The 57671-nt window shown below is 61.2% G+C and carries 48 protein-coding genes and 4 tRNA genes (1 of these 52 running past the window's edge); 20 read left to right on the top strand and 32 right to left on the bottom strand.

Annotated features, from left to right (window positions below):
- The 12 genes from AAIL66_RS05585 to AAIL66_RS05530 all read right to left on the bottom strand — a co-directional run.
- Nucleotides 1-807, bottom strand: the 5' portion of a protein-coding gene (locus AAIL66_RS05585) for an AMP-binding protein (protein ID WP_343496207.1). The gene continues 783 nt to the left of window position 1, outside the view; the window shows 807 of its 1590 coding nt (coding positions 1-807); its start codon is at nt 805-807; its stop codon lies off the left edge, out of view.
- A gap of 63 nt (nt 808-870) precedes the next feature.
- Entirely contained in the window at nt 871-1674 is an 804-nt protein-coding gene (locus AAIL66_RS05580) for an SDR family oxidoreductase (protein ID WP_343496206.1), read from the bottom strand.
- A complete protein-coding gene (locus AAIL66_RS05575; protein ID WP_343496205.1) occupies nt 1671-3212 on the bottom strand; it encodes an AMP-binding protein in 1542 nt (513 codons plus the stop codon). The genes AAIL66_RS05580 and AAIL66_RS05575 overlap by 4 nt, the downstream gene beginning before the upstream one ends.
- 18 nt (nt 3213-3230) lie before the next feature.
- Nucleotides 3231-4097: a 3-keto-5-aminohexanoate cleavage protein gene (locus tag AAIL66_RS05570; RefSeq protein ID WP_003069778.1), complete on the bottom strand. Its 867-nt coding sequence runs from the start codon at nt 4095-4097 to the stop codon at nt 3231-3233.
- A 102-nt stretch (nt 4098-4199) separates the two neighbouring features.
- Nucleotides 4200-5342, bottom strand: coding sequence for an acyl-CoA dehydrogenase family protein (locus AAIL66_RS05565; protein ID WP_034383739.1), 1143 nt, complete (start codon nt 5340-5342; stop codon nt 4200-4202).
- Nucleotides 5339-7312: a biotin carboxylase N-terminal domain-containing protein gene (locus AAIL66_RS05560; protein WP_343496204.1), complete on the bottom strand. Its 1974-nt coding sequence runs from the start codon at nt 7310-7312 to the stop codon at nt 5339-5341. The genes AAIL66_RS05565 and AAIL66_RS05560 overlap by 4 nt, the downstream gene beginning before the upstream one ends.
- On the bottom strand, nt 7309-8142 hold the full coding sequence (locus tag AAIL66_RS05555) for an enoyl-CoA hydratase/isomerase family protein (RefSeq protein ID WP_343496203.1): 834 nt from the start codon (nt 8140-8142) through the stop codon (nt 7309-7311). Before AAIL66_RS05555 ends, AAIL66_RS05560 begins: the two co-directional genes overlap by 4 nt.
- A gap of 10 nt (nt 8143-8152) precedes the next feature.
- Nucleotides 8153-9331, bottom strand: coding sequence for an acyl-CoA dehydrogenase family protein (locus AAIL66_RS05550; RefSeq protein WP_034394149.1), 1179 nt, complete (start codon nt 9329-9331; stop codon nt 8153-8155).
- 52 nt (nt 9332-9383) lie between these two features.
- Nucleotides 9384-11027 carry a carboxyl transferase domain-containing protein gene (locus tag AAIL66_RS05545; protein ID WP_343496202.1) on the bottom strand — a complete coding sequence of 548 codons (1644 nt, stop codon included), beginning with the start codon at nt 11025-11027 and terminating at the stop codon, nt 9384-9386.
- Nucleotides 11024-11914, bottom strand: a complete 891-nt coding sequence (locus tag AAIL66_RS05540) for an SDR family oxidoreductase (protein WP_034351693.1) — start codon at nt 11912-11914, stop codon at nt 11024-11026. Before AAIL66_RS05540 ends, AAIL66_RS05545 begins: the two co-directional genes overlap by 4 nt.
- A complete protein-coding gene (locus tag AAIL66_RS05535) occupies nt 11914-12561 on the bottom strand; it encodes a TetR/AcrR family transcriptional regulator (protein ID WP_241781268.1) in 648 nt (215 codons plus the stop codon). The genes AAIL66_RS05540 and AAIL66_RS05535 overlap by 1 nt, the downstream gene beginning before the upstream one ends.
- 88 nt (nt 12562-12649) lie before the next feature.
- Nucleotides 12650-13669 (bottom strand): AraC family transcriptional regulator, encoded by a 1020-nt coding sequence (locus tag AAIL66_RS05530; protein WP_034407720.1) that lies wholly within the window; start codon nt 13667-13669, stop codon nt 12650-12652.
- Between the two features lie 125 nt (nt 13670-13794).
- On the opposite strand from AAIL66_RS05530, the gene AAIL66_RS05525 reads away from it, so the two are divergent.
- From AAIL66_RS05525 to AAIL66_RS05490, 8 genes are all read left to right on the top strand, one after another.
- The gene (locus AAIL66_RS05525) at nt 13795-14979 is read left to right on the top strand and encodes a lipid-transfer protein (protein WP_034407718.1); all 1185 of its coding nucleotides are present in this window, start codon (nt 13795-13797) and stop codon (nt 14977-14979) included.
- 11 nt (nt 14980-14990) lie between these two features.
- Nucleotides 14991-15431, top strand: coding sequence for a MaoC family dehydratase N-terminal domain-containing protein (locus AAIL66_RS05520; RefSeq protein WP_045839105.1), 441 nt, complete (start codon nt 14991-14993; stop codon nt 15429-15431).
- A 12-nt stretch (nt 15432-15443) separates the two neighbouring features.
- Nucleotides 15444-15857, top strand: a complete 414-nt coding sequence (locus AAIL66_RS05515) for a MaoC family dehydratase (RefSeq protein WP_034351685.1) — start codon at nt 15444-15446, stop codon at nt 15855-15857.
- 30 nt (nt 15858-15887) lie between these two features.
- A complete protein-coding gene (locus AAIL66_RS05510; protein ID WP_343496201.1) occupies nt 15888-16718 on the top strand; it encodes an SDR family oxidoreductase in 831 nt (276 codons plus the stop codon).
- A gap of 2 nt (nt 16719-16720) precedes the next feature.
- Nucleotides 16721-17878 carry an acyl-CoA dehydrogenase family protein gene (locus AAIL66_RS05505; RefSeq protein WP_080747246.1) on the top strand — a complete coding sequence of 386 codons (1158 nt, stop codon included), beginning with the start codon at nt 16721-16723 and terminating at the stop codon, nt 17876-17878.
- Between the two features lie 42 nt (nt 17879-17920).
- Nucleotides 17921-19477, top strand: coding sequence for a long-chain fatty acid--CoA ligase (locus AAIL66_RS05500; protein ID WP_045839106.1), 1557 nt, complete (start codon nt 17921-17923; stop codon nt 19475-19477).
- A complete protein-coding gene (locus tag AAIL66_RS05495) occupies nt 19477-20259 on the top strand; it encodes an enoyl-CoA hydratase-related protein (protein ID WP_045839107.1) in 783 nt (260 codons plus the stop codon). The genes AAIL66_RS05500 and AAIL66_RS05495 overlap by 1 nt, the downstream gene beginning before the upstream one ends.
- A gap of 134 nt (nt 20260-20393) precedes the next feature.
- Complete coding sequence (locus tag AAIL66_RS05490) at nt 20394-21038, top strand: 3'-5' exonuclease (protein WP_034351677.1); 645 nt, start codon at nt 20394-20396, stop codon at nt 21036-21038.
- 72 nt (nt 21039-21110) lie between these two features.
- On the opposite strand, the gene AAIL66_RS05485 is transcribed toward AAIL66_RS05490, so the two are convergent.
- Nucleotides 21111-22307 carry a GGDEF domain-containing protein gene (locus AAIL66_RS05485; protein ID WP_034351676.1) on the bottom strand — a complete coding sequence of 399 codons (1197 nt, stop codon included), beginning with the start codon at nt 22305-22307 and terminating at the stop codon, nt 21111-21113.
- Between the two features lie 208 nt (nt 22308-22515).
- Here AAIL66_RS05485 and AAIL66_RS05480 point away from each other — a divergent pair, with 208 nt between their 5' ends.
- Entirely contained in the window at nt 22516-23793 is a 1278-nt protein-coding gene (locus AAIL66_RS05480) for an aminotransferase class V-fold PLP-dependent enzyme (protein ID WP_343496200.1), read from the top strand.
- A gap of 27 nt (nt 23794-23820) precedes the next feature.
- Here AAIL66_RS05480 and egtB read toward each other — a convergent pair whose 3' ends face one another.
- The 4 genes from egtB to AAIL66_RS05460 all read right to left on the bottom strand — a co-directional run bounded on the left by egtB (nt 23821) and on the right by AAIL66_RS05460 (nt 28436).
- On the bottom strand, nt 23821-25149 hold the full coding sequence (egtB, locus tag AAIL66_RS05475; RefSeq protein ID WP_343496199.1) for an ergothioneine biosynthesis protein EgtB: 1329 nt from the start codon (nt 25147-25149) through the stop codon (nt 23821-23823).
- Nucleotides 25136-26068, bottom strand: a complete 933-nt coding sequence (gene egtD, locus AAIL66_RS05470; protein ID WP_343496198.1) for an L-histidine N(alpha)-methyltransferase — start codon at nt 26066-26068, stop codon at nt 25136-25138. Before egtD ends, egtB begins: the two co-directional genes overlap by 14 nt.
- 530 nt (nt 26069-26598) lie before the next feature.
- Nucleotides 26599-27213, bottom strand: coding sequence for an OmpW family outer membrane protein (locus tag AAIL66_RS05465; protein WP_003080665.1), 615 nt, complete (start codon nt 27211-27213; stop codon nt 26599-26601).
- A gap of 203 nt (nt 27214-27416) precedes the next feature.
- Nucleotides 27417-28436, bottom strand: a complete 1020-nt coding sequence (locus tag AAIL66_RS05460; protein WP_343496197.1) for a DUF808 domain-containing protein — start codon at nt 28434-28436, stop codon at nt 27417-27419.
- A 143-nt stretch (nt 28437-28579) separates the two neighbouring features.
- Between AAIL66_RS05460 and AAIL66_RS05455 the strand changes: the two genes are divergently transcribed.
- Complete coding sequence (locus AAIL66_RS05455) at nt 28580-28789, top strand: hypothetical protein (RefSeq protein ID WP_034351667.1); 210 nt, start codon at nt 28580-28582, stop codon at nt 28787-28789.
- A 33-nt stretch (nt 28790-28822) separates the two neighbouring features.
- Here AAIL66_RS05455 and AAIL66_RS05450 read toward each other — a convergent pair whose 3' ends face one another.
- The 6 genes from AAIL66_RS05450 to AAIL66_RS05425 form a co-directional block, all read right to left on the bottom strand.
- On the bottom strand, nt 28823-30028 hold the full coding sequence (locus AAIL66_RS05450) for a VWA domain-containing protein (RefSeq protein ID WP_034351664.1): 1206 nt from the start codon (nt 30026-30028) through the stop codon (nt 28823-28825).
- Between the two features lie 2 nt (nt 30029-30030).
- A complete protein-coding gene (locus tag AAIL66_RS05445; RefSeq protein ID WP_343496196.1) occupies nt 30031-32604 on the bottom strand; it encodes a DUF5682 family protein in 2574 nt (857 codons plus the stop codon).
- Between the two features lie 169 nt (nt 32605-32773).
- The gene (locus tag AAIL66_RS05440; RefSeq protein ID WP_034383694.1) at nt 32774-33856 is read right to left on the bottom strand and encodes an AAA family ATPase; all 1083 of its coding nucleotides are present in this window, start codon (nt 33854-33856) and stop codon (nt 32774-32776) included.
- A gap of 37 nt (nt 33857-33893) precedes the next feature.
- On the bottom strand, nt 33894-35651 hold the full coding sequence (locus AAIL66_RS05435; protein WP_343496195.1) for a DUF5691 domain-containing protein: 1758 nt from the start codon (nt 35649-35651) through the stop codon (nt 33894-33896).
- Nucleotides 35648-37027: an SWIM zinc finger family protein gene (locus AAIL66_RS05430; protein ID WP_343496289.1), complete on the bottom strand. Its 1380-nt coding sequence runs from the start codon at nt 37025-37027 to the stop codon at nt 35648-35650. Before AAIL66_RS05430 ends, AAIL66_RS05435 begins: the two co-directional genes overlap by 4 nt.
- 563 nt (nt 37028-37590) lie before the next feature.
- Nucleotides 37591-37965 (bottom strand): transcriptional regulator, encoded by a 375-nt coding sequence (locus AAIL66_RS05425; protein WP_034351660.1) that lies wholly within the window; start codon nt 37963-37965, stop codon nt 37591-37593.
- A gap of 502 nt (nt 37966-38467) precedes the next feature.
- Between AAIL66_RS05425 and AAIL66_RS05420 the strand changes: the two genes are divergently transcribed.
- Nucleotides 38468-38734 (top strand): hypothetical protein, encoded by a 267-nt coding sequence (locus AAIL66_RS05420; RefSeq protein ID WP_034351656.1) that lies wholly within the window; start codon nt 38468-38470, stop codon nt 38732-38734.
- Nucleotides 38735-38866: 132 nt separating this feature from the next.
- On the opposite strand, the gene purL is transcribed toward AAIL66_RS05420, so the two are convergent.
- Nucleotides 38867-42877 (bottom strand): phosphoribosylformylglycinamidine synthase, encoded by a 4011-nt coding sequence (gene purL, locus AAIL66_RS05415; RefSeq protein WP_343496194.1) that lies wholly within the window; start codon nt 42875-42877, stop codon nt 38867-38869.
- A 179-nt stretch (nt 42878-43056) separates the two neighbouring features.
- Here purL and map point away from each other — a divergent pair, with 179 nt between their 5' ends.
- The 3 genes from map (at nt 43057) to AAIL66_RS05400 (ending at nt 47037) form a co-directional block, all read left to right on the top strand.
- Nucleotides 43057-43869 (top strand): type I methionyl aminopeptidase, encoded by an 813-nt coding sequence (gene map, locus AAIL66_RS05410; protein WP_039048430.1) that lies wholly within the window; start codon nt 43057-43059, stop codon nt 43867-43869.
- A gap of 190 nt (nt 43870-44059) precedes the next feature.
- The gene (locus tag AAIL66_RS05405) at nt 44060-46702 is read left to right on the top strand and encodes a [protein-PII] uridylyltransferase (RefSeq protein WP_343496193.1); all 2643 of its coding nucleotides are present in this window, start codon (nt 44060-44062) and stop codon (nt 46700-46702) included.
- A gap of 74 nt (nt 46703-46776) precedes the next feature.
- Nucleotides 46777-47037, top strand: a complete 261-nt coding sequence (locus tag AAIL66_RS05400; protein WP_003056528.1) for a hypothetical protein — start codon at nt 46777-46779, stop codon at nt 47035-47037.
- Between the two features lie 65 nt (nt 47038-47102).
- Here the strand turns inward: AAIL66_RS05400 and asd are convergent, their stop codons facing one another.
- Nucleotides 47103-47966: an archaetidylserine decarboxylase gene (gene asd, locus AAIL66_RS05395; protein WP_343496192.1), complete on the bottom strand. Its 864-nt coding sequence runs from the start codon at nt 47964-47966 to the stop codon at nt 47103-47105.
- A gap of 411 nt (nt 47967-48377) precedes the next feature.
- Here asd and infA point away from each other — a divergent pair, with 411 nt between their 5' ends.
- Together infA and AAIL66_RS05385 are read left to right on the top strand one after the other, a co-directional pair.
- Nucleotides 48378-48635 carry a translation initiation factor IF-1 gene (gene infA, locus AAIL66_RS05390; RefSeq protein WP_003056533.1) on the top strand — a complete coding sequence of 86 codons (258 nt, stop codon included), beginning with the start codon at nt 48378-48380 and terminating at the stop codon, nt 48633-48635.
- 71 nt (nt 48636-48706) lie between these two features.
- Nucleotides 48707-48783: transfer RNA gene (locus AAIL66_RS05385), tRNA-Pro, on the top strand.
- A 525-nt stretch (nt 48784-49308) separates the two neighbouring features.
- On the opposite strand, the gene AAIL66_RS05380 is transcribed toward AAIL66_RS05385, so the two are convergent.
- From AAIL66_RS05380 to AAIL66_RS05370, 3 genes are all read right to left on the bottom strand, one after another.
- Nucleotides 49309-49385: transfer RNA gene (locus tag AAIL66_RS05380), tRNA-Met, on the bottom strand.
- Nucleotides 49386-49569: 184 nt separating this feature from the next.
- Nucleotides 49570-49752 carry a CsbD family protein gene (locus AAIL66_RS05375; RefSeq protein WP_343496191.1) on the bottom strand — a complete coding sequence of 61 codons (183 nt, stop codon included), beginning with the start codon at nt 49750-49752 and terminating at the stop codon, nt 49570-49572.
- A gap of 260 nt (nt 49753-50012) precedes the next feature.
- Nucleotides 50013-50231: a hypothetical protein gene (locus tag AAIL66_RS05370; protein ID WP_034407691.1), complete on the bottom strand. Its 219-nt coding sequence runs from the start codon at nt 50229-50231 to the stop codon at nt 50013-50015.
- An 871-nt stretch (nt 50232-51102) separates the two neighbouring features.
- On the opposite strand from AAIL66_RS05370, the gene AAIL66_RS05365 reads away from it, so the two are divergent.
- Nucleotides 51103-51252, top strand: a complete 150-nt coding sequence (locus AAIL66_RS05365) for a hypothetical protein (RefSeq protein ID WP_343496190.1) — start codon at nt 51103-51105, stop codon at nt 51250-51252.
- On the opposite strand, the gene AAIL66_RS05360 is transcribed toward AAIL66_RS05365, so the two are convergent.
- Entirely contained in the window at nt 51249-51440 is a 192-nt protein-coding gene (locus AAIL66_RS05360; RefSeq protein WP_131324615.1) for a hypothetical protein, read from the bottom strand. The two genes, AAIL66_RS05365 and AAIL66_RS05360, sit on opposite strands and share 4 nt — an antisense overlap.
- Before the next feature lie 606 nt (nt 51441-52046).
- On the opposite strand from AAIL66_RS05360, the gene AAIL66_RS05355 reads away from it, so the two are divergent.
- The 3 genes from AAIL66_RS05355 (at nt 52047) to AAIL66_RS05345 (ending at nt 54422) form a co-directional block, all read left to right on the top strand.
- Nucleotides 52047-52682 carry a TetR/AcrR family transcriptional regulator gene (locus AAIL66_RS05355; protein ID WP_343496189.1) on the top strand — a complete coding sequence of 212 codons (636 nt, stop codon included), beginning with the start codon at nt 52047-52049 and terminating at the stop codon, nt 52680-52682.
- A 71-nt stretch (nt 52683-52753) separates the two neighbouring features.
- Nucleotides 52754-53944 carry an FAD/NAD(P)-binding oxidoreductase gene (locus AAIL66_RS05350; protein ID WP_343496288.1) on the top strand — a complete coding sequence of 397 codons (1191 nt, stop codon included), beginning with the start codon at nt 52754-52756 and terminating at the stop codon, nt 53942-53944.
- A gap of 34 nt (nt 53945-53978) precedes the next feature.
- Entirely contained in the window at nt 53979-54422 is a 444-nt protein-coding gene (locus tag AAIL66_RS05345) for a DUF1641 domain-containing protein (RefSeq protein ID WP_034360105.1), read from the top strand.
- Nucleotides 54423-55026: 604 nt separating this feature from the next.
- Here AAIL66_RS05345 and AAIL66_RS05340 read toward each other — a convergent pair.
- The 3 genes from AAIL66_RS05340 to AAIL66_RS05330 all read right to left on the bottom strand — a co-directional run bounded on the left by AAIL66_RS05340 (nt 55027) and on the right by AAIL66_RS05330 (nt 57282).
- Nucleotides 55027-55102: transfer RNA gene (locus AAIL66_RS05340), tRNA-His, on the bottom strand.
- A 140-nt stretch (nt 55103-55242) separates the two neighbouring features.
- Nucleotides 55243-55318 (bottom strand) — tRNA-His (locus AAIL66_RS05335).
- A 65-nt stretch (nt 55319-55383) separates the two neighbouring features.
- Nucleotides 55384-57282: a SurA N-terminal domain-containing protein gene (locus AAIL66_RS05330; RefSeq protein ID WP_343496188.1), complete on the bottom strand. Its 1899-nt coding sequence runs from the start codon at nt 57280-57282 to the stop codon at nt 55384-55386.
- Between the last annotated feature and the right edge of the window lie 389 nt (nt 57283-57671).

Below are 57671 nucleotides of genomic sequence, written 5' to 3'. Positions count from 1 at the left end.
AAAGATCGTCACACCCTCTTTCATCACCAGTTGCCCCACCTCCGCCGGCACAAACTGCCGCGTGAGCACGGTGCAAGCACCTGCCGCCAGCGCAGTCTGCACCAGCGCATGCTGGGCGCAATGAAACAGAGGCAACCAGCCGCTGAGCACATCGGCCTCGCCATATTTCATCTCGTCGATATTGCCCTTGACCGCCGCGTATACCGACAGATGGGAATGCACCACGCCCTTGGGATTGCCCGTGGTGCCGCTGGTGTACATGAGCAAGGCCGCCTGGTTGTCGTCAATATCAACCTCGGGCAAAGCATCGGACTGGCCTGCCTCGGACTGTGCCAACGATATGCCCAGCAGTCCTGGCTGTACTTGCTGCGTTTGCGGGCGCGTGATGATGAGCGGCACCTGCAATTGCTGCAGAATTTCGGCCAGCCCGGGCAGGGCCAGCAACTCCTGATCGACCACCACTGCCGACACCTCTGCATGCCGCAGGATGTAGTCAATGCTCGATACCTCCAGCTTGATATTGACGGGCACCCACACCTGCCCCGCCTTGTGAATGGCATTGCAGGCCACCACCATGTCTATGGAATTGGCGCACAGCATGCCGATCTGCTTGCCCGTCCCCTGCGTCGAGAGCAAATAATGCGCGAAGCGCGAACTTCGCGCATCCAGCTCGGCATAGCTGATGCGCTCAGCACCATCGACCAGCGCCGTGCGGCTGCCAGACTTGCGCGCACTGCGGTGGAGCAGGTCGCCCAGCGCAATGCGCCGGATGCGCCGTGCCTCCTTCGTCAGACTCATCTCGATCATGGTTTGTCTCCTTGATAGTGTGCAACCCGGAACCCATAACCCACGCTTTTTCTTGTTGTGTCTCTAATTCTGCTGCGGCATGGCCATCGCGGCGGCAGCAACCATGGGCGAAAGCTGGCCCTGCGCCCCGCCGTCACAGGCAATGACCGTGCCGGAGATATAGCTGGCCGCATCGCTGCCCAGAAACATGGCCAGTCGGGCAATATCCGCGATCGTGCCCATGCGTCCCAGCGGCACCATGCTGCGTACCAGAGCGTCTCCTTCAGCTCCCTGCGGGGCCAGCCGACGCATGCCTTCCGTGCCCTCGATGGGGCCGGGGGAAATGGCGTTCACACGAATGCCCCTGCCACCCCACTCCAGTGCCAGTACCCGCGCCAGATGGTCCACTCCTGCCTTGGCTGCACAGACATGGGCCTGGTACATCATGGGCACGGTGGACTGCGGCGCGGTGATGAAGATCAGGCTCGCCCCCGGCTGCCGCAAGTGCGCCAGAGCCTGACGCGCGACATGAAAGCTGCCCAGCAGATCGATGTCCACCACCACCCTGAAAGCGTTGGACGACATCTGCTCCGCAGGTGCGAGGAAGTTGCCTGCCGCACCAGACACCAGCACGTCGCGCGGCCCGTGGCAAGCCACGGCCTGCGCCAGCGCCGCTGCCACCGCCGGTTCATCGCGCACATCGGCTACCACGCCAAAGGCCTGCGCCCCCAGCGTCGCCAGGGCCGCGTCCACATTGGCCTGCTTGCGGCTGACGACCGAGACCCGGGCTCCTGCCATCGCGTAGTGCTGGGCAATGCCCAGGTTGATGCCTGTGGTGCCGCCAAACACCACCACATGGCGGCCCGAAAAATCGAATTGCACATTCATGAACAGCACTCCTCTGCTCGCAACAAGGCTTTCTGGATCTTTCCTGCCGGGGTCAACGGCAACTCGGTGCGAAACACCAGCTGGCGCGGCAGCTTGTAGTCAGCGAGCTGCTGGCGGCAATGCGTGAGCAGTTCCTCCTCGCTCACGCTGGCACCGGGTTTGATCACAATGTAGTAGCGCCCCACCTCGCCCAGCACGGGGTCCGGCACGCCTATGCCGGCGACCATCAGCACGCCCGCATGACCGGCAATCACGCCCTCCACCTCGCTGGGATAGACGTTGAAGCCGCCCTGTATGAACATGTCTTTTTGCCGCCCCTTGAGATGGATCAGGCCCTGCTCATCCACAAACCCCAGATCACCCGAATGAAGCCAGCCGCCGGCAAACACCTCTTCGTCCTGCTGCTGCCCCACATAGGCCGGAATCACCCCTGCACCACGAAACCACAGCTCCCCCACCTCACCACTGCGCAGCTCCTCTCCATCAGCCCCGGCCACGCGCAGTTGTACCCCTTGCAGCGGCTTGCCTATGCTGTGCAGCAGGGCTTGCTGATCCGCTTGCCAGGGTGTCATCGCGATGGCCCCGGAAGTCTCTGACAGGCCGTAGAGATTCATGATGTTCACGCCCGGAAACTGCCGCTGCAGCCGCTGCAGCAACACCGGCTCCACATTCGATCCGCCCACCACAATCAGGCGCAGCCGGCTCATATCAACCTCTACCAGAAGCGGATGCATGAGCAGCAGCGTCAGCATGGTGGGCACGCCCACCAGCCAGGTCGGCGGATGCTTTTGCGCCATCCTCAACACGGATTCGGGGCTGAACATGGGCACCAGCTCGCAGCAACCGCCCGCCAGCAACATGGTCAGCACGCCGCAGGTAATGCCGCCCACATGGTTGAGCGGCATGGCCAGTTGCACCATGTCGTCCGCCGCAGCCTTCACATGCGCATGCTGCGCCAGCGCTGAGCCCAATTGAGAGCGATGCGTCAGCCCCGCTGCCTTGGGCCTGCCCGTGGTGCCGGATGTGTAAATGATCATCAGCAGGTCATCCGGTGCAGGACCGTCGCCTTCATGCAAGGCTTTCGCGCCGGACTGCAGCGCTTGCTCGAGTACTTCATCCACCCACAGCAGATGCTCCAGCGTCGCAAAACGCCGACGGGCCTGCGCAAGATAGTTCTGGTAGTCGAAGCTGGCAAACTCGCGCGGCGCAAGCACGGCCTTGACCTGGCTGTCCTGCAGCATGAAGTCCAGCTCGGCATCGCGGTATCGGACGCTGAGGCCCACCACGACCAGCCCCGTCTTCGCCGCCGCAAGATAGCTCAGCACCCAGGGCTGACCGTTGGGCAGGATGATGCCGATGCGTTCACCGGGTCGCAGGCCCAGCGAGGACAGATGGGCGGCCCAGGCGCTGGCCATGACATCCACCTGCTGCCAGCTGTAGCCGCGCCCCTGGTCGATATAGGCATTCCTGTGGGGATGGTCGGCCACGGTCTGCGCCAGTGCCTGCGCCACGGTCCGAGGAAGAGTACAAGCGTTCATCTGTAACTTCTCCCTGATTCAGGCCGCCAGGTGCAGCATCTGCCTGGCCTCCCTGGGAGTGGCGACTTCACGGCCCACATCACGCGCATAGCGAGCCAGCTGCTCGATCAGCGGAGCGTTGGATGTGACCTTGCTGCCGTCGGGCAGATAGAAGGTGTCTTCCAGTCCGCTGCGCAGATGTCCGCCGAGCTCGGCTGTGCGCAAATGGGTGGGCCAGATCTCGCTGCGCCCGATCAGCGTGGTCTGCCAGGGCGCGTCCTTGATCTTGAGCCTGAGCAGTATGGGCAGCAGATCGGGGTCTGCCGGCATACCGGACTCCACCCCCATCACGAAGTTGTATTCGGGCAGGCCTCGGTACATGCCGGTTTCCACATACATGCCCACGCAGCGCACGATGCCCACGTCAAAGCACTCGAACTCGGGCAATGTGCCGGTCTCTGCCATCACATCGAGAAAGTCCTGCACCTTGGCGGGCTGATTGTCGAACAGCATGGGTGGCCAGGCCCAGCTTCCATTGCTGCGGGTCTTGAGATAGTTGAGCGAGCCCGCATTGCAGGCCGCCATCTCGGGTCGCGTGGCACGCAGGCAGTCCAGCGGTCCCTGGTAGTCGGGGCCGACCACGCCGGTGGTCTGATTGATGATGAGCTCGGGGCAGGCTGCACGCATGGCATCCACGCAGGCCCTGGCCACTGCCGGATCCCAGCTGGGCAGATGACCCTTGCCCTCCTCCTGGCGCCTGAAGTGGACATGAACCACCGATGCGCCTGCGTCATAGGCTCGGCGCGCCTCCTGCGCCAGTTGCTCTGGCGTCACGGGCACATGATGCTGATTCGGATCGGTCAGTACCCCGGTAATGGAACAGGTAATAATGGCTTTGTCGGACATATCGCTCCTTGGATAGAAGCTGATAACGCTTCATTCACAAGCGTTTCAGGCTGATTTCGCTCAAATTTCCCGGTAACGGCTGAGGCCGCTGCAACAGCCGCGCTAGATACGCCACTGGCGCGCGGCCAGCTCTTTCATGATTTCCTCGGTGCCACCGCCAATCGTCAGGACCTTGACTTCGCGGTAGATGCGCTCGCTCAGCGTGCCGCGCATAAAGCCCATGCCACCCAGAATCTGCACCGCCGTATCGGCGCAGAACTGCATGGTCTGGGTGGCGTGGTTCTTGAGCACGCAGACCTCGCCCACCCAATCCGCACCGCTATCGCCGCCATCGGCACGTGCGCAGACGGCGTTGAGCCAGGCTTCGGTGCTGCGCAGGCGCTGCTGCATGTCCACCAGCTTGTGGCGTATGACCTGATGCTGATTGAGCGTCACGCCAAAGGTCTGGCGCTGCTGGGCCCAGGCTAGCGCCTCGTCATAGCAGGCCTGGGCAAAGCCCAGTGCACCACAGGCAATGCCCAGGCGCTCACCGTTGAAGTTCTGCATGATGGCGCGAAAACCCTCACCCTCGGCGCCGAGCAAATGGCTGGCCGGCACGCGCACACCATCAAATAACAGGTGGGCCGTGTCCGAGCATTGCCAGCCCATCTTGTGCAACGGGCTGCGTCTCAAACCCTTGCTGCCGCCAGGCACCAGGATCAGGGAAATGCCGGATGCACCTCTCTCCTCGCCCGTGCGCACTGCCACCGTGATCCAGTCCGCACGCATGCCCGAGGTGATGAAGGTCTTCTCGCCCTCGATCACATACTCGTGGCCATCGCGCCTGGCCCTGGTACGCAGCGCCGCTACGTCCGATCCGCCGCCGGGCTCGGTAATCGCCAGCGCCGCGATCTTGCGGCCCAGGAGCACATCGGGCACCACCTGCTGCTTGAGCGCATCGCTACCCAGAGCCACCACGGGCGGCAGGCCGATGTTGTGCGACAGCAAACTGGCCAGCACGCCCCCACTGCCGCCGTAGCGGCACAGCGCCAGCCACAGGGCTGCGCGCAGGCCATGTGTAGCCGCAGTACCACCGAGCTCCTCGGGGTAGCCGATGCCGAGCAGCCCCAGCTCGGCGGCCTGGCGATAGAGCTGGCGCGGGAACTCGCCCGCCTCGTCCCAGGCCGTGACATGGGGGGCGATTTGCTCGCGCGCAAAGCGACGCACCAGGTCATAGAGCATTTCGCGTTCAGCAGCATCCGTCATGCAGGACCTCCAGACATGGGCGCCAGCTTCAGCAGCACCTGACCCGGCGCCACCTGCTGGCCGGCATTGACCAGCACGGCCTCCACCCGACAGTCGGCCTTCACGCTCAGACTGTGCTCCAGCTTCATGGATTCGATGACCACGACCACATCGCCGGCCTTGAGCGCCTGCCCGGCCACCGCGCCCAGTTGCACCACACGGCCGTTGAACGGCGCGCGCAGTTCTGCAGTCTGGCCCGCTGCCGAAGCATTCTCCGGCGAGGCATAGCTTGCATCTTCGACCCACCAGTCCACGTCGCCCGCCTGCAGATGCCAGCGCGCCCCGCCCTGCCCGGCGGGCAGCTCCACGGCCTGCACGTTCTGGCTCAGGCCCGCAGCTCTCGCTCGCCAGCCATGGGCCAGCAACGCGTCGACCTGCAGCAGCGCAGGCTCGGCGCCGTGCCGCTGCAGCAGCCAGCTGTCTGCGGTCTCGGGCCGCAGCATCAGCTCCTGCGTCCGGCCTCGGTGCTGCAGCTTGCGCAACTGGGCATAGCTGCAAGCCAGCGGCCCCGGCCGTTGGCCCACGGCGCACAGCGCTCCCCAATGCTGGTGTGCCAGGACTTCCTTGTCCCGCAGCAGCTGCTGCAAGCGTGGCGCATCGCTCGCCAGATAGGAGATCAGAGCCTGACCCCGCCTGAACACCTCGTCGTTCAGGCACTCAATCAGAAAGGCGCGATTGGTCGGCAAGCCCAGCACCGTGAGCCGACCCAGCGCATGAATCAGCCGGTCGATGGCTTGCTCTCGCGTTGGCGCATGGACGATCAGCTTGCCCAGCATGGCGTCGTAATAGGGAGTGACTTCGCTGCCGGTGTGCAACGCGTGGTCAAAGCGCAGCGGCGCGCGACTGAAGACGGCGGCCTCGGGTGCCGAGAAATGCCGCACCACGCCGGTATGGGGCTGAAAGTTCTCGTCTTCGGCGCACAGCCGCACCTCGATGGCATGGCCGTCAAGCCGAACCTGCTGCTGCGTCAGCGGCAAGGCTTCGCCGCGCGCCACGCGAATCTGCCATTCGACCAGATCCAGACCAGTCAATGCCTCGGTCACAGGATGCTCGACCTGCAGTCTGGTATTCATCTCCATCAGATAGAACTGCCGGCCTTCGACCAGGAATTCCACCGTCCCAGCACCCACATAGCCTGCGGCCTTGGCCAGGGCCACGGCACAGATGCCCATCTGCTCACGCAGCTCGGCGTTGACGGCCGGACTGGGGGCTTCCTCGATGATCTTCTGGTGGCGACGCTGAACCGAGCAATCGCGCTCCCCCAGATGAATCACATGGCCATGCCCGTCCGCAAACACCTGCACCTCCACATGGCGCGGATGCATGACGGCACGCTCCACCAGCAAGTCACCGTTGCCGAAGCCAGCCAGAGCCTCCGAACGTGCGCTGTTCAGAGCGGCATGCAACTGGTTGGCACTTTCCACAAGCCGCATGCCTCGCCCCCCACCACCTGCCACGGCCTTGACCATGACGGGGTAGCCAATCATGGCGGCTTCATCGGCAAAGCGCGCGTCGCACTGGTCATCGCCTTCGTAGCCCGGCAGACAGGGCACGCCATGGGCCTTGGCCAGTTGCTTAGCTGCGGCCTTGCTGCCGAGCTGGCGAATCGCCGCCGGCGGCGGGCCAATCCAGATCAGGCCCGCTTCCTGGACGGCCTGGGCAAAGCCGGCATCCTCGCTGAGAAAGCCGTAGCCGGGGTGCACGGCATCGGCCCCTGTTGCCTTGGCGGCCGCCAGCAGCTTGTGCATGTCCAGATAGCTCTGTGCCGATGTCAGCCCGCCCAGTGCATAGGCCTGTGTGGACTGTTGCACATGGAGGCTTCCTGCATCCGCATCCGAGTACACCGCCACGGTATCTATGCCCATGCGCCTGGCCGTAGCCATGATGCGCAGCGCAATCTCGCCACGATTGGCAATCAGAATGCGCTTCATGATGTGCCTCCTGCCTTGCAGGTCCAGGGAGCGGGCTGCTTGCTGGAAAAGGCCTTGAGCCCCGCCCCCGCCTCAGCGCTGCGCAGTGCACTGGCAAAGGCCTGCGCGCCCTGGTTCAGCGATGTATCCAGACTTTGCCCGCCAATGGTTGCCAGCAATTTTTTGGTGGCTGCCACCGCCTGCGGTGCAGCCAGTGCGCAGATTTCAAGCTGATGCTGCAACTGCTCGCGCCAGTGGGCAGCGTCTGTGGCCTGGATCACGGTCTGCACCAGGCCGACCTCCTGCGCCTGGCTTGCGGACCAGCGCTGACCGCCCAGCAGCCATTGACGCCCAGAACCATCGCCCAGCCTGCGCAGCACAAACGGCGCGATCTGCGCGGGCACAATGCCCAGCGTCACCTCGGGTGTGGCAAAGACGGCCTGCTGATCCGCCACCACCCAGTCGGCCACGCAGACCAGCCCCACACCGCCGCCCATGGCTGCGCCCTGCACGGCAGCGATCAGCAACTGGGGCAGCTCTGCCAACTGCTGCAGCAGATGACCAAACTCGCGGTTGACCTGAACCAGCGGGTCCTGCGCGCCCGCAGGTAGCGGAGAGCCTATGCTGCTGGCAAAGCCTCCGAGGCTGCCGCCCGCACAGAAATGCCCGCCGTTGCCGCACAGCACGACCACGCGCAGCAGTGAATCCTTCTGCGCTCTCGCGGCGTGTTCGCGCAAGGCCCGCACCAGCTCGTCGGTCAGGGCATTGCGGGTTTGCGGCGAATTCAGCCGCCACCATTCCACAAAACCGTTGCCCAAGGGAAGACGTTCGATTTCAAGCACCTGAGTCATGCGCCGCTCCTCAGTGCGCCTGGCGCTTGATCAGCCCCATGGTCTTGCCGATGATGCCCAGCATGACCTCGTCGGCACCGCCGCCTATCGAGCCCAGACGCCCGTCGCGGTACAGGCGCGAGACGCGGTTGTCCCAGGTAAAACCCATGCCACCCCAGAACTGCAGACAGGTATCGGCCACTTCACGCGTCAGCCGCCCCGACTTCAGCTTCGCCATGCTGGCCAGTTGCAGCGCATCCTGGCCCGCCATATATATCTGAGCGGCACGATAGGTCAGTGCTCGCAGCGCCTCGACTTCGGTCTGCAGCTCTGCCAGCTTGAACTGCACCCATTGCTGATCGATCAGGGTGCTGCCGAACATCTGCCGCTGCTGTGCCCACTCTATGGTCTGCTGAATGCAGTCCTCCATGGCGAGCAGGCCGCTGGCCGAGGCCCAGAGCCGCTCCTCCTGAAACTGCTGCATCTGATAGATGAAGCCCTGCCCCTCCTGCCCAACCAGATAGCGCTGCGGCACGCGTACCTCGTCAAAGAACAGCAGGCCCGTGTCCGAGGAGTTCATGCCGATCTTGCGCAGCTTCTGCGCCACTTCCACGCCCCTGGTCAGCTTGCCGCGCGGGCCCTCCCGCAGCGGCACCATGATGAGACTTTTGTTCTTGTGCACCGGTCCATCACCGGTGTTGACCAGCATGCACATCCAGTCCGCCTGAATGCTGTTGGTGATCCACATCTTCTGGCCGCTGATGATGTAGTCATCGCCATCCTTGCGGGCATGGCTTTTGATGCCCGACACATCGCTGCCCGCACCGGGCTCGCTCACGCCTATGCAGCCCACCATATCGCCCGCGATGGCGGGCGCCAGAAACTGATCGCGCAAGGCGTCGCTGCCAAAGCGTGCCAGTGCGGGCGTGCACATATCGGTCTGCACGCCAATGGCCATGGGCACACCGCCGCAGCGGATATGACCCAGTGTCTCGGCCATCATCAGGCTGTAAGAGTAATCCAGCCCCGCGCCGCCATAGGCTTCTGGCTTGGTCAGGCCCAGCAGGCCCAGATCGCCCAGCCCCTTGAAGACCTGGTGAGCGGGAAAGATTTCCTCTTCCTCCCATGCGTCGACATAGGGATTGATCTTCTCGTCGATATAGCGCTTGAGGGTCTTGCGCACTTCCAGATGTTCATGGGTCCATTGCATGGCTTGTCTCCGTCGAGTTCTGTTTGGAAGAAATGGGGGAAGAGGCGCGGCACTACATGCGTGCGACCCCGAACTGCATGGGGCGCACCGTGCGCTGCTGCGCTTCGTGCAAGGTCTGCAGGCAGAAGGAGAGCACTGCGCGCGTGTCGCGCGGATCGATCACGCCGTCATCCAGCAGCAAGCCGCTGGTGACCAGCGCATCGGCCTGGGCTTCGAACATGGCCACGATCTGGTCGTACTGCTTTTGCATCAGCTCGGCATCGACGGGCAAGCCCTTGCGTGCCATGGCGGCCTCGGTGACCTGGCGCATGGTGCTGGCCGCCTGCTCGCCGCCCATCACCGCCGTCTTGGCACCGGGCCAGCTGAAAAGAAAGCGCGGCGCATAGCCGCGGCCGCACATTCCGTAGTTGCCCGCACCGAAGCTGGCCCCGCACTGAATAGTGATCTGCGGCACGGTGGCATTGGTCACGGCCTGGATCATCTTGCTGCCGTGCTTGATCATGCCGGCCTGCTCGCTGTCCTTGCCCACCATATAGCCCGTGGTGTTCTGCAGATAGATGATGGGATGACCGAGCTGGCACATCCATTGGATGAAATGCGCAGCCTTGTTGGCACCAGCCACATCGATGGGACCGTTGTTGGAGATCAGGCCCACGGCATGGCCTCCGATATGCGCCTGCGCACACAGCGTGGCCGCACCGTAGCCGGACTTGAACAGCAGCAGCTCGGAACCATCGACCAGCCGCGCCATGACTTCGTGCATATCCACTGGCTCGCGATGGTGCGCCGGCATCAGCCCCAAGAGCTCATCGGCCTCGTAACGCGGCTCGACGATTCCTGAACCGGCAGCCTCCCGTTTGGATATATCAAGCGCTTCAGGCCTTTTCCACTGGGACAGCTGAGACACCACGGCGCGTGCCATGCCCAGGGCTTGGCGGTCGTCCTCCGCGAGATACTCGCCCAGCCCCGAGACACTGGTGTGCATCTCGGCACCACCCAGCTCTTCCTCGGTCGCAATTTCACCGGTCGCCGCCTTGAGCAAGGGCGGTCCAGCCAGAAAGGCACGCGAGCGACCGCGCACCATGATGACCACATCCGACAACCCCGGCATATAGGCACCGCCAGCCGTGCCCGAGCCATGCTGCACGGTGATGACAGGCAAACCTGCGGCCGACAACCGCGCCAGGTTGCGAAACAAGGCACCGCCCATCACAAAGCCCTCGACGCGGTAGCGCATGAGATTGGCGCCTGCACTCTCCACCAAATGAATAAAGGGCAGCTTGCTCTGCAGCGCGATCTCTTGCACGCGCAGCATCTTGTCCAGGCCTTTTTCCTGGATGGCTCCCGCCTCGATGCCCGAGTCGCTGGCCACGACCATGCAGCGCACGCCGCTGACAAAGCCAATGCCGGCCAGCATGCCGCCGCCGGGCACGGATTTTTCAGGGTCTGCCCTGTCCTGCAGATAGCCTGCCAGTGAGCACAGCGGCAACCAGGGGGCACCCGGGTCCAGCAGCAAGGCCACGCGCTCGCGCGGCAGCAACTGGCCACGCTTTTCAAACTGCGGCTTGGAGCGTTGCGATGCCTGCGCGGCGCGCTGCTCCAGCTCACGCAGCGCGGCGATGCGCGCCAGCGTAGCGGCCCGGCGCTGCTGCGCCTGCTCGCCAGCTGCATTCCATTGCGATGCAAAGACGCTCATGACTGAAACACCTTGGGAGTCTGGTAGAGAGAAAAGCCGTCAAATGCACGCACTGCGCCGCGTTGCTGCACCTCGGCACTGGCGGCCACCGGCCCCATGCCCATGCGCACCTGGGGACGGGCGCCATCGACGCGCAGCACCGTGCCGCTGATGAAACTGGCTGCGGGACTGAGCAAAAACACGATGGAGGCGGAAACCTCGGCCTCGTTACCAAAGCGCCCCGCCGGCACGGTAGCGGGCATCTTGCGCAACATGGCAGCCGCTTCGGGTGGATAGTGATCCATGCCGCTGGAGGCGATGTAGCCGGGTGCGATGGCATTCACACGCACGCCATGGGGCGCCCATTCCGCAGCCGCCGTCTCGGTAAGGCTGACCATGCCTGCGCGCGCCGCGCCGCTGTGCCCCATGCCCGGCATGGAGCCCCACATATCGGCCACCATATTGACGATGGAGCCGCCATGCTCTGCCATGTATTGCACAAAGCATTCGCGCGCCATGAGGAAGCCTCCTGTGAGGTTGGTGTCCAGCACGGCCTGCCAGCCCTTGGCTCCGATGCTGGCCAGGGGCGCAATGTATTGCCCACCCGCGTTATTGACCAGGGCATCGATGCGCCCGTGGCGGGCCAGAACCTCGGCCACCAGCGCTTTGACGGCAGCCTCATCCCGTATATCCGCTCCGTGCCGGCTGACTCTGTCTGCCGGTACTCCGGCCTGCTGCAACTCGGCTTGGACAGCAACCAGCTTGTCCTGATTACGTCCCACCAGGGCAACTGTGGCGCCCAAGGATGCCAGCTCGTGCGCAACACAGCGGCCGATGCCCGAGCCGCTACCGGTCACCACAACCACCTGCCCCGCAAACAATGCGGCACGGAATACGGATTGGTACATCAACGCTCTCCAATGAATAAAGCCAGGGCTTGCTCGGTAAGCTCATCCAGCGTCAGCCCCCGGCCCTCGGTAAACCATTGAGCCGTCCAGTTCAATGCGCCAAAGATCAGCAGTCGCGCGATTTCGGGACGGGCCTTGAGCTTGCCCGTGCGGTGCAGCGCCTGCAGTGCAGGCATCCACTGCGCCTCGTATTCGTCTTTTTGCGCCCCCACATCCACACGCTGCTCCTCGCTGAGCAGCCGCCATTCGTAAAGCATCACGGGGATGAAGTCGCTCTCGCCGCCGACCATGATTTGCAGATGATTGCGCACCAGAGCGCTCAGTCGTTCCACGCCGTTGGCACGTGCCCCCAGTGCTTGCAGCGCAGCGTTCTGACTCACCGCAGCCTGAGTCATTCCATCCTGCATCACCGCGTGCAGAATGGCTTCCTTGCTCTCAAAAAAATAGAAGATAGACCCCGACTGCATACCTGCAGCGGCGGCGATGTCACGGGTGCTGGTGCCGTGAAATCCGCGCTGCCTGAACAGCTGCGCCGCGACCTTCACCAGCTCGCCACGACGCATGCTTTCATTGCGCTCATCGGCCGACTTCGGAGGCCTGCCGCGACCGCGCTTTTTTACTATGACTGCTTCATGACTTGTTTGCATGAGACGCAGCATATCGGCCTTTGTTATTTTTACCAATCATTTGCTTTGTAAAAATAACTAGGGCTTGTACGCAAGGGTTTTCAAGCAGTCAGCTCTCGACCCGCCTGGCACGGTAAAGACCGGGCGAGCTGCCCGTCCAGCCCTTGAATGCACGCTGAAACGCCGCTGCGTCGGCAAACCCCAGGTCTGCCGCCAGCTCCGTAAAACTGACTTTGCTGGTTCCCAGTCGGGAGACCGCGATATCTCGGCGAAGCTCATCCTTGATGGCTTGAAAGGAGGTGCCCGCAGCAGCCAGCTTGCGCTGCAGCGTGGGGGCCGACATGTTCAGCTCGGCGGCCGTAGCTTCCAGCCCCGCCCATCGCGGACGCGACTGCAGCAAATGAGAATGCACGCGGGCATCCACACCTTCTCCGGTACGCGGCGGCATGATGGCCGCCGCCGGCCAGCTGGCCACAAAGGTCTGCAACGCCTGCTCGTCACGACTGCAAACACGCGCGAGCTTGCGCGCATCGAACCAGAATGCCGAAAACGGCAAACCGAAATGCAAAGGCGCCGGAAAGGTATCGCCATAGTCGTTGGCGTAATCAGGCTGCCCGAAGGCAAAGTCAAAGTGCTGCACCTTGAGCGTACCGCCCATCAGCCAGGCAGTAAGCCGCCACAGCACGCGCAGGGAAAACTCATAGAGGAAATTGGGCAAGGGCTCATCGCCCACAGGGCGCAGCACAATGCCCGCCAGCGCTCCATCACGCACCAGTTGCACATCCACCTGATCCTGCAGCAGCACATGGGCCTGGCACATGCGTTGCAACGCAGTCTCCATCCCGTGCCCTGAAAGGGCCTGACGCGCAATCAGCTCCAGACTGCCACGCTTGAGCGGTCTGGAGAACTGGCACATGGCCTCATCCCCCAGCATCTCCACCACTCGCCACATCAGCGCCACATACTGGTCTGCCGTGACTCTGGCGCCGTCCTGCGCCAGCAGCAAAGGGGCTATGCCGGCACGCAGCAGCAGCTCCTCGCAGTCATGCCCGTGTCTTCTTACCCCGGCAGCAATACCCCGCACCAGCGCCATGGAGATCGTGAAAGGAACGATGGAAGCAGCAGCCATGAACAGATCACCTTGAGGTCTTTTGACATACGAAAGATGCGCTCGGCAATGGGTTTGCGCATCGGTAATTCCTACGATGGATCTCATTGCCCAGCACCTGTTTGCCACTTTCCCAAGGAGCCCCCATGAGTCGCGATGTGTATGTTGCCGGCGTAGGCATGATTCCATTTGCCAAGCCCGGAAAGAGTGATCCCTACTTCCAGATGGGCTCCAGCGCCACGTCCCTGGCGCTGGCAGATGCAGGCCTCGCGTATGACGCAGTGCAGCAAGCCTATGTGGGCTATGTCTACGGTGACTCCACCGCCGGTCAGAGAGCGCTGTATGAGGTGGGCATGTCCGGCATTCCCATCATCAATGTCAACAACAACTGCTCCACCGGCTCCACCGCACTGTTCCTGGCACGTCAAGCCGTGGCCAGCGGCGCTGCCGACTGTGTGCTGGCTCTGGGGTTCGAGCAGATGACCCCTGGCGCACTGGGCTCGGTCTTTAGCGACCGGCCCAGCCCCTTTGACCGATTCGAAGCGGAAACCGATGCCCTGGTCGGCGACAACGGCGTTCCGCTGGCCCTGCGCTACTTCGGCGGAGCAGGCAAGGCACATATGGACCAGTACGGCACGCAGCTTTCCACCTTTGCCAAGATCCGTGCCAAGGCCAGCCGCCATGCAGCGCGCAATCCCCTGGCCCTGTTCCGCACCGAGGTGTCAGAGGAGGAGGTCATGGCCTCTCCCGTGATGTGGCCGGGCGTCATGACCCGACTCATGGCCTGCCCACCTACCTGCGGCGCGGCGGCGGCCCTGCTGGTGTCCGAAGCCTATGCGCTCAAGCATGGCCTGGACCACAGCGTGCGCATCCGCGCCCAATCCATGACCACGGACAGCCCCAAGACCTTCGAGGCCCATGATATGCGCGAAGTGGTGGGCTTCAGCATGGCTCAGGACGCTGCCCGTCAGGTCTATGAACAGGCCGGCATCAGCCCCCAGGACGTTGATGTAGTGGAGCTGCACGACTGCTTTGCACAAAACGAATTGCTGACCTACGAGGCTCTGGGCCTGTGCCCTGTGGGCGGTGCGGAAAAATTTGTCTGCGACGGCGACAACACCTACGGCGGCAAGTTTGTGACCAATCCATCGGGCGGTCTGCTATCCAAGGGACACCCGCTGGGCGCCACCGGTCTTGCCCAGTGCACAGAATTGGTACAACAGCTGCGCGGCCGGGCCGATCAGCGCCAGGTTGCCAATGCCCGCCTGGCGCTGCAGCACAACCTCGGCCTCGGTGGCGCCTGTGTGGTCACCCTCTACGAGCGCGTCTGAAGGAGCGGCCAATGATTGACACCCAATGGATAGGGCATGACCTGCCCCCTTCTGAGCTCAGCCTGGACCGCAGCCGCCTGCGCTTCTTTGCCAAGGCCATCGGTGAAAACAACGCCGTCTATACCGACCTGGAGGCCGCCCGCGCAGCGGGCTACCCGGACCTGCCCGTGCCCCCCACCTTTTTGTTTGCGGCGGAGATGGACAGCGGCGCGTCCGACCTGCTCCTGCAAACCCTGAACATCCCGATCGCCAAGATCCTGCATGGCGAGCAGAGCTTTTGCTATCACCGGAGCGCCTGCGCCGGAGACCGCATCACGGTGCAGTCCAGGATCGATGACATCTACAGCAAGAAGAACGGCGCACTGGAATTTGTCGTGAAGTCATCGCGCGCCATCAATCAGAACAACGAGCTGGTGGCCGAGATGCGCTCCGTCATCGTGGTTCGCAACTAGAAAGGACCGGCAATGAACATCCCTCGCTACGACAAGGTCCAGGTTGGAGATGCACTGCCGACCCTCGACCTGCCCCCGATCAGCCGCACCACGCTGGCCCTGTTTGCCGGAGCCTCGGGCGACCACAACCCGATTCATATCGACACCGACTTCGCGCGCAAGGCCGGCATGCCTGATGTGTTTGCCCACGGCATGCTGGGCATGGCCTGGCTGGGGCGACTGCTGACCAACTGGGCGCCGCAATCCAGGCTGCACCGTTTCGACGTACGCTTTCAGGGCATTACCCATCTGGCCAATGCGATCTCGTGCACGGGCCGCGTTATGGAAAAACGAGATGCGGACCGCAGCGTCCGGGTCGAGGTGCAAAGCAGCAACCAGCATGGCCAGACCAAGATCGCGGGCGATGCCTGGATCAGCCTGCCCTGAGAACGTATTGATTCGCCCAAGGAGACAGCAATGACAAGAAAACTCGACGGCAAGGTAGCCCTGGTTTCAGGATCGGGCCGCGGCATAGGCCGCAGCATCGCCCTCAAGCTGGCCAGCGAAGGCGCACGCCTGGTCATCAACGACCTCGATGCCGAACCCGCCAATGAAACCCTGGCCCTGATACGCGAGATGGGCGGCGAGGCCGTTGCCTGCGTGGGCAATGTCACCCACACCGACTTTGCCGAGCGCTTTGTCGGCGCCGCCGTCCAGCAGTACCAGGGATTGGACATCATCGTCAACAACGCCGGCTACACCTGGGACAACGTCATCCAGAAGATGAGCGACGAGCAGTGGTACGCCATTCTCGACTGCCATCTGACCGCCCCGTTTCGCATACTGCGTGCGGCTCAGCCCGTCATCAAGGCCTTTTCCAAGGCCGAGCTGGAAGCTGGCCAGCGCGTCATGCGCAAGGTGGTCAATATCTCCTCGGTGGCGGGCCTGTTCGGCAATGCGGGCCAGACCAACTACTCCGTGGCCAAGGCCGGAATCACGGGCATGACCATGACGCTGGCCAAAGAGTGGGGACGCATGAACGTCAATGTGAACTGCGTGGCATTCGGACTCATCAAGACCAGGCTGACCAACTCCGCCGCCAATGGCGAGACGGCCCACATCGAAGGCCGCGACATCAAGGTAGGCGTGAACCCCGGCCTGATGGCAGCCATGGAACAGACGATTCCCCTGGGTCGCGCTGGCACGCCCGACGAAGCGGCGGGTGCGGTCTACCTCTTTTGCCAACCTGAGTCGAACTACATCAGCGGCCAGACCTTGATGTGTACCGGCGGCCTGACCGGGGTCTGAACATGCTGCTGCCCAAACCCTTTCAACATGCCTGGATGAATGCAGATATCGATGCTTTCAGAGAGCAGGTGCGCCGCTACATAGTGCGCGAACTGACACCCCATGTACCCGCCTGGCGCGCTCAGGGCTATGTGCCGCGCGAGATCTGGAGCGGCTTTGGCGCGCATGGCTTTCTGCTGCCCGAGATGGACGAGCAATGGGGCGGCGGTGGCGGCAATCTGGCCTACCAGTTGGTGGTTCAGGAAGAGCTGACCAAGGCCGAAGTACATGCCATCACCAGCGTGCACACCATCGCCTCGCACTACCTGCTGGCCTATGGAACTGAAGAACAAAAGCAGCGCTGGTTGCCCAGGCTTTGCAGCGGCGAATTGCTGGCCGGCATTGCCATGACCGAACCCAGCGTGGGCTCCGACCTCAAGGCCATGCGCACACGGGCCCAGCGCGATGGCGAGCACTACGTTATCAATGGCTCCAAGACCTTCATCACCAATGGCTACACGGCCAATTTGCTGGTGGTGGCCGTGCGCACCGGAGATGCCGGAAGCGGCGGCGTATCGCTGGTAGTGCTGGAGACGGAAAACCTGCCCGGCTTTCGCGTGGGTCGCAGGCTAGGCAAGATCGGCCAGCATATTTCGGACACCGCCGAGCTGTTCTTTGAAGACCTGCGCATACCCGCCAGCCACCTGCTGGGAGGCACCGAGGGGCAAGGCTTCAAGCAGCTGATGAGCCAATTGCCCTATGAACGCATGCTACTGGGGGTCAGCGCCGCTGCAGCCATCGAGATGGCTGTTGCACTGACCGTGGACTACACCCAGCAACGCAAGGCATTCGGCCAGACGATTGCAGATTTCCAGAACACGCGCTTCAAGCTGGCCGAATGCGCCACCACGGCCCATGTGGTGCGCAGCTTTGTCAACGACTGCATACAGCGCCTGCTCGACGGCACTCTGGATAACGAGGCCGCCTATATGGCCAAGTGGTGGTGCAGCGAGCAGCAGTGCAAGGTGATGGATGAATGCCTGCAGCTGTTCGGCGGCTACGGGTATATGGAGGAATATCCCATCGCGCGGCTGTACACCGATGCCCGGATCCAGAAGATCTACGGAGGCGCTAACGAAATCATGAAGGACCTGATCGCCAGACGCCTTTTCGCCCAATAGCTCTCGCATTGATCGCTTTCTCTGTTTCAAGAAAGGCCAGTCATGTATCTCACGCAAAGCTTGCGTCGCGCCGTGCAGCAGACGCCTCATGCCACAGCCAGCATCTACAACGGTCGCAAACGCAGTTTTGCGCAGCTAGGGGAGCGAGTCGCCCGCTTCGCCGGTGCGCTGCAAGCGCTGGGCACCCAGGCCGGGGACCGGGTCGGGATTCTGAGCCTCAACTCAGACTGGTATCTGGAGTACTACATGGCCTGCTACTGGGCAGGCGTGGCCGTCAATCCCATCAATATCCGCTGGAGCGCCAACGAGATCGCCTACTCCCTCGATGATTGCGACACCCGCATTCTGCTGGTGGATGACAGTTTTGCGCCTTTGACACCGGAACTCCTCAAGCTATCCCGCTCTCTGCAAACGCTGATCCACCTGGGCGATGGTCCTGCCCCGCAGAACATGCTCTCCTATGAAGCGCTGGTGGCAGACAGCAGCCCGGTTGAAGACGCCATGCGCAACGGCGACGATCTGGCCGGCGTCTTCTATACCGGTGGCACCACGGGCTCCCCCAAGGGGGTCATGCTCTGCCATCGCAATCTCTATACCAATGCCATCTCGAGCGTGTCGTCACAGATCGTGCGCGCAGGCAGCATTGGCCTGCACGCAGCCCCCATGTTCCATCTGGCTGACGGTGCGTTCATGAATGCCCTGTTCGCCGCAGGCGGCTGCCATGTCATGGTGCCGCGCTTCGATCCTCTCGCGGTACTGCAGGCCATCGCCAGCACCGGCGTGACCGATACGCTGCTGGTGCCCACCATGATTCAAATGCTGGTGGACCACCCCGATCTGCACAAATATGATCTGAAGTCGCTGCGTCAGATGGCTTATGGAGCCTCACCCATCTCCGAGGGCCTGCTGGACCGGGCCATGCGGACCATCCCCGACGTGGATTTTGTGCAGGCCTATGGCATGACGGAGGTATCCCCCATCGCCACCATTCTTTCCCCCGAGATGCACCGCGAACCAGGCCGGGCCAAGGGCCGCCACCGCAGCGCCGGACGCGCCACGGCCTGCACCGAGGTGCGCATCGTCGATCCCGAAGGGCGAGAGGTGCCGCGTGGCGAGGTCGGTGAGATTGCGGTTCGGGGCCCCGGAGTGATGCTGGGCTACTGGAACAAGCCTGCCGAAACCGAAGCCGCCATCCGTGATGGCTGGATGCATACGGGCGATGGCGGCCGCATGGATGACGAAGGCTACGTCTTTGTCGTGGACCGCATCAAGGACATGATCATTACCGGTGGCGAGAACGTCTACAGCATTGAGGTGGAGAGCGTTATTGCCACCCATCCTGCCGTGGCCTCGTGCGCCGTCATAGGCATTCCCCATGAACATTGGGGCGAGCAGGTCCATGTCTTCATCGTGCTTAAGCCCGGACAGAGCCTGGAAGCCCAGGAGCTGATCCATTTCTGCAAGGAGCGCATCGCCGGCTACAAATGTCCCCGTGATGTTTCCTTTGTCGAGGCCATGCCGCTATCCGGTGCAGGCAAGATCCTCAAGACCAGCTTGCGGGCCCCGTTCTGGGCCCATCATGAAAGAAAGGCCACCTGATGTCTGATCTGGTTCTCTGGGAAGTTCGCAACGGCGTAGGTCATATGGTTCTGAACCAGCCCGAGCGGGGCAACGTGATCAGTACGGCCATGGCTCACAACCTGAAGGCGGTGGTAGGGCTGGCCTGCAACACGGATATCGGTGCCCTGCTCATTTCCGCAAGCGGTAAGCAATTCTGCGTCGGGGGTGATATCAGCGAGTTTGGCGAACATCGCGAGCGACTGGCACCGCTGATCGGCGCCATGCTTGATCTGCTCAACCCTGTCATGCATCAGCTGGCCAGCTTGCCGCTGCCAGTCATCAGTGCCGTGCAAGGCCCTGTCGGAGGTGGCGGCATCGGGCTCGCACTGTGTGCGGACCTGGTACTGGCCAGCCGTCACATGTTTTTGCGCGGCGGGTACTCCGCCATCGGCCTGAGCCCGGATCTTGGTGTATCGGGCTATCTCACCCGCCGTGCCGGTGCTGCCAGGGCCAAATACATTCTGATGAGCAACCGCGCTGTCGCGGCCGAGGACTGTCTGCGCATGGGCCTGGTCGACGAGCTGCACGAGCCCGAACAGCTGCTGGCGGCGGCAACCGCGCTGGCCGAAGAGCTTGCCGGCGGCCCCACAAACTCCTTGGCGGGCATCAAAAGCCTCTGTGACTCGGCACATCGGCAAGATCTTCAGCAGCAACTGGGTGCCGAGCGCGAAGCCATGCTGGGCTGCGCCCGCTCCGGCAACAGCCTCGAAGGCGTGACTGCCTTTTTGCAAAAGCGCAAGCCCGTGTTTCAGCGTCGCTGAATCGTTTGCCTGTTTTTTAGGCGCAACAGGCAAAGCCTTGCCAGTCAAGGCTTTGCGCATTTATTCCGATATTTACCCACAGGCCAGACCACATGTTCTGGGGATAAGCACGAAGCTGGTGTGTAATTGCCGACATGCCCCGATTGATTGCACCCAGCAAGGACGAAAGTGCCCTGCTCCCTCCGTTTCTGGAATTGCCCGAACATGCAATCCACATACCGCAGTCCGAAACCGAATTTGAAGCCGCCTTCAAGGCCATGAATGCCGAGCCCGTGCTCGGCTTTGACACTGAAAGCAAACCCATCTTCAATATTGGCCAGCAAGACAGCGGCCCTCATCTGGTGCAGCTTGCCACGGCCAGTCAGGTCTGGCTACTGCAACTGCATAGGCCCATGGCTCTGGAAGTGTCGCGCATGGTGCTGGCTGCAGAACATATCTGCAAGGTCGGCTTCGGGCTCGATAACGATAAACACTCCCTGCCCCGCAGGCTGGGGGCGCCGCTGATCAATATTCAGGATCTGGACAGCCGCTTCAAGCGGCTCGGCTATGGCCCATCAGTGGGTGTGCGCGCCGCCGCGGCGCTGGTGCTCCAGCAAAGCTTTCGCAAGTCCAAGCGCACCACCACCTCCAACTGGGCTGCCACAGAACTCAGCCCGGCCCAGCGACGTTATGCCGCCAATGACGCCCATGCTCCGGTCGTGATCTATGCCCGCCTTCCCGCCTGGGAAAGCACACAACCAGTCCTTCCCCGACGCGGCCCCAGGAGTCCGAGGTCGTAAACGTTCAGCCCTCAGATCGCGAAAAGAAGCCAATCGTCAAAGCACCATAAGCTCTGCGCCCGACAGCGGGATTCAGGCAATCATTCTCCATTGCAGCTCGCTCTCGTCCTGCGCAGAGCTCATGACACAATCCCGCCCTGCCTTCTTGGCCTGGTATAGCAGCGCATCGGCCCGAGCCAGTGCCTGCTCGAAATCCTGTGCGGAACTGAGTGCAGCAATGCCAAAACTGGCTGTTACCTTGAGTTGCGCAGCCAATCCTCCGAGCACCTGGCTTTGCAAGCGCTCACGCACACGCTCCACAATGGCTTGCGCTTCGAACAGCTGTACTCGCGAGAGCAGCAAGACAAACTCCTCTCCGCCGAAGCGGGCAACCAGATCGCAGTCTCTGACCTGCTGAGTCAGCAACTGTGCCAGTTGCTGTAGCACCTGATCGCCGGCCGCATGGCCCCAGTTGTCGTTGATGTATTTGAAATGATCGATGTCCACGGCAACCACGGCCCAGGGCACCAGCCGCTGATCGGCCAAGCGCGACTCTGCGGCCTCCATGAAGGCGCGGCGATTGAGCAGGCGCGTCAAAGAGTCACGGTTGCGCTCTTCGCGCAATGTCGTCATCACATCCCTGACCGAGCAGGCCAGCAATCCAACGGCAAACCACATCGCAAACAGAAGCGCTATGGCCTGGGTGAGCAACCAGTATCCAGATCGGGTCAGCTCCTGCACTTCGTGAACGGGCAACAGACTTACGGCCGCCGGCCTGAACAAGGCATAACAGACGTTGAGCCCATAGGCCCAGCGCACGCCACGCTCCAGCCAGTCCTTTGACGAATCGGCCTTGAGAAACGCCGGCATGGCCAGGGTCAGCTGCAAGGCCATGGCCAGAGCCAGGCACTGCACGCGGACCCATAAATCATTCTCGATCCGGGAAAAATAGAACAGCACGGACAGGGCGACGACAGCGATCAACAGGCCGCCGGCCACGCTTGCCCCTGCCGACCCCAGCCGCAAGGACATGCCCTGCGCCAGCGACCAGGTTCCCAGCAAATACAGGCATGCCGTCATCAGGGCGAAATGACTCAGTTGCGCATTGCTCATCAGGCTTTGCGCAGCCAGAGCTGTCGCGAGCAGCACATAACCGCCCACCAGCCAGAGCAGGAACAGCGCACGCGGCTGTCGGCGCTGCACATACCAGCAAGCCAACAAGGCAAACCCGAACAACACCACGCAAGCCGGCGCAATCAAGGCAAAGTACAAATCTGCAGGCTGGCCCAATTTAGGTTCTCCGCGCAGGAAACTGTGAATTCAACGTCGTCCATTCTCCGGCGAGAAGTATCTCCAATATTCCAATACAGCGCTCGCTTTCACTCTGGCATAAGCACATAGCCATTAGGTCGTTCTCCTGAGTCGGCGTCCTGCCCATAATCAATGACGCCAAAGCTCTGGCTGTGGCGTTCGAATAACTTGCCAAAGAGACACACACATGCGCATAGAGACACTCGCCGTACATGCCGGCTATTCCCCCGACCCCACCACCAAGGCTGTGGCCGTGCCCATCTACCAGACGGTGGCCTACGCGTTTGACAGCGCCCAGCATGGCGCCGATCTGTTTGATCTGAAGGTCCCGGGCAATATCTACACGCGCATCATGAATCCCACCACCGACGTGCTGGAAAAGCGCGTCGCGGCGCTCGAAGGCGGCATTGCAGCGCTGGCCGTGGCATCGGGCATGGCAGCCATCACCGCCGCCATCCAGACCCTGGCCGAAACGGGTGACAACATCGTGTCGGCCAGCACGCTCTACGGCGGCACCTACAACCTGTTTGCCCACACCTTCCCGCAGCAAGGCATCGAGGTGCGCTTTGCCGATCCACGCGACCCGGCCAGCTTCGGCAAGCTGATCGACGCCAGGACCAAGGCGGTATTCATCGAGTCCATCGGTAACCCTCTGGGCAATGTGACCGATATCCGCGCTCTGGCCGCTGTGGCCCACCGGCACGGCGTGCCGCTGATCGTCGACAACACCGTGCCCTCTCCCTATCTGCTGCGCCCGTTCGAACATGGCGCTGACATCGTCGTGCATTCGCTGACCAAATACCTGGGCGGCCACGGCACCAGCGTTGGCGGGGCGATCGTGGACAGCGGCAAGTTCCCCTGGGCGGAGCACAAGGCCCGCTTCAAGCGCCTGAACGAACCCGACGTCAGCTACCATGGCGTTGTCTATACCGAGGCCCTTGGCCCCGCCGCATTCATAGGCCGCGCCCGCGTCGTGCCGCTGCGCAACATGGGCGCCGCCATCTCGCCGCAGAACGCCTTCCAGATTCTGCAAGGCATCGAAACCCTGGCCCTGCGCATGGACCGCATCTGCGAAAACACGCAGAAGATTGCAGAAACGCTGCAAAAACACTCCAAAGTGGAATGGGTGCGCTATGCAGGCCTGAAAGACCACCCCGACCACGCCATCGTGCAAAAACAGTCTGGCGGCCGCGCATCGGGCATTCTGTCGTTCAGCCTCAAGGGCAGCGAAGGCCGTGCGGCCGGTGCGCGTTTCCTGGACGCCTTGCAGCTGTTCACGCGCCTGGTCAATATCGGCGATGCCAAGTCGCTGGCCACCCACCCTGCTTCAACCACGCACCGTCAGCTGGATACGGACGAACTGGCCAAGGCCGGCGTGACCGAAGGCATGGTGCGCCTGTCCGTGGGCATCGAGCATATTGACGATCTGCTGGCCGACCTGAACCAGGCGTTGGAACAGGTCTGAAGCGGGCTGAGACTCCGGCGCGCGACTTCAGGCATCGCGCGCCAGCCGCAGCCCCGTCATCTGCCATCGAGCCGTTGCGGGAAAGAAGTTGCGATAGGTCAGCCGCGCATGACCGGCAGGCGTGAGGCAGGAACCTCCGCGCAGCACATACTGGTTGACCATGAATTTTCCGTTGTACTCCCCCACGGCACCCTCGGCCACGCGAAAGCCCGGGTAGGCGGCATAGGACGAATGCGTCCACTCCCAGACCTGGCCAGTTGCCACCCCATGATGAGCGCCCGAGACTTCAGGATGCAGGCTGGCATGACCCACTGACGAGGACACAGGCCAGTCATGCGCACCCATTGCCACCTCCCACTCCATCTCCGTCGGCAGGCGCGCACCGGCCCAGCGCGCATAGGCATCAGCCTCGAAATAGGAGATATGGCAGACAGGCCTCAGCGCATGCAGAGCCGTCACGCCATACAGGCTGAACTCCTGCCAGCCCGCATCACCCGCAGCATCCTCAGCTTGCCTCCAGTACCAGGGGTGGCTCAGTTGCTGGGCCTGGCACCAGTCCCAGCCCTCGGCCAACCACCATTGAGGCTGGCTGTAGCCGCCGTCCAGCACAAAGCGCAGAAACTCGCCATTGCTCACGGGCCTCGATGCAATCTGCGCTGCTTGCACATAGACACTGTGCCTGGGCATTTCATTGTCAAACGCAAAGCTGCCGCCGCCATGACCTATGCTGTAGATGCCTGCCTCAAGTGGCAGCCATGTGAGATCAGCATAGGCCTGCACGCAATTCTCCTCTGCCACCCCATCTGACGCATAAGCAGGCCAGAGCGGGTGACAAGAAAGCAAATGCTTGATATCGGTGAGCATCAACTCCTGATGCTGCTGCTCGTGCTGCAAGCCCAATGCGACGAGCTGAGCAACGACCTGCTGCGTCGTCGGACTTTTCTCTTTCATGGCGGCCATCAGCGCCAGCATCTGCTCATCCACCACAGCGCGATAGGCCATGACCTGCGCCAGAGCCGGTCTGGTCAGCAAGCCCCGCTGGGCTCTGGGATGGCGTTCACCCACCTGCTGGTAGTAGGAGTTGAACAGCATGCGAAAACTGCCGTCAAAAGCCTGATGCCCTGGCTGGTGCACGGCCAGTACAAAGGTTTCAAAGAACCAGCTGGTATGGGCCAGATGCCATTTGGCAGGACTGGCGTCCGGCATGGATTGCACGCAGGCGTCTTCTGCAGACAAGGGCGCAGCCAGCTTTTGCGTGCAGGCCCTCACCCGCTCGAACTGCTGCGCCAGCACTATCCAGTCCCTGGCAGCAGGTGCCATGAAAAATGGCCGCACCATGGTTTCAGGCTTGGGCATGAATGACGGCAAACCATTGCTGCTCATCGGTCCAGACCCTGGGTTCGGCAAATCCCGCGCATGCCAGCATGGAGAGGAAATCGGACAGCGGGTATTTGTAGCTGTTCTCCGTATGGATGGTCTCGCCCTGAGCAAAATAGCGCAGGCCCTGAGGCCAGCACACCATGACGGGGCGACGGGCGCGCAAATGCATCTCTATGCGCGATGTCCGACTGTCGAAGCGCGCCTCATGCGTCCAGTCCTGAAGATTGAAATCGCTGCCCAGCAGACGGTTCACATGATTGAGCACATTGAGATTGAATTCGGCTGTGACGCCCTGCTCATCGTCGTAAGCGGCTATCAGAACCGGTACCGGCTTGGGCAGATCAATGCCAATCAGCAGCCCGCCGTCGCCCCCCAGAAGTGAATGCATATGTCCGAGCATATGCAAAGCCTGCTGCGTATCGAAGTTGCCGATCGAGGAGCCAGGATAGAACAGCTCACGCCGTGTCTGTGGCACGCCTGAAGGCAAATGCCAGTCCCCCGTGAAATCCGCCGCAACCGCACGAGCCGTAAGTCGCGGGAAGTCATGCTCCAGCCTGGCCACAGCGGCCTGCAGAAACTCGACCGCAATATCCACTCCCAGAAACTGCTGCGGCCCCACGCTGCGGCACAGGCGTCGCACTTTTTCGCAATTGCCCGCTCCCAGCTCTATCAACACCTGGCAACCCGCCATGGCCTCGGCTATTTCAGGTTCGAACCGGGTCATGATGGCAGCCTCGGTTCTTGTGGGGTAGTACTCGGGCAGCTCGGTTATCTGCTCAAACAGGGCGCAGCCATGCGCGTCATATAGGAACTTGGGAGAAATCTGCGCCTGCCGCTGCATCAGCCCCTGCGCCAGCTCATAGCGCAGATGCGTCGGGGGGGCATACGCGTCCATGAAGCTGCAACCCTCGTCCTGAAGCGGTGGAGGTCTCAACGAGGACGCCAGAGGCAATGGAATGCGCCCTGCGCGTGATGCAAACTCTATCGATGCTGCCTGCCTGTCCGGTGTCGCGCGCATGCTGATCCTCCTGATGAGCTGATCGCGCGATGCAGCCATTGCCCGCGCCATCACTGCCAAGCCTGCTTTAGAACGTGCTTACCGCGTTGGAGTGCAAGGAGATCGTAAACACGTTCTTAGGCCCTCAGCCTAGCGCGGCCGGCAATCGGCAGAAGTAGGACTGAAGCCAGCGATCCTTTTACTGCATGCGCATGCAGCAATGCTGACAAAGTCAATACTGGCCAAAGAATTCAGCAAAAAAAATCGGTACCCCGCGCTGGCGGAATACCGATCTAAACATACACCCTAGCCTCCGAAGTCATCAGGCCATGCCGACCTGCTGACTCCGATGCACCGCAGAGCCTGCGGTGCGTGCCTCGCCTGCGGGAAGAAGGCCGCAGACAAGAACACTCTTTGCCGTGAAGCTATCAGAAGCGATAGCCCACGCCCACACCCACCAGCCATGGGTCAACCTTGAACTTGGTGTTTTCAAACACGCCTGCACCTGTGACCTTGGTACCCAGATACACCTTCTTGATGTCGAAGTTCAGCGACCAGTTCTTGTCCAGCGCATAGTCGAAGCCGACCTGCAGCGCGCCGCCAAAGCTGTTCTTCTTCACGGTCACGGCACCATCCAGGATGTCCACGTTCGAGAAGCGTGTGTAGTTCACGCCTGCCCCCACATAAGGCTTGAAGGCCCCGAAGTTGGTGAAGTGGTACTGAGCCAGCAAGGTGGGGGGCAGATGCTTGAGCGAACCGATCTTGCCGCCATTCAGGCGCACATCATGCTTTTGGGGATAGGTCAGCACCAGCTCTGCCGCAATGTTGGGCGTGAAGAAGTAGGACACGTCCAGCTCAGGCATCCACTTGTTGTTGATGCTCACGCCTGCGTCTCCGGCAGCGCCACCGTTGTCGCTGTCCAGATGCAGAGCGCGCACGCGAACCTGCCAAGGGCTGGAGCCGTCAAACGAAGATTGGGCAAAAGCGGTACCGGCCGTCAGGGCGCTGGCAACAGCAGCAATCGCGATCAGAGTCTTTTTCATGGGTTCTTTCCTTGAAGAATTGGGTGAGTGCAATGCTTTGCATCCCTTGGCATCCATTGAAGCAAAGCCACTGCCACACGGGTTTGTCCCAGGTCAACCCGCACACCAACACCGCAAAGAAAAAAGCGGACGTTGCCCATCGGCCACGTCCGCCCAGGACACTGATGAAGCGCAAAAATTTGCGTCAGCAGTGATGGTAGTCGTCAATTCGGATGAGCCACCCTGGCTGGTCGCAGCTTGTGCCACAACTCCATGCACACCACAACCGCACCGCCAATGACGGCCCCAACCAGCACATGTACCAACACCGGTCCCAGCACTGCAACAATACCGCCCGTGGGCACAATCACCTGCTCTATCCAATGCTCGACAGGCTCTATGCCATGCACCAGCAAGCTACCGCCCACCATGAACATGGCAGCCGTGCCCACGATGGACAGCCCGCGCATCAGCCACGGGGTAAAAGCAATCAGACCACGGCCCATGGCCTTGGCAGCGCTGCTGCTCTTGGCCATCAGCCAGCCGCCCACATCATCCATGCGCACGATCCCGGCCACCAGTCCATAGACGAACACGGTGATGGCCAGAGCTACTGCGATCAGCACCGAGGCCTGCTCCCAGATGGGTTTGGCGGACACCGTACCCAGCGCAATCGCCATGATTTCGGCCGACAAGATAAAGTCCGTGCGCACGGCGCCCTTGACCTTCTGATTTTCGTACTCCATCGGGTCCATCTGCTTTTCACGCGCGGCACGCACCGATGAAGGCGCAACACCTTTATGGGCAGCCTCCTCGGCATCCACCACGGCATCATGCGCATCATGCTTTTTGTGCTTGTGAAACAGCTCAAGGATCTTTTCCACGCCTTCGAAGCACAGAAAAGCGCCCCCCACCATCAGCAAAGGCGTGATCAACCAGGGCACAAAGGCGCTGATCAATAGCGCTGCGGGCACCAGGATGGCCTTGTTCATCAACGAACCTTTGGCCACCGCCCAGACCACTGGCAACTCCCGATTGGCCTTCACTCCCGTGACCTGCTCGGCATTGAGAGCCAGATCATCGCCCAGCACGCCGGCCGTCTTCTGCACCGCCACCTTGGTCTGTGTGGCCACATCATCCAGGATTGCTGTGCTCTTGCCCGCAGCGGTCTTGGTCATCAAGGCCACATCGTCGAGCATGCTTGCAATATCGTCTAGCAGCATCAAAAGGCCGGCACCTGCCATCGCACTCCCCAGTTGGTTTCAATGTCCACTATCATGCCTGCAAACCGTGCAGCGACTGCAGCAGGAAGTTGCCAATCGCCTACGCGATCAGCACGGCCAAGGCTTTGCAGCGACAATGAGCGCCCTCATCGAACGGAAACCCTGTGACTCAAGCCATCGCTCATGCCGAACTGATTGCCAGCTACCGCAAACTTGCCGCAGAGGCTGCCAAGAAGGCGGAACTGGTCAAGGCCGCAGCGGGCAAAGGTCCCAAGACCATTGCAACGGTCAGCGAAACCGCTGCCAAGGCCGCGCGCCGCCGCGATGTGATGGCCGCCAGACTGGCCAAGCTTGGTATCGATCTGCCGGGCTGAGCCTCAACAAGCAGCCTTCTTCGGGCAGTCTTCTTATTTGCTGGTCTTGAAGCCCTGTGTCGCCGCCCAGGCGGCCACATCGTCGCGGCGGATGGCCGCTGCCATGAGCTGTGGAAAGGCATCGGGGGTACAAGCAAACGAGGGCACGCCCAGTGCCGCCAGCTTGGCAGCCAGTTCCGCGTCATAGGCCGGCGCACCCTCGTCGCTGAGCGCCAGCAACGTGATGAACTGCACGCCTGCTTCCACCAGCTCGTTGGCGCGGCGCAGCAGGCCCGACTCCACACCGCCTTCGTAGAGGTCGGAGATCAGCACCAGAATGCTGTTGCGCGGCTCGCTGATCAGCCCCTGGCAATAGCCGACCGCACCGTTGATATCGGTGCCGCCACCCAGTTGCACGCCAAACAGCACATCGACGGGATCGTCGAGTTTTTCCGTCAGGTCAACCACGGCCGTATCAAACACCACCAGCTTGGTGGCCACGGCCGGCAGGCTGGCCATCACCGCACCGAAGATGCTGGAATAGACCACCGAGTTGGCCATGGAGCCGCTCTGGTCAATGCACAGGATCACCTCGCGCTGCGGGCGACGCGCCTTGCGCCCATAGCCAATCAGCGTCTCCGGAACAATGGTCTTGTATTCGGGCTGCCAGTGGCGCAGGTTGGCGCGTATGGTGCGATTCCAGTCGATCTCGGCATGGCGCGGGCGTCGGTTGCGCTGGCTGCGATCCAGCGCCCCGGCCACGGCACTGCGCATGGGCTCCTCGAGCTTTTTCATCAGCTCGTCCACCACCTTGCGCACCACCAGCCGCGCCGTGGCCTTGGTGTTCTGCGGAATCACCGAGCCCAGCGAAATCAGGTCCGCCACCAGATGCACATCGGGCTGCACATTCTCCAGCATCTCGGGCTGCAGCAGCAGCTCGCGCAGATTCAGACGCTCCATGGCATCGCGCTGCATGACCTGCACGACCTGGCTCGGAAAGTATTTGCGGATATCGCCCAGCCAGCGCGATACCGAGGGCGAGGAGTTGCCGCGTCCGCCCTTGCGCGATGCCAGCTTGCTGTCTTCCTCATACAAGGCGGCCAGCGCCTGGTCCATCTCCTGCAAGCGACCCGTCACACCACCGCAACTGGCGTCAGCGGGGCTGCCCAGCACCATGCGCCAGCGCTGCAGCCGCGTGGTGGGCTGCAGCTCTTCGGACTCCTGTTGCGGCTCGGTCGCCAAATTTGCTGTTTGATTCATCGTCACACCTTGGCCGCAGCCGCATCAAAATCGGTAGCTGCCTGGGCTTGTCCCATCAGCGCCTGGGGCAGATTCAATCCCAGCAACTCATTGAGCACGGGCAAGGCCCGCAAGGCACGCGACTCATCCCAGGGCGCGGCGTCGTCCGCAGCTCCCACGGCAGGACCAGGTGCCGCAGCGCCCCCCACAGGAGTTCGCTTGACCTTGTCGCCCAGGCTTTGGCGCTCGTGATTGCTGAAGGTCGAGAAGCTGCGCCGCACCAGCGGCAGAATCTGGGCAAACTGCAGCTCGCCCAGACCGCTGAGCCAGGCATCGACCGCCCCCCAGATAGACTCGTCATGCAGCAACACCAGCGCCTGCTGGTTCAGGAAACCATCCAGCCAGGCGGCCACATCCATGGGCGCCGCGCCCAGCGAAAGATTGCGGTTGAACTGACGCACGATTTCAGCGCTTTCCAGCAACTGCTCGTCCAGCAGCAAACGGCAGGCCATGCCGCGCAGCAGTGCCGCTGCGGCATCCCCCATGGCCAGGCTGCGCAGTGCCAGGCGCCAGGCATCCACCGCCTGCTGCGCATCGCCGTCGCTGGTGCGCAGCCGCAGTGCCTCGTGGGCCGCCAGCACCTTGGTCTTCATGGCGGCCGCAGCATCCTCATCCATGGCCATGCAGGCGACAGGCAGGCCGATGGCGGCGCGCAGCATCAGCGAATCGATCACGCCGGCCAGCAGGGCTGTATCCGTCTGGCGCACACTGCCATAGCGATAGACATTGGCCAGTGGCGGCAAGGCCTGCAGCAACTGGGCCACATCACCCGTGGTGGCTGCACGCTGGGCCAGTGTGGCAATCAGGGCCTCGACCAGCTGCGGCAAATCGGCCAGCAGCGCATCGTCGATGGCCTGCGCGATTTCGGGCAGCGAGGTCTCGGGCGTCAGGCTGGAGCGCAGCCTGGCCGTGGCGGCCTGGGCCACGGTCGCGCCGTGCACGCTGGCCTCGATGATGCGCACCGCCAGCTCGGGCTCCCACTGCAGTTGCCAGCTTTCGCGGAAGGTACCCCGGTTGCGCTGGGCATCGGTGGCGCGCACGCCCCAGTCAATGCCGAGCAGGCGCAGACGGTGCAGAAAATGGCTGCGTGCCAGATCCGTGTCCTTGCGCAAATCCAGCGCCAGCAGCTTGCTTGCCGCCTCGGGCTTGAGACGCAGCGACTTCTGCTGCTGCTCGATATCGCGCTGCAGCGGCACCTGGGGTACATCGGCGGGCACCTGGCCCAGCACATGACCAACGGTCAGCTCCTCATCGATCAACCTGAGCGGTGCGTCCTCGCCCATGCAGATCACGGTGACTATGGCCTCGTTGATCTCCTCCAGGCTGGGCATGGGCTGGCCGCGCAGCGCCGCCAGGCCCTCGGCCAGGCGCGTGGCCTCGATGATGTGAGCGCTGGAGCAGTCCAGATCCTTGTCGCGCAGCAGATGGGCCACGCGCGTCAGCCAGCCCGCCGTGCGCAGCGTGGCTGGAGAAACCACGTTTTTGATAGCTGCTTGCGCTTTACCATCAAACGTTTGAGGCTGATTTGACTCAAAACCCGGGGACGATTGATAGCACTGCCACAGATGCTGGTACCAACCCGGAGAAGTCACACCCGCGCCATAGCCGCTGCTGCTGGCCAGGTTGCGATAAGTCCAGGGGGCCCAGGTCGCCATCACCTTGGCCTTGGGCAGGCCCTTGAGCAGGGCGCTGTCGGCCTTGGCCGTCACGCTGGCCTTGAGCGCCGGCACATGCCAGGCACCGCAGACCACGGCAATGCGCTGGTGACCGGCCTTGATCGCCTCGCGAATGCACTGGCGCATATGGGCTTCGCGCAGTGCTTCGCGCTTCATGTATTCCTCGCCGCGCCAATGTTCGCCATCCTTGGACAGTTCTTCGCGAGCTGCCGTCATCACCTCGCCAATGCTTTCAAACAGTGCTTCGCTGTCGCCGCGCTCCTCAACCAGACGGTTCCACCAACTCTCGCCATCGTCAAAGCCTGCGGCATGGGCCAGCCAGTCCAGCGGATCGCGGTGCAGGTGTTGAGGGGCCGGTGCCGGAAGGTCCAACTGCAACTCATGCTCGTCGCCATCCTGCATATCGGCCAGCGTTGCGGCTTCCGCGACATCCGGTGCATCCTGCTCCGAGTCCGGGACAGCCGCCGCCTGCACAGCATCCTCTGCCTCCTGTGCCGCCTTCTTCAGCGCTTCGCGTCGCGCAAACTCGATGGCCATGCCATGGGTCTGGGGCAGGTCGATGAAGCGCGTGGCAACACCCTGGCAACTGGCCCACTGCAATGCCTGCCATTCGGGTGAAAACTCGGCAAACGGATAGAACGCGGCCTGGCTGGGCTCGTCCTGCATATAGACCAGCATGGCCACGGGCGGGCGCAGTTCGGCGCTTTGCAGCATGGGCAGCAGCGCCTCCCCCTCGGGCGGGCCTTCCACCAGCAGGCAATCGGGCTGCAGTGCTTGCAGCGCCTGCAACAGGCTGCGCGCGCAGCCCGGGCCGTGATGGCGTATGCCAAAGAAATGAACAAAATCAGCGGAAGTGGCCATGGGCTTGTCAGACGGCTCAAGAAAGGAATAGCAAGATCTCTGGCAGTGAAGACAGCTCAGCCCATCAAAGATGGACCGTTGAAACGAGGCGTCATCACCGAAGACAGTCGCAACGCTAGGGCGAGGTGATGCAACGACGTATCAAGAGCTGCATTCACTGCAGCACAACTCACAGTTGCTCGCGGCAGGCGCGGTACAAATCCTTCCAGTCGCTACGCTCCTTGACCACGGTCTCCAGATATTCCTTCCACACCACCGTGTCCTGCACCGGGTCCTTGATCACCGCTCCTAGCAGGCCCGAGGCCACATCGGCCGCGCGCAGCACGCCATCGCCGAAATGGCCGGCCAGTGCCATGCCGCTGTTGATGACCGAGATGGCCTCTGCCGTGGACAGCGTGGAGCTGGGCGACTTCACGCGCACAGTCTTGCCGTCCTCGGTCTGGCCGTGGCGCAGCTCGCGGAAGATCTGCACCACGCGACGCACTTCCTGCAGCGCAGGCGGCTCGGTGGGCAGTTGCAGCGCCCGCCCCTGCTCGGCCACGCGCTTGGTGACGATCTGCACCTCCTCGTCCTGCGATGCAGGCACAGGCAGCACCACGGTGTTGAAGCGGCGCTTCAGTGCGCTCGACAACTCGTTGACGCCTTTGTCGCGGTTATTGGCCGTGGCAATGACCGAAAAGCCCTGCACGGCCTGGAACTCCATGGACAGTTCCGGCACGGGCAGTGTCTTTTCGGACAGCACGGTGATCAGCGTGTCCTGCACATCGGCGGGAATACGTGTGAGCTCCTCGATGCGCGCGATCTTGCCCAGCTTCATGGCATGGACCAGCGGACTGGGAATCAGCGCTTTCTCGGACGGACCATGGGCCAGCAACTGGGCATAGTTCCAGCCATAGCGCAGCTGCTCCTCGCTGGTGCCGGCCGTGCCCTGGATCAGCATGGTCGAATCGCCGCTCACAGCCGCAGACAGATGCTCGGACACCCAGGATTTGGCCGTGCCGGGCACGCCATACAGCAGCAAGGCACGGTCGGTGGCCAGCGTGGACACGGCAATCTCCATCAGGCGCGGATTGCCGATGTATTTGGGGCTGAGCTCAAACCCGTTGCTGAGCTTGCCGCCCATCAGATACTGGAGCACGGCCCAGGGCGAAAGCTTCCAGTTGGGCGGGCGCGGACGGTCGTCCACCTTCTGCAGGGCATCGAGTTCTTCGGCAAATTGCGCCTCGGCGTGCTGACGTAGTACTTGGCTCATGATGACTTTCGGGTTGAATGCAGAAAAATTCGAAGGCTTAGGCGCTCAGCGCGGCATGCAGGGCCATGCGCAGATCGGTGATACGGTTGAGTTGTTCGAGCACGCGCTCGTCATCCCAGGGGCGCAGGCGGGCGCGCTCCAGCCGCGCCTGTTGTTCGGGAGTCAGGCTGCTTTGCGCAGCAACGGTAGTGGCCTCTTCGGCCGCATCGGCCACCTTGGATACCAGCTTTTGCCAGAGCCCGGCCAGCCCTGACGGGGCTGCGGCCTCGGGCTGCTGCTCTGGCACGGCAGGTTTCTCAGCCTGTGCAGGCTGACGCCAGAGCCACACAAAGCGCGGCAGAACGGCCGGATGCAGCCGGCGCGCGCAGGCCAGCACGGCCTGGTCGGCCTGCCAGCTATGCCAGCTGCCCGTGGCCTGCTTGCCGCCCAGCGCCTTGTCCAGAGCGTCCATCAGTTGCTCCGACATGGATTGAGAAAACACGCCAACCACGGGCATGCTGCTCTCGATGGTGTTGATGCGATCCACCAGGCTGCCCTTGGCCTGCTGCAGCTGCGCCTGCCAGAGCGCCTCGCGCTCCTGCTGGCTCAGTCGGTCCAGCAGGGCCGGCAGCAGCGCTTCGGCCCGCGCATCGCGTTCCATGGTCTGCAGCAGCGCAATCCAGCGCACATCGGGCTGATCGCGCAGCGCCGCCAGCCAGCCCTGGCGCAGGGCGGTCTTCCAGTCGCTGCGGCGGCTCCAGTCCCAGAGCTGCTCGGGCGTCATCTCCAGGGTCTGCAGCCAGAAGTCAATCGGGGCGAGTTCCACCATTTGCTGCAGCCACCAGGCTTTCACGCCCTTGATATAGGCCGGCGGCTGCAGTGCAATGCCGTCGCGCTCCCAGTCCTTGCTGCCCTCCTCGGGCGGCTCGATCTGCCATTCCCCCTTGGCATTGCGGCTCAGCATGGACTGCAGCCAGCCCAGGATGCGCAGGCTGTGCGCGCTTTGCGGCAGGCGCGAGAGCAGGCGGGCCGCGTTCTCACGCACTTCCTTGCTGCGATCGGTCAGCAGCTTTTCCAGCAGCGGCTCGTCCGCCATGGACAGCCCCACGCCCAGAGCCAGCACCATTGGCGCACGCTCCTTGGCATTGAGCTCCTTCAAGCTGGCTTCCAGTCTGGCGCGGGCCTGGTCTGCATCGGTATCACGTTCGCTGTGCAGCAGCGCCACGCGCTGCTCGATGGAGCCCTCCTGCCAGACCAGCTCTGCATTGGCTGTCTCCTGCACGCCGCTGGCATAGCTCCATTGCGGGTTGAGCCCGGCCAGCCAGCGTCCTCGCTCGCCCAGCACCGGCGTCAGCCAGGTACGCAGCTCCACCGAACGGCGGCCTTCGTTCAAAGCATCGACCAGAAGTGCATAAGGCAAGCGCTGTCCGGCCTGATCGAGGGCATGGAACATAGGAGCCAGCATGTTCTCGGGCCCATGCTGCAGCACATCACGCATCAGGCCATGCAAGCGCTCATCATCGGGCGCGCGGCGAGACTCGTCGGCAGGCAGTGCTGGGGAACTCAAAGGCGCACCGAGCCTGACCTGCGCACCGGGCTGCCAGCCCGCTCGCTCCAGGACGGCGGCGACGGCGCTGGCTCTGAGCAGCTGTGCAGCCGTTGATGCAGCCGGCTGCAGCCAGGCAGCTTGCATGGCTTGCAAACCGGGGCTGGCTGCGGCATCGACCTGCGCGGTCAACACCGCAGGTACGGCCAGCCTGTCCGCGCCGACCAGACTTGACTGCTGCAGCGCAGCCCACAAATTGGCGCTGCTCATCGCATCTCTCCTTGGTTCTGCCAGATGGGGGACAAGACCTGGCTGTGAGCATCCTGCTGCCAGGCACTGAGCAAACGCCAGCGCCCCAGTTGCGGCCCGGACTCCCACTCGCCAAACAGGGCCAGAGGCGTGCCGCCACTCAGCGCCAGCAGCCGCCAGGCTTCGTCATCGGCAATCACCGCAGGCACGGGTGCCGCCTGGCTCTGTCCTGTGGGCCAGCCCACCAGCCATTGCCCCTCTACATACAGCAGCTGGGCATCCGCACACCACAGCGGCTGCACCGGCTGCAGCGCATTGGCGGCAATGCGCTCGCCCAGTTGTTGCAACGGCTCGCCCAGAGCCTTGACCGTCAGGGCTGCGGCATCGGAGCTGTCGATTGCTTCAACCCCATTGACGGCAACCGCCCGCAGGCTCGCCCTGCCCGGATAAAAGCTCAAGGCTGCGCGATAAGCGCTGCCGCTTACCCAGGCCGTCTCGAATCCTCGCCCGCCCTGGGCATAGTCCAGCATCAGGGCAGCGCGGCCGGTATTGAGGCCCTGCAGCCAGACGCGGCGTTCCAGCAGGCGACCCTCGCGCTCGATCAGGCGCTGACCCAGCACCCGCCAATCGTCGCTGATGGTCTCGCCACGGGCCTGTACTTCGGCCTTGTCCATGGGCCAGCCCAGGGCAGCCATGACGTCGGCCTTCACCTCGGGGCTCAGCGAGTCGCGCCGCTGCACCGCGTCCACCAGCAGCTGCCAATGGCCAAGCTGCACCAGCAGGTCACGCGGCCAGGTCGGGTGGCTGTCCACCAGCTCCCTGGCTTCCCTGATACGTGCGGCCATGCCCGTGGCCTGGGCATCCACCATGCGTGCCGCCATGGTGTTCCAGTGCTGGCGCGTCTGGCTGTCGCCGGCCTGATTGGCCAGGCCGGTGCGCACCATGTCCTGCATCCATAGCGACAGCTCCTGCATGCCGCCAGCAACCTTGTCCCAGCGCTTGTCCTCGCGCTTGGCCTGCTGTCTGGCCAGAGCCTCCTGATCCGCCACTGGCGCAGCGGCAATGGCGGCCGCCTTGGCCTCTTTCTGCTCGGCTTTTTGCTGACGACCACCCAGCCAGTTGCTGACCCATTCCGGGGGCTCGCCGCCCTCTGGCACCTGGCCGCCTGCGCGCAGCAGCATCAGCGCCAGCCCGTGCTTGCAGGGGAACTTGCGGCTGGGGCAGGAGCACTTGAAGGCCGGCCCGCTCAGATCGACCTGAGTCTGATACGGCTTGCTGCCGCTGCCCTGGCATTCCCCCCAGGCCGCAGCATCATTGCTGCCTGTGTTCGGCCATTTGCTCAGGGACTGCAGTCCCTTGGCCGCCTTGGATGACGCAGCATCCGGCGACAGCGCCAAAACTTCCGCTTCCGTTGCTAATACACGCGACACCAATGTCTCCCGTCCCGAATCGACGCAATATCTTGATAGTTCGAGGCGCTTACGCACCAAGGGCGAGTGCGAGACTACCCTCGGAAAACCTCGTCCGCACTTTGCTGAAACTGTGTTTTCAGCGCGGCAAAAACTGTGGTTTGACAGACCGCGCAAACTGTTGCGCGCAATGCGTCAGCCTATCATCGCCATGGCACTGTGCCGATGAAAACGTGCAAAAAATCAGAACATAGAGAAGCCGGGTGACATGCGTCAACCGGCTTCCTCGTCGAGCTGCGGCACCTCTGTTCCCGGCAATCATTCAGTCCGCCGATGCTGCTGCAGATGCAAGTACCGACTCCGCAGCAGCCAAGCCACGGCATGCTTGCTACTTTTGCTTACCAATGGCTCAGCCCGGCTTCGGTGCTCATTCCGCGCAAGCTGCCCGCAATTGCACCTTGCTGCCCATCTGGCTGTCAAATTGCTACCAAGGGTCTGAATGCTCTGGGTCAAATCGACCAGGACACTTTCGACGCCATACACGCCCTGTGTCACAGCCTTGGAAGTCGGCTCTGGGTCGGAGAATTAGCCACTGACGATGCTTCGGCTGGCAAGCCCGCTGCCAACAAGATAGAGGACTGCAAGAGATTCTGTCTGGCAGCTAACGAACAGCGTCGAAAGTTCTCCAGCAAGAGCTGTTCGCCAGCATCCCCCGCTGGAAGATCCGACTGGCGCCGGCCGGTCAGCACAAACAGCACATCAACACCTGCTGCGGCAACTGCAACAAGGTAATCACTATCCGGCTTTCGTTCGTCTTTCTCGTAGAGCAGCTGCGCTTGCTTGCGCACACCGCCAAGTTGGCCAAACCCTTCCTGATTTAAGCCAAGGCGTTCTCGTTCCTCACGCAAACGCGCACCAATACCCATATGTGTAACTCAATATTGACAAATATACGCATTTGCGTACTATTGCCATACCTAAGCCAAGCTAGCGCCGCTTCACAGCACCGCACTAGAGGCAAAAAGCAGCAGCCCTTTGCACAGAGCTGCTGCACCTATTCACATCAATCAATAGATTTTGACATGAAGCAGCTACATCCCCACGCGCAGGCCCGCACATGACTTGAGAGCCAAGGCCTACGGTCGCCCAATGGACACGGAACAGTCCAGATAGCCGCTTCCCGATCAACAGCCGGGGCAGTGTCGGCAACGGATCTTGCCTGCTCTGACAACAGGCACTCTACGAATGTGTTCTGTAGCGCTCGACAATTTCAGCCTATGTCTGAGTCCGGCGTTTACGGACTTGATGCTGTCAAAGCATCAGCTATCCATGCACGACTGTCGCGGGCAAATCAGCGCAGCTGAAAGCATGCGCTATTCAACACCAACGCCAGGACCTGCAGATCAGGCCCGACTGGAGTTTTGAGTCATGAGCCAGGACATTTTCGATCAGCGTGCCGATGGCAAGGCTTTTGCGGCAGCAGCTTCGTTGGCGCCGGCAACCGTGCCACAAGCCCAGATTGCCTGCCACGAAGCGCAGTTAATCGGCTATGCGTTGAGCCACCATGTGCCGGACATGCGGCGAGGCTTCGATATTCTTACCAGCTATGGCCGCTGGCATGTAGATCCGAAGCCAGCCGCGCAGATGGCCGAGTTGATGCGCCAGCATCTGATGCAGCAACTGGAGACGATCTAGGCCTACGCTTCCGACAGGACGCGGAAAGCAGTTCACCCGATCCTTGAAGTCGGCCTCCGGGAAGACCATGAACCATGAAAAAAGGCTCTGCAGAATGCAGAGCCTTTTGATTGCGCTAGCAGTACCCGGGTATCAACCCAGCCACTTGCGGGCGTTGCGCCAGACGCGCATCCAGGGGCTGAATTCGGACTTGTCGCCCGAGGTCCAGCTCATCTGCACATTGCGAAACACGCGCTCGGGGTGAGGCATCATCGCCGTGAAACGGCCATCGGCCGTCGTCACTGCTGTCAGGCCACCGGCCGAGCCGTTGGGGTTGAACGGGTACTGTTCGGCAGGCTGGCCGTGGTTGTCCACATAACGCATGGCCTTGACCACTTGCTCGGCATTGCCACGGAACTGGAAGTTGGCATAACCCTCGCCATGTGCCACGGCGATGGGCAGGCGGGAGCCGGCCATGCCTTGCAGGAACAGGCTGGGCGACTCCAGCACTTCGACCATGGACAGACGCGCTTCGAAGCGGTTGCTCTGGTTCTGCGTGAAGCGCGGCCAGTCCTGTGCACCGGGGATGATATCGGCCAGCTCGGCAAACATCTGGCAGCCGTTGCACACGCCCAGACCGAAGGTGTCGCTGCGACCGAAGAAGGCCTGGAACTGCTCGGACAGACGGTCGTTGAAGGTGATGGAACGCGCCCAGCCAATGCCCGCACCCAGGGTGTCGCCGTAGCTGAAGCCGCCACAGGCCACCACACCGGCGAAGTCCTTGAGCTGCGCACGACCGGACTGCAGGTCGCTCATGTGCACGTCCACTGCATCAAAGCCGGCTTCGGTGAAGGCGTAGGCCATTTCCACATGGGAGTTCACGCCCTGCTCGCGCAGCACCGCCACGCGAGGCTTGGCAGCCACATTGATGAAGGGCGCTGCCACGTTCTCCTTGGGATCGAACGTCAGATGCACATGCATGCCGGGGTCGGCAGGTTCGCCAGCGGCAGCATGCTCGCTGTCGGCGCAGACGGGATTGTCACGCTGCTGGGTGATCTTCCAGCTCACGGCATCCCAGACCTGGTGCAGATCGGACAGAGTTGCTCCGAACACCTTGTTCGCATCGCGCCACACCTGCAGCTCGCCCTTGCCTGCGTCCACAGGAGACGAGGCGGGACGGGTCTTGCCGATGACATGGCTGCACTGGATCAGGCCATGTTCGCGCAGCACCTGCAGCACTTCGGCACGGTCTTCCGTCCTGATCTGGAGCACGGCGCCCAGCTCTTCGTTGAACAGCGCGCGAAGGGTCAGATCTTCGCGGCGGCCGGAAACCTGCTTGCCCCAGTTCTTGCCTTCGCCGCTATCCATGCGGCTGTCGGAGATACCGTCGCCTTCGGTGATCAGCATGTCCACATTCAAGGCCACGCCCACATGGCCGGCAAAGGCCATTTCGGCGGCCGTGGCCAGCAGGCCGCCGTCGCCCTTGTCGTGGTAGGCCAGAATCAGTCCCTTGGCGCGCAGCGCATTCACTGCATCCACCATGGCGATCAGATCCTTGGGCTCGTCCAGATCCGGCACCTCGTTGCCCGACTGATTGAGCACCTGACCGATGATGGAGCCGCCCATGCGCATCTTGCCGCGGCCCAGGTCGATCAGCACCAGGGTGCTGTCTTCCACCTCGGCGTCGAGCTGGGGCGTGAGCGTGGTGCGCACATCGTCGATGGAGGCAAAGCCGGTGATGATCAGGCTCACGGGCGAGGTGACCTTCTTGGTCTGGCCGTTCTCGCTCCACTGGGTGCGCATGGACAGAGAGTCCTTGCCCACGGGAATCGAGATGTTCAGCGCGGGGCACAGCTCCATGCCCACGGCCTTGACGGTGGCGTACAGCGCAGCGTCTTCACCGGCTTCGCCGCAGGCGGCCATCCAGTTGGCCGACATCTTCACCTTGGACAGCTCGATGGGCGCGGCCAGCATATTGGTGATGGCTTCGGCTACGGCCATGCGACCCGAGGCGGGCGCGTCGATGGCGGCCAGCGGTGTGCGCTCGCCCATGGCCATGGCTTCACCCTTGAAGCCCTTGTAGTCGGCCAGGGTCACGGCCACGTCGGCCACGGGCACTTGCCAGGGACCGACCATCTGGTCGCGATGGGTCAGGCCGCCGACGGCGCGGTCGCCAATGGTTATCAGGAAACGCTTGGAAGCCACCGTGGGGTGGGCCAGCACTTCGATCACGGCCTTTTCCAGCGGCACGCCGGTCAGGTCCATGGCGGGCAGCTCGCGCTCCACGCTGGTCACATCCTTGTGCACCTTGGGCGGCTTGCCCAGCAGCACGTTCATGGGCATGTCCACGGGGAATTTCTGGTCGCCGGACTCGACCGCCGTATCCTCCAGCACCAGCTGGCGCTCTTCGGTGGCCGTGCCGATCACGGCAAACGGGCAGCGCTCGCGCTCGCAGAAGGCCGTGAACTGCTCCAGCGATTCGGGAGCGATGGCCAGCACATAACGCTCCTGCGATTCGTTGGACCAGATTTCCTTGGGCGACAGGCCGGACTCTTCGAGCTTGACGGCACGCAGGTCAAAGCGTGCACCGCGCCCGGCATCGTTGGTCAGCTCGGGGAAGGCATTGGAGATGCCACCGGCCCCCACGTCGTGGATGGCCAGGATCGGGTTCTCGGTGCCCTGCTGCCAGCAATGGTTGATGACTTCCTGCGCACGGCGCTCGATCTCGGGATTGCCGCGCTGCACCGAGTCGAAGTCCAGTTCTGCTGCATTGGTGCCCGAAGCCATGGAGCTTGCCGCACCGCCACCCATGCCGATGCGCATGCCGGGACCGCCCAGCTGGATCAGCAGCGTGCCCGCCGGGAACTCGATCTTCTTGGTCAGTTCGGAATCGATCACGCCCAGGCCACCGGCGATCATGATGGGCTTGTGGTAGCCACGGGTGATGTCGCCGACCTGCTGCTCGTACTCGCGGAAATAGCCGGTCAGATTGGGACGGCCGAACTCGTTGTTGAACGCCGCGCCGCCCAGAGGGCCTTCGATCATGATCTGCAGCGGGCTGGCGATATGTTCGGGCTTGCCTACTTCGCTGCCCCAGAGCTTGGAAACGGTGAAGCCCGTAAGGCCGGCCTTGGGCTTGGAGCCACGGCCGGTTGCGCCTTCGTCACGGATTTCGCCGCCGTTGCCGGTCGATGCACCGGGGAAGGGCGAAATCGCCGTGGGGTGGTTATGTGTCTCCACCTTCATCAGCACATGGTTGGTTGCAGCCTGCTTCTGATAGCTGGGAGCGCTGACTGCGTCTGCCTTGGCATCGAACTTGGCTACAAATCGCTCAACCTCATGGCCTTCCATGATGGAAGCGTTGTCGGCATAGGCCACCACGGTGTGCTGGGGCGAGCAGGCCTCGGTGTTGCGGATCATGCCGAACAGCGATTTTTCCTGCTCCACGCCGTCAATGGTGAACTTGGCGTTGAAGATCTTGTGGCGGCAGTGCTCGGAGTTGGCCTGCGCGAACATCATCAGTTCCACATCCGTGGGATTGCGCTTGAGGTCGTTGAAGGCATTGACCAGATACTCGATCTCGTCTTCGGCCAGGGCCAGGCCCCATTGCTTGTTCGCGATTTCCAGCGCTGCGCGGCCACCACCCAGCACATCCACAAACTCCATGGGCTGTGCAGCCAGGGTGGTGAACAGTTGCTCGGCCTCGGCGCGTGTCGCGAACACGGACTCGGTCATGCGGTCGTGCAGCAAGGCGGCAATCTGTGCCGTCTGCTGCGGCGAGAGCTCGGGCTTGCCACCCAGCAGGCCGGACTTCACGTCCACGCGATACTCGGTCATGCGCTCCACGCGGAACACGTTCAGGCCGCAGTTGCGCGCGATATCGGTCGCCTTGGAGGCCCAGGGAGAGATGGTGCCCAGGCGGGGCGTGACGATGAAGGCCAGGCCTTCAGCATTGCCCGTATAGGGGTCACCATAAGTCAAGAGCGCCGACAGGCGCTCTTGCAATGCGGGCGCAACTGCGCCCTCGGTGGCTACCAGGTGCACAAAGCGTGCAGATACGCCGGTGATCTTGGGGTGGATGGCGACCAGATCGGTCAGAAGCTGTTGGGCGCGGAACGAGCTCAGGGCGTTTCCACCCTCAAACTGTGTCAGATGCAATGTCACGTGGCGGCCTGTTTATGTGAAGGCTGTTGAAAAGCGTCCTGGTCAATCCCCTGCCTGAGAGGACCGGGCCAAAGCGCTGAATTCGGTGAGCCTAGGATTTTACCGTGCCTCGGGGTTAGTCCGAATGCTCACACCCACAAGCCCTGCATGTTCAAGCGCGCAATGGGATAATTGCGACCATGAGCATCACACTGAAGACTCCCGAAGACATCGAGCGCATGCGCGTTGCAGGCCGCTTTGCTTCGGATGTGCTGGACTACATCACCCCCCACATCAAGCCCGGCATCACCACCCAGCAGATCGACGATCTGTGCGCCAAGCGCATGGCCGAGCAAGGCACCAAGACGGCCTGCCTGGGCTATCAGCCCCCAGGCATGACGCCCTACCCGGCCTATGTCTGCACCTCGGTCAACCATGTGGTGTGCCACGGCATCCCCAACGACAAGCCTTTGAAGAAGGGCGATATCGTCAATGTCGACGTGACCATCATTACCGAAGACGGCTGGTTCGGCGACAACAGCCGCATGTTCATCATTGGCGAAGGCACGATTGCGGCCAAGCGGCTATCCAAGCTGACCTTCGAGGCCATGTGGAAGGGCATTGCCCAGGTCAAGCCCGGTGCCACGCTGGGCGATATCGGCCACGCCATCCAGACCTATGCGGAGAGCAACAACCTGTCCGTGGTGCGTGAATACTGCGGCCACGGCATCGGCAAGGTGTTCCACGACGAGCCCCAGGTGCTGCACTACGGCCGCCCCGGCGAAGGCGTCGTGCTGGAAGAAGGCATGGTCTTCACCATCGAGCCCATGCTGAATCTGGGTAAGCGCGACATCAAGGCCATGCCCGACGGCTGGACCGTCGTCACCAAGGACCGCAGCCTGACTGCCCAGTGGGAGCTGATGCTGGCCGTCACCAAGACCGGCTATGACGTGCTGACCTGGTCCGAGGGCTCGCCCACCCCGCCCGACTTCATCACGGCCATCCGCACCTGAGCGCACTGCTGCCGCTGACCTGCATGCCGCATCTGGCCAAAGCCGGATGCGGCATATTTTTTGCTTGTAGACCTTGTGCTGCAAGCGCCATGCGCTCATCTTTTTGCCATCACAGGCCTCAAGCCCAAGTCAGTTGGGTTAAGGTGACGCTCAAGCACTTGCCCTGTTGAAACGCTTTTTTCTACTGCGCATGACCTCCTCTGCCCACTCCTACGCCAACTCTGCCGACGCCTCCGACCTCTCCTCGCTACAGGGCCTGCGCGAGCAATACCGCGAGGCCAAGGCCCGGCAGATGGACTTGCTGCGCAACCCCACGCTGGGCAGACGCAGCGTGCGCGGAGTGCTGCACCATTTCAGTGAACTGGCCGACGGTCTTCTGCGCACCCTCTGGCAGCGCGCGCAGATGCCGCAAGGCGCGGCCCTGCTGGCCGTGGGGGGTTATGGACGCGCCCAGCTCTTTCCCTACTCGGACATCGATGTGCTGGTGCTGCTGCCCCAAAGCAGTGCACCGCCGGCTGCGGAACTGGCGGCCAGCATCGAGCAGTTCATCAGCAGTTGCTGGGATGTCGGCCTGGAAATCGGCTCCAGCGTGCGCAGCATTGCCGAATGCCTGCAGGAGGCCGCGCAGGACCTGACGGTACAGACCGCCATGCTGGAGTCACGCCGCATCACCGGCAGCAAGGCCTTGTTTGCCGACTTCGAGCAGCAGTTCCGCGCGCAGCTCGATCCCAAGGCTTTTGTCGAAGGCAAGCTGCTGGAGATGCGCCAGCGCCACGCCAAATACGACTTCACGCCCTATTCGCTGGAGCCCAACTGCAAGGAATCACCCGGCGGGCTGCGCGATCTGCACACCATGCTCTGGCTGGCCAAGGCCGCAGGCTTCGGCAACAGCTGGCATGAGCTGGCCGAGCAAGACCTGATCACCCATTTCGAGGTCCAGCAGCTCGAATCCAACGAATCCCTGCTCAGCCTGATCCGTGCACGCCTGCATGCCGCTGCCGGCCGCCATGAGGACCGGCTGGTCTTTGACCTGCAGACCGCCGTGGCCGAAGCCTTTGGCTACCGCTCCACCACGCCGGAGGGCCGCAAGCTGGCCATGCGCGCTGGCGAGACCCTGATGCGTCACTATTACTGGGCCGCCAAGGCGGTGACCCAGCTGTGCCAGATCGTGCGCATGAGCATCGAAGAGCGCCTGAACCCCGGATCGCACGAGCTGATTCAGCTCAATGATCGCTTTTGCGAGAAGGCCGGCACCATCGAGGTGGTCAGCGACGATCTGTACGAGCGCGATCCGCATGCCATTCTCGAAACCTTTCTCATGTATGAGCAGCATGAGGGGCTGACAGGTCTGTCGACGCGAACCCTGAGAGCGCTTTATGCCAGCCGCGATGTGATGGACAGCGCCTTCCGTCGCGACCCGGTCAATCGCGCCACCTTCATGAAGATCCTTCAGCAGCCGCGCGGCATCACCCATGCCATCCGGCTGATGAATCAGACCTCGGTACTGGGCCGCTATCTCTGGCCCTTCCGCCGCATCGTGGGGCAGATGCAGCACGATCTGTTTCACGTCTACACCGTGGACCAGCATATCCTGATGGTGCTACGCAATGTGCGGCGCTTCTTCATGGCCGAGCATGCCCATGAATACCCGTTCTGTTCCCAGCTCGCCGCAGGCTGGGACAAGCCCTGGATCCTGTATCTGGCTGCCATCTTCCACGACATCGGCAAGGGCCGAGGTGGTGATCACTCCGTGATCGGCGCCGTCGAAGTCAAGCGTTTTTGCCGCGCCCACCAGATCGACAAGGCCGATGCGGAGCTGGTCGAGTTTCTGGTACGCGAGCACCTGACCATGAGTCAGGTGGCCCAGAAGCAGGACTTGTCCGACCCCGATGTGATTCGCGCCTTTGCCGAACGCGTTGGCAACGAGCGCAAGCTCACTGCCTTGTATCTGCTGACGGTGGCCGACATTCGCGGCACCAGCCCCAAGGTCTGGAGTGCCTGGAAAGGCAAGCTGCTGGAAGACACCTACCGCCTGACCCTGCGCGTGCTAGGTGGTCGCGCCCCGGATGCCGCCGCCGAAATCGAAGCCCGCAAGCGTGAGGCGCTGGTGCAACTGGCCCTGTCTGCCCAGCCCTTTGAGTCCCACAAGAAACTCTGGGAGACACTGGACGTGAGCTACTTCATGCGCCATGAAGCGGCCGACATCGCCTGGCATACCCGCCATCTCTCACGCCATGTGGGCCAGGGCAAGCCCGTGGTGCGCGCCCGGCGGTCGCTGGCCGGCGAAGGCCTGCAAGTTCTGGTCTATGCACCCGACCAGCCCGATCTGTTTGCCCGCATCTGCAGCTACTTCGACCGGGCCGGATTTTCCATTCTTGATGCACGCGTACACACGGCCAACAACGACTACGCACTGGACACCTTCCAGGTCGTCGCCCCCACCATGCAGGAGCAATACCGCGAGCTCATGCACATGGTGGAAAGCGATCTGACCCAGACTCTGCTGCGAGGTGGCCCCCTGCCCACGCCATCGCAAAGACGGCTGTCGCGCCGCGTCAAAAGCTTTCCATTCGCTCCGCGCGTCATCCTGCGCCCCGATGAAAAAGCCCAACACTGGCTGCTGTCCATCTCCGCATCAGACCGCGCCGGCCTGCTCTACATCATTGCCCGCATTCTGGCCCAGCACCATATCAGCGTGCACTTGGCAAAGATCAGCACCCTGGGCGAGCGCGTGGAAGACACCTTCCTCATCGAAGGGCCTGAACTGCAGGACAACAACAGCCAGCTGCGCATGGAAACCGAGTTGCTCAAGGCCCTTGCCCAGCCCGGTTGAACCAGGCCCGGCAATTCGGGCTTTAGTTTGATGATTCGCTGCCGATAAGCAGTCACCACTACTACGGAAAGCCCATGCAGCTCGCCTCCAATGAAGTTGCGGCATCGCCGCCCACCACACGCAGTGGCCTGTTTCATATGCCGTTGTTTCGCCCCGGCACCGAGGTCACTCAGAATGGCCGACGCGAAATCGTCAGCCATGTCATCTTGCGCAGACGCGAACTGATGGTCTACCTCCGAGGTCACGACGACCCGGTAAAGCCCGATCGCCTGAGTCTTGCCCCCACGGTGTTCACCACCGAACGCCGGCCTGAACCACTGACCTGGTTTCTTTGATCCCTCAAAACAAGAAAGCCGCTGACGCTCATGGCATCAGCGGCTTTTTCTATGGAACCCGGCTATCAGCCCAGCTTGATCCGGGCGTTGGCCATGACCTGACCCAGTTGCACCGGCGCCGCCGGCTGCCACTGCGGATTGAACTGCAGGCCTGCCGCTTGTGGAAACAGCATGACCACTGTGGAGCCGAGCTGAAAGCGACCCATCTCCTCGCCTCTAGCCAGCATCACCGCTTCGGCACCTTCGTAATTCCAGGTCTTGATATGGCCTGGGCGCGGCGGGTTGACCAGGCCATGCCACACCGTGGCCATGCTGCCAACGATCGTCGCGCCCACCAGCACCAGCACGAAGGGCCCATGATCGGTATCGAACACGCAGACCACGCGCTCGTTGCGCGCAAACAGGCCGGGTACGCCACGTGCGGTTACCGGGTTCACCGAGAACAGATCCCCTGGCACATAGGTCATGCTGCGCAGCTTGCCGGCACAAGGCATGTGAATGCGGTGATAGTCGCGCGGGCTCAGATAGATCGTGGCAAAGCTGCCGTTATCGAACTGACGCGCCAGAGCCGCATTCCCTCCCACCAGAGCAGTCGCACTGTATTGATGCCCCTTGGCTTGAAAGATCTGCTCGCCTTCGATCCTGCCGAACTGACTGATCGCACCATCTACCGGGCAAATCCAGTCCGCCTGCGCCAGAGGACGAACACCGTCCTTGAGCGCACGCGTGAAAAAGGCATTGAAGGTCTTGTAGGCTGCGGGGTCGGGATTGGCTGCCTCGGCCATGTTCACCTGGTAGCGCTGGATAAAGCGACGAATGACTGCCGTCGTCAATCCGCCGGCCTCGGCTTGCGCCAGTTTTCCCATCAGCGCGGTCAGCGCCTGCTTGGGCAAGAAATATTGGGAAAGTACGGCGAGTCGATCAGACACAATGGAATTTTGCTATCAAAGTTATAGAGCTGTCGAACAGGATTCTAGCCAAGACCACGGCAGCGGCGGCTGTCTTTGGGGGCTACAGGCGTTTTACCCCATCCAGGCCACCGCCCAGACGCGATATCTCAATGATGCAAGCGTCATGACAAAGACCCATGTCGCCGTCTCATCGCTGCGACGCTTTACCCCTTTATGAGGGCATAAGCGAAGGCGAGACGCTACAATTCCAATGTTTAGCTGAATGCTGTTTCACAGCACGGCTTGATTGGATATCGGCCTTTTGTTCGGTCTGCGCAAACAGCGCAGCGCCCTTGCCACATTGAGGCCTGAGCAGTTGTACTGCTCAGGCCTTTTCCGTGGTGATGACGAGCAAGCGCCGCAACTGACCTTTTCTAAGAGATTGAACAAATGGCCAAGGAAGAACTGATTGAAATGCAAGGTTCCGTGACGGAAGTCCTGCCTGACTCGCGTTTTCGCGTCACGCTGGACAACGGTCACCAACTGATTGCCTACACCGGCGGCAAGATGCGCAAGCACCACATCCGCATTCTGGCTGGCGACAAGGTGTCGCTGGAAATGTCGCCCTACGATCTGACCAAGGGCCGTATTACCTTCCGCCACCTGGCCAACCGTGGCCCGGCCCCCACGACACCTCGTTCAAAATAAATAGCGCCTCATCATCAAAAATTCGCCACTTTCAAAAGATGCGCAATTTTTTGTAGTTAGAATAGAGGCTTCGGAGCGTAGCGCAGCCTGGTAGCGCATCTGCTTTGGGAGCAGAGGGTCGCGAGTTCGAATCCCGCCGCTCCGACCAAATGACAAGGGGTTAGATCGAAAGATCTAACCCCTTTTGTCTGTCTATGCTTCTCGACCTTGCCGGCTTATACGCGCCATCATATTTATTTACGGCTTGGCAGACTAAGAACCGCCTCAACCCCCTGTGAGGCCGGCACGAAGCATCGATGCTTTGCGCCCTCATGGCAAGAAGACTGGCAGCCCCTCCCCTAATTCGAGCTTGCACACCTTCAGCCCAAAGTGACAAATGCAAGAGCTCTCCGTGAGCGATGAAGCAGCCCGCATCATCCGCGCGACATGCCACCCGGGCGCGGCTTTGGCTGGCTCAAGGGAATAAGACAGAACCAGGGCCGCAGCAACCAGCTTTCGGCGGGCAGAAGGCAAAAGAAAAAGCCCCGGCTGCTACGGCCAGGGCTTTGGAATTGGCGCCAGGGGTTAAGCCATCTTTCAGTGCTACAACCTGAACCTAGCGATGCGTATCTTGCTCTCGAAATATGACAGACAGATGGCAAAAAGCCCTGACCGTTTCCGGCCAGGGCTTTATTGGTTGCGAGGGCCGGATTTGAACCAACGACCTTCGGGTTATGAGCCCGACGAGCTACCAGACTGCTCCACCTCGCGATATTCCGCGTCGGGGGCCGACCACCATTCCTAGGCGCCTGCATGATTTCCCCGACGCTTGCATTGTAGCACACATGTATAAATTTACAGCATGAATAGATATTCAGTAATGAATCCCCTCATGAAGCAACACAAAAGTCAACTGGCCAACCTAGCGGGCTTTGCTCGTTAGGGCTCGTGCAGCTTACTTTTTGGCCGCCTCTTGAATCGCTTCTTTCAGATCACCTATCTTCTTCTGAGCGGTGCCTTCAACCTGCTTTGCGATCCCCCTGGCTTCTTGCTCAGGACTGTCCATGTGTTCACCAAGCCTCTCCTGAATCCTGCCTTCCACATCCTTCAGCGTGCCCTTGGCTTGATCAGTATTCATAACGCCCTCCTTATGAACAAAGCCGCGAAATGCGGCTTGGGTCAAAGTTAAGCGCTAGTGAGGCCTACGGCCGTGGAACCTGCCAGGGCATCCATGTGATACAAACCCTTGCGCGCCATCAATTGCTCACAACGGCAAACGCAAAACAAAGGCGCCAGCGGATCATGCTTGGAACTATGGTCACGCCACTGACTACCGCCAGGCAACCAGGGCATATGCCTCAGTGTTGCGATGAATGGCCGCTATTGGAGCATTCCTTATCAAGATACGTCAGCAGCATCCGAAATATCGACCAGAGGGAACGCCGACCGTGGATTCGACATCATGGCGGCCCTGACCAGACGCCAGCGCACAGAATTCAAGTGCTCCTTCTGCAGGACATAGGCTGCAAACAACACGCGATGGAGCTTCATGGACGCGGCTTGCAGTACAAACTGAGCCTGTCCAGCACCCAGTCCGGAATAGAAGGCAATGCTCATCTTCCTGCCGCAGAGGCTGGTACCGTTCCTCGGCACTGACACATCGCAGCCTCTTCCAGCGGCCCTGAACCCAGCGCCCGCATCTATCCGGCAACTCTTGGCACCATTCAGTTTCATGCCTCTAGGCATCGATCCTGTCTTTCTATAGTCCTGGGAATCAAACGGTTATTTGCAAACGATTCTCAATTGCGTTTATGATTCATCCCATGGTGCAGCGAGTCGCTGTACCACCTCTTCATCGTGGGGCGCTGACAAGCAGGGGCTTGCAGCGTTTTAGCTAGCCAGCGGCCCTCTCCTATTAGCCAAGCCTTTTTTCCACGATCGAGCCAATCAAGTCGCCAACCACAGCAGCACGGCCAAATACCGTTACGCAATCACAAGCCTGTCTCCCGTCTGGAGCACCGGCCAGAGCTTTTCGACTACGTCATCACGCACCGCATATGGCTGGCAGAGTCCTGCACCAGATTGACGGCAAGCATCCAGCAAAACCCGGCCATCGCCGCTACTGACCCGCCGCCCTGCGTTGCGGCAACGAGCCCGAAGAGGATGAAAAACCATGGCCAAACCACTTGGCACCATCGCGCTTGCTGCCCGCCCCTCCGCTGCCGCAATACCCTGAGCCACTGGCCCGGCTTGGGCGGATGCCCCCCTTCCGCAACTTCATTCCTCTCTGGCAGTGCGATCCGAATCGCTGCACGCACTGCCTTTTCCTGCCCGTGCAAACAGCCTAGCGAATGGACAACAAGACCGTGCAATGCCTGTTTGAGAATTCGCGAGCACACCTCACAACTTACATTCCTGTCAACGAACTGCCACAGTCAAGCATTAAAAAGGGACTCATCAGCTTCCATCCACCCTTCAAGGAGTAGCCATGACCTACCTGTACGCCGCCTATCTCGAACTCAAAGCGACGAATCAAGAGATCATGACGCCAATGCCTGACCCGCACTCTCCCGAAGAGGTTCTGCTGATACTGTCCCAGACCCCACCCGAAGGCGAGTACAGCGCCGACGCTTTCTAAACGGTCTCCAGATAAACCAAGCCACCCGAAGGTGGCTTTTTTGTTTGCGTTTCAGGTCTAGCGCCGGCCGCCCCCACGCCCGCCGTGGTGCTTATGCCCACCTCCATGACCACCTGACCGATGGCCATGATGCTTGTGGCCGTGCGGATGCCCGTAGTACCCATCATGGTGACGGTGCCCATAACCATGCCCGTGATGTGCATAGCAGCCAGACAAGAACAGCGCAAAGGCCGAGACTCCAAGTAACTTTTTCATAGCAATAAGTCTAGGTTATTCAATCGCTTACGGGTATTCGATGTGTAAGCAAGTGAAGCCCCTGCCATGCCTAGCCAGCCTTGAACTGGTTGTTGTTTCTGTAGCCTCATGTGACCCCGAATTTAGTGAACCACAACAGCCCCTCTTTCCAGAACCAGGATGGCTGCGATACGAGCCCTGGGATGAGGCTCAAGCGTCAGAAGTGCCTTGTCACCAGGGCCGATACCGCGCCGCTTGCGCGTCTCGAGTATCAAGCCCTGGAAGCAGGAGGACACAAAGCATGCCCAAGAGCGGCGTTGCCAGATAGTTCAAAAGACTCGAGCCAACTGATATGGCCAACGCATTCACCCGCCGGGTGGCCAGACGCAAGAAAGTTAACTCATCAGACATGAGAGCCCCATAGGGTTTCGACCTCTCCATACACAAAAAGCAAAAGCAAAAGGCGAGAAACCTGCCCAGCCAAATTGCAATCTCCAAAGATTTGGAAATTTCGATTTTCTGCAAACAGGGTTTACCCCTGTTTTCCATATCATCATTACGTGAAAAATAGAACGAAGATTCATTCTATTTTTACGATGCAAAAAGAACCTTGGACATTCTTTCCAAATTCCGGCTCCCGCCATATTCAAACGCTTAGTGTGGCTCTGAGGCTTTTTGCAAGGAATGGCTTCTTTAACACTTCAATCCAAGAGTTATGCACCGAGGCCGGAGTTTCTATCGGCTATTTCTACAACCATTTCACTGATAAGGAAGGCATTGCCAGGGAGCTTTATCGACACCTGCTCTCCCGCATGAATGTGCTGCTGGATGTAATTGAAGTGCAGCACGCAAGCAGCCGCGAACGCTGTGAAACCGTACTGCGCATGCTGTTCGCCTTGGCTGAAGCCGAGCCTGATGCAATGGGTTTTGTGGTCAACGCACGCCACCGCGAGTTCCTGCCAGAGGAGCAAGCGATCTGTTCCGCTTCCGCATTTGTCCGTATGCGCGGCTTTGTGTTCTCAGGCATGAAAGACGGCGAGATTCGCTCAATGGAACCCATGGTTGCCGCCAGTTTGATGTATGGCAGTGCAATCCGCATTATCTGCCTGCGCCTTGACGGATTGGTGGACACACCACTCGAAAAACTCTTTGACTCCTTGTGGGAAGGAGTATGGCGCTCGCTTCGGCCCGATTGAGTTTGGTTTCACGAACCGACACCTATCAGGTGCCGGCCATTTTCCGACTGAATGTTAAAAGGAGTAGCAGGATGGCGCATCACATATTGATCATTGGCGGTGGCATTGGCGGAACCATGACGGCCAATCATCTGGTCGTCAAGTTATATCCGGAACTGCTAAGCGGCAAGGTGCGCATCACCATGCTCTCCAATTCTCCTTGGCACTATTACAAGCCAGCCTTTATGTATGTGGCTTTCAATGCATTCTTCCGGGACGAACTGAGACGCAAACAACGTGGACTGCTGAGACCTGAAATCGACTTTCAAGTCGAGGAAGTGGAGAGCTTTGATTTTCCGGCTCAATCAGTCCAATGCAAAAGCGGAAAACGCTTTCACTACGACCATCTTGTGATATCCACGGGTTGCGTTCCTTCTCCAGAGCGCATTGCCGGCTTGGCCGAGGGCGGCGACCATTTCTACCAGCATGGGCCTGCCCGCAAATTGGCCGACAAGCTGACTCGTATCGAGAAGGGTCGAATATTCATCACCGTGACCTTCCCCAAGACCCCGAACGTCCCCCACCAGTGCGGCATCGCACCGATCGAGACGACTCTGATGCTCGACGATCTGTTGCGCCGCCGCGGAGTGAGAGACAAGGTGGAGATCATCTATACCTACCCCACGGTATCGCAATTGCTGCGTAACTGCCTGTTCCTTCAGAGGGATACCTGCGAGATCCTCCCCACGGTGTTCGAGCAGCGCGGTATACGTTATCAGCGCGGGTTCACGTTGTCGCACGTGGACCCCGACGCAAAAATCGCCTACTCGGAAGAGGGTGAGTCAGAAGACTTCGACATTCTCATGGCCACTCCCCCCATTCGCGCAGTACAGGCCGTACGCGATAGCGGTATGTCCCAGGCACAGGATGGCGAAGGTTGGCTCCCCACTGACCACGAGACGATGCAAATGCTAGGCACCTCGAATGTCTACGTGCTCGGAGACACCGTGGATCTTCCTGTCAGCAAGGCCGGTGGCTCCTGCCACAGCCAGTCACCTGTTGTCGTCAACAACATCGCATCGCAAATCCGCTTCGACCATACTTGCGACGCATACGACGGCCGAGTTGTGGCCATCGCGCAGATGGGACTCGATGACGGAATGCCTCTTTGGTATGACTACAAAGCAGATGTCAAGCCAACGCCTCCCACCAAGATCGGCGGAATGATGCGCAAGGGCTTCAATCGAGGCCTGTACTGGGCGGTAGCACGAGCTCTGGTCTAAGCCAGCTTCATGGATGCACACAAGGAGATTCGAGATGAATAGCACTACCGATATTCCGATGGCCGAGCACGAATCTGCCATGAAACTCAGTGCAGGTCTGCTGAACGACGATGCCGCTCTTCAGGGTTTGGCCGAACTCATGGCCAAACTCGAGCCTCTATTGGCAGGGCGCCGCCTGAACCGTGTCGTAGACATGCTTTCAGTGGCTGCCGATGCGGTCGATATGAGTGATGCGTACATGGTCGAAAAGCTGGCCAGAGCTTTCGAAGAAAGCGTATCTGCAGCATGGTCAGCCGGCAACGCGGCCCGTATGGCCGCAGCCCGGATGGAGCGACTCGAGACAACACCTACTTTAATTGGCCTTCTTCGCATGGCAGGTGAGCCAGATGTGCGCCGTGGGTTGGCGTTCCTGCTATCCATGGCTGGAGCATTGGGCCGGCAACATGCCTATGACCCTATCGACTACACAGCGGACTGAAGGCAAGTCCTTGGCAGTTCTGGCTCCAGCCCCCTCCGCCGCAGCCGGTCTTTCTTTTCTGGAGAGGCAATCAATCTATGAGGCCTTGCCTCCTGAATAGTTGTGCCGCCTGCGCAACGCCAAGCCTTACCCCGCCGAACCCTTCGGACAGATCAGCAAGGCACTGGCAGAGCACTTTGCACCACCAGTTGCAGTCGTTGAAGCAGATGAGCCAAACGCCTTTGCAATCAAGCCCCCCCATGTCCACCGATTGCATTCGCCGAGGTACTGCCACACATTTACAAATCCACAACGGATGACGAGCGAGCGACCATCTGGACCACGGGAAAGGATGGCTGGCACGGCGCTGCGCTTGCCGTAGTGATGCCGCACACCGTCTGCTGGCGGGGCAGCCGCGGCTCTGCCCTGGCAGCACTTGAGGGTGCGCGCCACTAACCGCACGCAGGTAGCGCAATGCAAAAGCCCGACCGCTGTCGGCTTTCAAATACCGGCCAGCCTGTTTCGCGAGAAAGTAGAGCCTCAAAACCGTCTGTGCTCACTGCATAGCAGTGAGCTGCAAAAACAAAAATGCCCCACAAGCAAACCTGTGGGGCATTTTATAAACTGGGGTGGCTGATGGGACTCGAACCCACGACAACAGGAATCACAATCCTGGACTCTACCAACTGAGCTACAGCCACCGTAGAAGTCTCTATTCTACTTCAGAATTTGAGCCATCAAATCAAAATTGAGAGCAATAAACACTGAACTAGCAACGATTCAAGGCAAACACCTCTCATCAAATAAAAACGCTCTGCGCTGCAGAGCGTTTTTGAAATTCTGGGGTGGCTGATGGGACTCGAACCCACGACAACAGGAATCACAATCCTGGACTCTACCAACTGAGCTACAGCCACCGTAGAAGCATCTATTGTAATGCATAAATCAGGCCGGAAATAAACTCATGCCTGATTTAAATGCCTTACTGAGGACGCGGCACCTTGATCTGGACCTTGAAGGTCTTCTTCAACTGTTCATAGTAGGCCATGACTTCAGCCATGGAAGACCACTGCGTGAACTGCGCCTTTTGCTGCTCCAGCACCTGAGCATCTTGCGCAGGACGCTGTGCAATGCGATTGACCTTGATCACGGCATAACCTGCATTGCCAAGGTCGACCCCCTCCCACGCGGGCAGGTCATTCGTGGGGGCGCGCAATGCCGCATCCAGCACTTCACGCGGCAGATCCCTGGCTTGATCGCGACCCACCTCGACAGCCGCGGGCAGTTGAGCTGCTTCAGGCTTGGCCTTCCATTCGGCCATCTTGGCCTTGCCTTCCTGCCTGGCCAGCTCTGCGGACTGGTGCGCCACATATAGCTGCTTGAGCTTCTCACCCACTTCATCCATGGACTGGGTGTGCGCAGGAGCATAGCTCAGCACACGACCAGCCACCAGGTTGCTGGGGGCCAGCTCCACTGCGTCGGTATTGCGCTTGTTCTCCAGAGAGTCTGCGGAGAACAGTGCCTCAAGGAAGCGCTTGTTGGCCAGAGGGCCTTGCGCATCAGGGGCTGGCTCACGCGTCACGTTCTCGATCTTGTGAATGCTCAGCTTGAACTTCTCGGCCACAGGCTTGAGGCTTTCGGACTGCTCGTAAACGGCGTTGGAGAAGGCTTCGGCCGCCTCTGCAAACTTGCGCTGAGCCTGTTGTTGCTTGAGATCTGCTTCCAGCTTGGGGCGCATTTCCTCGAACGAGGGCACCTTGGGCTGCTTGATGCCGGTCAGCTCGATGATGTGAAAGCCAAAGTCAGACTCGACCACATCGCTGATGTCGCCCTGCTTCATCTTGAAAACGGCTTCTTCAAATGGCTTGACCATGGCCTCGCGGCCAAAGTAACCCAGATCACCACCATTGGCAGCAGAGCCGGGATCCTGCGAGTTGGCCTTGGCTACCTGGGCAAAGCTCTTGGGATCTTTGCGTACCTGGGCCAGCAATTGCTCAGCCTTGGCCTTGGCTTTTTCACGCTCTGCAGCCGGAAGATCCTTGGCCGCATTGATCAGGATATGGCTTGCACGACGCTCTTCGGGACCGGCAAGACGGGCAGCATTTTCCTTGTAATAGGTGCGCAGGTCGTCTTCGCTCAGAACAATGCCCTGCTGTACAGCGGCCAGGTCCAATTGGACATACTCCACCGTTGCTGCCTCTGGCTGTTTGAACTGGTTGGTGTGTGCTTCATAGAAAGCCTTGAGCTCGGCCTCCGTGGGCTGGACCTTGCCTGCAAAGGCACTGACATCAAACCGGGCAACTTGAATTTCTCGGCGCTGATACAGGGCGTCCATGGCCTGCTGCAACTGCGCGGCAGTCGTGAAGCTGGTCGAAGAGACGGAACCCAGTACCTGATTGAGTGCCAGTTCACGACGCAGATTGGCTTCAAACCCTTCGGGAGTCATGCCCTGCGAACCGACCAAAGCCTTGTAGGCTTCCGCATCCAGCGAGCCATCGGGCTTTTGCAAGGACGCAATCGCGGGGATTTCACGCAAGGTACGCACCAACTGTGCATCGGGCGTTGCCAGGTGCATCTTGGCAGCAGCTGCTGCCAGCACGCGATCACGCACCAGCTTCTCCAGCGTGGTATAGCGCGCCTCTGGCGAGTCGAGCAGCTTGGCATCCATGGTCGGATTCTGCGCACGCAGGCGGTCGCTTTCAGCCCTGTGAGCGTTGTCCCAGTCCTGCTGGGTGATGTCATGCCCATCCACGCGGGCCACAGTCTGGCTGGACTCGGTGAAGTAGTTCTGGTTGACTCCGACAAAAATGAAAGAGGGAATGATCAGCAAGAACAACAAGATCATCACGAACTTGGAATGCTTGCGGATGGATTCGAACATGGTCAATCTTTCTGCGGCAGCAAAAATAAAGGCGAACTTGCGTTCGCCTCATTAACAATGGTGAAAGCCGTGCGACCCGCTGCGCCACCGACCGGGCCTCTACAGGGCACTGATGCTCTACAGAACTGCCATCCAACCTCCACCAACAGGGTTAGGCTAATCCTGTCCATTCTAACTGCCAGCTTTTCCATTGCCGCTGTCTAGCCAGGGCATCTTGCATAGAAATACCCCGAGCAACCGTCACCTCCGGTAGCAATAAACGCCAAAACGCAAGGGAGGCTTAGAGCTCTCCAAGCCTCCTTTGCGCTTTAGTGGCGGGGTGTGAAGGGTTTTCGGTCCGGGGGAGGTAGTGGGGGGGGGGGGGGGGGGGGTCCTGGTTGGTGGGTGGG

This window comes from Comamonas sp. F1-6 (genome assembly GCF_039581415.1).
Taxonomy (GTDB): domain Bacteria; phylum Pseudomonadota; class Gammaproteobacteria; order Burkholderiales; family Burkholderiaceae_C; genus Comamonas; species Comamonas thiooxydans.
This window is presented reverse-complemented; position numbering and strand designations above follow the sequence as displayed.

What these genes read in the sequence shown, in the direction of transcription:
- AAIL66_RS05580 (WP_343496206.1), bottom strand. Translation starts at nt 1,674, where the DNA reads ATGAATGTGCAATTCGATTTTTCGGGCCGCCATGTGGTGGTGTTTGGC.
- AAIL66_RS05575 (WP_343496205.1), bottom strand. Translation starts at nt 3,212, where the DNA reads ATGAACGCTTGTACTCTTCCTCGGACCGTGGCGCAGGCACTGGCGCAG.
- AAIL66_RS05570 (WP_003069778.1), bottom strand. Translation starts at nt 4,097, where the DNA reads ATGTCCGACAAAGCCATTATTACCTGTTCCATTACCGGGGTACTGACC.
- AAIL66_RS05565 (WP_034383739.1), bottom strand. Translation starts at nt 5,342, where the DNA reads ATGACGGATGCTGCTGAACGCGAAATGCTCTATGACCTGGTGCGTCGC.
- AAIL66_RS05560 (WP_343496204.1), bottom strand. Translation starts at nt 7,312, where the DNA reads ATGAAGCGCATTCTGATTGCCAATCGTGGCGAGATTGCGCTGCGCATC.
- AAIL66_RS05555 (WP_343496203.1), bottom strand. Translation starts at nt 8,142, where the DNA reads ATGACTCAGGTGCTTGAAATCGAACGTCTTCCCTTGGGCAACGGTTTT.
- AAIL66_RS05550 (WP_034394149.1), bottom strand. Translation starts at nt 9,331, where the DNA reads ATGCAATGGACCCATGAACATCTGGAAGTGCGCAAGACCCTCAAGCGC.
- AAIL66_RS05545 (WP_343496202.1), bottom strand. Translation starts at nt 11,027, where the DNA reads ATGAGCGTCTTTGCATCGCAATGGAATGCAGCTGGCGAGCAGGCGCAG.
- AAIL66_RS05540 (WP_034351693.1), bottom strand. Translation starts at nt 11,914, where the DNA reads ATGTACCAATCCGTATTCCGTGCCGCATTGTTTGCGGGGCAGGTGGTT.
- AAIL66_RS05535 (WP_241781268.1), bottom strand. Translation starts at nt 12,561, where the DNA reads ATGCAAACAAGTCATGAAGCAGTCATAGTAAAAAAGCGCGGTCGCGGC.
- AAIL66_RS05530 (WP_034407720.1), bottom strand. Translation starts at nt 13,669, where the DNA reads ATGGCTGCTGCTTCCATCGTTCCTTTCACGATCTCCATGGCGCTGGTG.
- AAIL66_RS05525 (WP_034407718.1), top strand. Translation starts at nt 13,795, where the DNA reads ATGAGTCGCGATGTGTATGTTGCCGGCGTAGGCATGATTCCATTTGCC.
- AAIL66_RS05520 (WP_045839105.1), top strand. Translation starts at nt 14,991, where the DNA reads ATGATTGACACCCAATGGATAGGGCATGACCTGCCCCCTTCTGAGCTC.
- AAIL66_RS05515 (WP_034351685.1), top strand. Translation starts at nt 15,444, where the DNA reads ATGAACATCCCTCGCTACGACAAGGTCCAGGTTGGAGATGCACTGCCG.
- AAIL66_RS05510 (WP_343496201.1), top strand. Translation starts at nt 15,888, where the DNA reads ATGACAAGAAAACTCGACGGCAAGGTAGCCCTGGTTTCAGGATCGGGC.
- AAIL66_RS05505 (WP_080747246.1), top strand. Translation starts at nt 16,721, where the DNA reads ATGCTGCTGCCCAAACCCTTTCAACATGCCTGGATGAATGCAGATATC.
- AAIL66_RS05500 (WP_045839106.1), top strand. Translation starts at nt 17,921, where the DNA reads ATGTATCTCACGCAAAGCTTGCGTCGCGCCGTGCAGCAGACGCCTCAT.
- AAIL66_RS05495 (WP_045839107.1), top strand. Translation starts at nt 19,477, where the DNA reads ATGTCTGATCTGGTTCTCTGGGAAGTTCGCAACGGCGTAGGTCATATG.
- AAIL66_RS05490 (WP_034351677.1), top strand. Translation starts at nt 20,394, where the DNA reads ATGCCCCGATTGATTGCACCCAGCAAGGACGAAAGTGCCCTGCTCCCT.
- AAIL66_RS05480 (WP_343496200.1), top strand. Translation starts at nt 22,516, where the DNA reads ATGCGCATAGAGACACTCGCCGTACATGCCGGCTATTCCCCCGACCCC.
- egtB (WP_343496199.1), bottom strand. Translation starts at nt 25,149, where the DNA reads ATGCCCAAGCCTGAAACCATGGTGCGGCCATTTTTCATGGCACCTGCT.
- egtD (WP_343496198.1), bottom strand. Translation starts at nt 26,068, where the DNA reads ATGGACGCGTATGCCCCCCCGACGCATCTGCGCTATGAGCTGGCGCAG.
- AAIL66_RS05465 (WP_003080665.1), bottom strand. Translation starts at nt 27,213, where the DNA reads ATGAAAAAGACTCTGATCGCGATTGCTGCTGTTGCCAGCGCCCTGACG.
- AAIL66_RS05460 (WP_343496197.1), bottom strand. Translation starts at nt 28,436, where the DNA reads ATGGCAGGTGCCGGCCTTTTGATGCTGCTAGACGATATTGCAAGCATG.
- AAIL66_RS05450 (WP_034351664.1), bottom strand. Translation starts at nt 30,028, where the DNA reads ATGAATCAAACAGCAAATTTGGCGACCGAGCCGCAACAGGAGTCCGAA.
- AAIL66_RS05445 (WP_343496196.1), bottom strand. Translation starts at nt 32,604, where the DNA reads ATGGCCACTTCCGCTGATTTTGTTCATTTCTTTGGCATACGCCATCAC.
- AAIL66_RS05440 (WP_034383694.1), bottom strand. Translation starts at nt 33,856, where the DNA reads ATGAGCCAAGTACTACGTCAGCACGCCGAGGCGCAATTTGCCGAAGAA.
- AAIL66_RS05435 (WP_343496195.1), bottom strand. Translation starts at nt 35,651, where the DNA reads ATGAGCAGCGCCAATTTGTGGGCTGCGCTGCAGCAGTCAAGTCTGGTC.
- AAIL66_RS05425 (WP_034351660.1), bottom strand. Translation starts at nt 37,965, where the DNA reads ATGGGTATTGGTGCGCGTTTGCGTGAGGAACGAGAACGCCTTGGCTTA.
- AAIL66_RS05420 (WP_034351656.1), top strand. Translation starts at nt 38,468, where the DNA reads ATGAGCCAGGACATTTTCGATCAGCGTGCCGATGGCAAGGCTTTTGCG.
- map (WP_039048430.1), top strand. Translation starts at nt 43,057, where the DNA reads ATGAGCATCACACTGAAGACTCCCGAAGACATCGAGCGCATGCGCGTT.
- AAIL66_RS05405 (WP_343496193.1), top strand. Translation starts at nt 44,060, where the DNA reads ATGACCTCCTCTGCCCACTCCTACGCCAACTCTGCCGACGCCTCCGAC.
- AAIL66_RS05400 (WP_003056528.1), top strand. Translation starts at nt 46,777, where the DNA reads ATGCAGCTCGCCTCCAATGAAGTTGCGGCATCGCCGCCCACCACACGC.
- infA (WP_003056533.1), top strand. Translation starts at nt 48,378, where the DNA reads ATGGCCAAGGAAGAACTGATTGAAATGCAAGGTTCCGTGACGGAAGTC.
- AAIL66_RS05375 (WP_343496191.1), bottom strand. Translation starts at nt 49,752, where the DNA reads ATGAATACTGATCAAGCCAAGGGCACGCTGAAGGATGTGGAAGGCAGG.
- AAIL66_RS05370 (WP_034407691.1), bottom strand. Translation starts at nt 50,231, where the DNA reads ATGAGCATTGCCTTCTATTCCGGACTGGGTGCTGGACAGGCTCAGTTT.
- AAIL66_RS05365 (WP_343496190.1), top strand. Translation starts at nt 51,103, where the DNA reads ATGACCTACCTGTACGCCGCCTATCTCGAACTCAAAGCGACGAATCAA.
- AAIL66_RS05360 (WP_131324615.1), bottom strand. Translation starts at nt 51,440, where the DNA reads ATGGTTATGGGCACCGTCACCATGATGGGTACTACGGGCATCCGCACG.
- AAIL66_RS05350 (WP_343496288.1), top strand. Translation starts at nt 52,754, where the DNA reads ATGGCGCATCACATATTGATCATTGGCGGTGGCATTGGCGGAACCATG.
- AAIL66_RS05345 (WP_034360105.1), top strand. Translation starts at nt 53,979, where the DNA reads ATGAATAGCACTACCGATATTCCGATGGCCGAGCACGAATCTGCCATG.
- AAIL66_RS05330 (WP_343496188.1), bottom strand. Translation starts at nt 57,282, where the DNA reads ATGTTCGAATCCATCCGCAAGCATTCCAAGTTCGTGATGATCTTGTTG.